A 56,410-nucleotide genomic window follows, 5' to 3' on the forward strand; every position below is an offset into this window, starting at 1 on the left:
CCGGCTTTAGCCGGGAAGAGGCCAGTACATCCACCCGATCTTTATCGTCTGAAATGCCGCCTTCCCGGCTAAAGCCGGTCCCACGTCGTCGCAGCCACTTGCGGGCAAACATAGAATCTCCCACAAAGGATTGCGCCGACCCGGGCCTAGCGACCAAATTGCCTGTCCCGCGATCGTCTACGCTGGCTTATCATTAGCCACCTAACGACGGGGCAGGGTTTACCGCATGCTGGAAATTTTCTACCAAACCCTGGCCATCACCGCGCCGGTCTTTGCCATGTTGTTCCTGGGCGTGCTGCTCAAGCGGATCAACTGGATTGATGACGGCTTCATCATGACCGCGTCGAGTCTGGTGTTTAACGTGACCATGCCCGCGCTGCTGTTTCTGGGCATCATCCACGCTGATCTGCGGGCCGCATTGCAGCCATCGCTGCTGATCTTCTTCTCCGTGATCACCCTGGCAGGTTTCGCATTTGCCTGGCTCTGGGCGATCTGGCGGGTGCCGCTGGTAGACCGCGGGATTTTCGTTCAGGGGGCGTTTCGCGGTAACAATGGCGTGATCGGTCTGGCGCTGGCAGCCAGTATGTACGGTGACTACGGGATTTCCCTGGGGGCCATCCTCGCCGCGCTGGTGATCCTGTTCTATAACGCGCTGTCGACCATAGTGCTCGCGGTTTACAGCCCGGTAATCAAGTCGGACCCGTGGAGTCTGTTCAAAAGCGTGCTGGGCAATCCGCTGATCATCAGCATCATCCTCGCGACGCCCTTTGCCTACTTCAAGATTCCTTTGCCTCACTGGTTCGAGACTTCAGGCAGTTACCTGGCGCAAATGACTTTGCCCCTGGCTTTGATCTGCATCGGCGGAACGCTTTCTCTGAATTCGTTGCGCCAGAGCGGCCAGGTGGCGATCAGTGCCAGTGTGATGAAAATGGTCACCTTGCCGGTGCTCTGCACCTTGGCTGCCTGGTTGTGTGGGTTTCGTGGCGCCGAGTTGGGGATTCTGTTCCTGTACTTCGCCAGCCCGACGGCTGCCTCCAGCTATGTCATGGCCCGTGCGGCTAATGGCAATCACCAGCTTGCGGCGGCAATTATCGTCATCACGACATTGGCAGCGGCAGTCACCACCAATATCGGTATTTTCATCCTGCAGTGGGGCGGTTGGATTTAGGCGTCGACGATGGTCTTGCACGCTGGCTCGATTTCCGGTGGCCGCTGCGCCGGGTAGCGCTGCGGCAGGATGTGTACCGGTGTGGTGACCACCATGCCATCGCTGAACGTGGCTTCGACAAAGCTGGCCGTCCAGCCCTGAACGGGTTTTTTCAGGGTGATCACGAGTCTGTCTGTGCCGCTGTCCAGTTCTTGCGGCTGGTAACGAACGCCACAGGCATAGCGAAAGTCCCGGGCCAGAGGGTTGATGGCCGTCCATTGCACCACCTTGGTGGGCGCTTCTGAAAATGCCACTGCGTAACGTTGCTGGGCTCGGTCCGTATCGCTCTGCATGCTAATTGATGGCATTGGACGGCTTTGACGCAAGCGGTTGATGAACGGTACCAGCGCATTTTCCACGTATTGACGGATGCCGTAATGGCTGGAGTTGGGCGCGACCCGCAGGGCTTTGGCCCCCGGCAGTTGGTTGAAGAAGAACCGTGCGTTGTCCGGTACGAAGAAGTCATCGCCGCTGGCATTGACGATGTATTTGGGGATGGCAAGACGGTGAGCGTAGGCGCTGTCCAGATAGCGCAACGGGTCCTCGATCTGTATGAGTTTGCCGAAGTTGGCGGTCTTGATCTGCTGGGTGATGCCTTCCTGCTGATAGGCACCGAATGCCACGGGCCAGCTTTTCCCGTAAGTCTGCCAGGTGTGTTCCAGCACTTTGTCCATCCCGAGGATGTCGATCACAAAAGGTACGATGGCCGTTATTCGCTCATCAGTCAGCGCTGCCAGCCAACTGGCCCAACCGCGTTTGGATGCTCCGGTGGCGATGAAGCTGTCGACCTTCCACAGCTTCAGCTCGCGCTGAGCGAGGTCCATGGTGCGGATCATTGATTGCATCATGGGGATGTGCAGAGACATCGTTGGGCGCTGCTCGGGATTTTTCAGGAACAGCTTCCAGCTATGCGCGACGCTGTCATCTTCGCGACGCGCAAATCCGTCATCGTTGTAGCCCAGGTATTGATTCGGCACGTTGCTGGTTGTGATGACGATGGTGCGAGTTCGCTTCGCAATCGACAGAGCCATGGTTTCAGTGAAGTCAGTGGCGGGTTCTGCTTCTTTGCGAGGTCTTGGGTAGTTGGTGCCATTGTTGGCCACCAGCAATGCCTGACCGGGCAGCGCACCCTGTGGAATATAGATGGCCACTTCGTGAACCCATTCGCCCGGTTCCACCAAGGCCAGAGGTGACCAGTGTTGCGAGCGCAGTTCGAAGGTGCGTTTTTCGACATCAGGCAGTGACTCGACACCGGTTGCCCGGTAATTGAGATGCTCGGAGGCCTGAGCGTTTTTATAGGCTGTCAGGACCTCGCTGAAATCCGTGATGCCCTTATCCGGGGTCGGTACAGCCACCGAGGCTTGAGCGAGCATGCTGCCGACCGTCAGAAAGGTGAGCACGAGGGTTTTCGAAGACGTCGCCAGATATCGGATGAGGGGCACGGTTTACCTTCCTGAAAGTGTGGTCGGGCAGCGCTGAGGCTGTGTTGCGCTGAAGCCGATCAGTCTTGTTCAGGAAGCAGGTTTCTGCAGTAGGTCTGTTCTGATGGTTCTGTAGGGCAAATCAGATAGTGAAGTGTGAGGTGGCTTCTCTAGCGTCAATGCTGACGCCGCCACGCTCTGATCGTATTGAACGCCACCACGGCTGCCAGGACAGGCAGTACGTAATGCACCATCAAACGTTCGAGTTTGTCTGCCAGAGGCATGCCGGTGGTAAATGACACGATGTGCAGGCCGTAAGCCAGATACAACGCCAGCAGCATCAAGCCTTCCAGGCGAGTGAGCCGGTAGCCGGAATAGAATACAGGCAGGCAAAGCGCCGCAACGCCGAGCATCACCGGCAGGTCGAATTCCAGGGCGTTGGGCGAAACGGAGAGTGGTTCGGGCGCAATCAACGCGGTGAGGCCCAGTACGCCGAGCAGATTGAACAGGTTGCTGCCAATCACGTTGCCAACGGCAATGTCCCGCTCGCCACGCAGCGCGGCCACCAGCGACGTGGTGAGGCCTGGCAGGGACGTGCTGACCGCGATCACCGTCAAGCCGATAACCCGCTCGGACAAGCCCAAGTCCACGGCAATTACCACCGATGCAGCCACCAGCAGGTGACTGCCCATCACCACGAACGCGATACCAGCGACCAAGGCGCACAGACGCAACAGCAATGGCCCGGTGTTATTTGAGCCCTCGCGGCGTCTGGATGGACGGTAGGCAAAGCCCTGCCCGGACTGACGCAGCAGAAGCACCAGGTAGATCAGCAAACCGGTCAGCAGGATGGCCCCATCAAGAGCGGTCAGAACCCCATTGGCTGAAAGCACGAACACCAGCGCGCTGGCGGCGATCATTAGCGGGATTTCCAGGCGCACGAGCTGGCGGGTGACGCGCAGGGGAATAATCAGCGCACACAGGCCCAGCGTCACGAGCACATTGAAGATATTGCCGCCTACGACGCTGCCCACGGTGATGTCGGCGCTGGAGGTGAATGCCGCTTGCAGGCCCACGGCCATTTGAGGCGCGCTGCTGCCCAGTGCGACGAAAGTCAGACCGATGAACAGCGGGCGGATACCCAGCGTGGTCGCCAGGCTCACGGCCGCACGAACCGACAGTTGCGCGCCGATCAGCAGCAACACCAGGCCAGCGGCCCACTGCAGCAGGTTGGGTAGAGGCAGGGAGGAGAGTTCGAGAATTCGGGGCGTCCTTAGTCGACCAGACTTTGTACACGCACGGGCGCAGTGCCGCTGCGCAGCATGCCTAATTGCTCGGCCGCTTCACGGGAGACGTCTATCAGTCGTCCGCGAGTGTGGGGGCCGCGGTCATTGATGCGCACGATAACGGTTTTGTCGTTGTTCAGGTTGGTCACCCGCACCTGGGTGCCAAAAGGCAGCCGCCGGTGAGCGGCGGTAAGTCCGTGCTGATCAAAGCGCTCGCCGCTGGCCGTGCGGTTGCCATGGTGTTGAGAGCCGTAATACGAAGCAGTGCCGGTTTCATCGTAACCACGAGGATCAATGACCCCTGTGGCGCAGCCGGCGAGCAGGGAGAGCAGGGCAGAGGCAGCGAGAAAGCGCAGCATGGAGTGCGATCCTTGGGTGTAGTTGCAAGTATGTAGGAGCGAGCTTGCTCGCGATCGGGTATATCAGCCGATAAATTTACCGACTGGCCCGACCCTATCGCGAGCAAGCTCGCTCCTACAGGTGGTTGTCGCCTGACGAAATCAACCCTCCAGCTTCTTCTTCAACAGCTCATTCACCTGCTGCGGATTAGCCTTGCCTTTGGAAGCTTTCATCGCCTGGCCGACGAAGAAACCGAACATCTTGCCGCGCTTGGCTTCGTCAGCCGCGCGATATTGTTCGACCTGTTCGGCGTTGCCCGCGAGCATTTCGTCGAGCATCGACTCGATAGCGCCGCTGTCGGTGACTTGCTTCAGGCCGCGCTTGTCGATGACTTCGTCAGCGCTGCCTTCACCATTGGCCATGGCTTCGAACACCATCTTGGCGATCTTGCCGGAAATAGTGTTGTCGGTGATGCGTTGCAGCATGCCGCCCAGTTGCTCGGCGCTGACTGGCGATTGTTCGATTTCCAGGCCTTGCTTGTTCAGCAGGCTGCCCAGTTCGACCATGACCCAGTTCGCGGCCAGCTTGGCGTCACCGCTGATGCTCACGACCTTCTCGAAGTAGTCAGCCTGCTCGCGGCTGGAAGCCAGCACGCTGGCGTCATAGGCCGAGAGACCGAACTGGCTCTGGAAACGCTCACGTTTCTGCGGCGGCAATTCCGGCAGAGTGGCGCGGGTTTCTTCGATGAACGAGTCTTCGATGACCACCGGCAGCAAGTCTGGATCGGGGAAGTAACGGTAGTCGTTGGCTTCCTCTTTGCTGCGCATGGCGCGGGTTTCGTCTTTGTTCGGATCGTAAAGACGCGTTTGCTGGATGACCTTGCCGCCGTCTTCTATCAGGTCGATCTGACGCTGGATCTCGCTGTTGATCGCCTTCTCGATGAAGCGGAACGAGTTGACGTTCTTGATCTCGCAGCGGGTACCGAACTCGACCTGGCCTTTCGGGCGGATCGAAACGTTACAGTCGCAACGCAGGGAACCCTCGGCCATGTTGCCGTCACAGATGCCCAGGTAACGAACCAGTGCATGCATGGCTTTGACATAAGCCACTGCTTCCTTGGCCGAACGCATGTCCGGCTCGGAAACGATTTCCAGCAGCGGTGTGCCAGCGCGGTTCAGGTCTATGCCGGTCATGCCGCTGAAGTCTTCGTGCAGGCTTTTGCCAGCGTCTTCTTCAAGGTGCGCTCGGGTGATGCCGACGCGCTTGACCGTGCCGTCTTCAAGGGTGATATCCAGGTGGCCCTTGCCGACAATCGGCAATTCCATCTGACTGATCTGATAACCCTTGGGCAGATCCGGGTAGAAGTAGTTCTTGCGGGCGAACACGTTGTGTTGACCGATCTCGGCGTCTACCGCCAGACCGAACTTCACGGCCATGCGCACGGCTTCTTTATTGAGCACCGGCAGAACACCCGGCATGCCCAGGTCAACCAGGCTGGCCTGGGTGTTGGGTTCGGCGCCGAAAGCGATGGAGCTACCGGAGAAAATCTTCGATTGGGTCGAAAGCTGGGTGTGAATCTCCAGCCCGATGACAACTTCCCATTGCATGTGTTTTCTCCTTAGAAGCCGCTAGGCGCGCGCAGATGCCAATCGGTGACTTGCTGATACTGGTGAGCAACGTTCAGCAAGCGGCCTTCCTGGAAATACGGGGCGAGCAATTGCACGCCCACCGGCAGCCCTTCGACGAAACCGGCTGGCATGGACAAGCCCGGCAAGCCCGCGAGGTTGGCGGTGATGGTGTAGAAGTCTTCCAGGTATTCGGCAATCGGGTCGTTGGTCTTGGTGCCGATTTTCCAGGCCGGGTTAGGCGTGGTCGGGCCGAGGATTACGTCCACTTCGGCGAAGGCAGTCATGAAGTCGTTCTTGATCAGGCGCCGGATTTTCTGCGCCTGCAGGTAGTAAGCGTCGTAATAGCCAGCGGACAGCGCGTAGGCACCGACCATGATCCGGCGCTGAACTTCCGGCCCGAAACCTTCGGCACGAGAGCGTTTGTACAGATCGGTCAGGTCTTTCGGGTCTTCGCAGCGGTAGCCGAAACGCACGCCGTCAAAGCGCGACAGGTTCGACGAGGCTTCAGCCGGGGCGATCACGTAATAAGCCGGGATGCCGTGTTGCAGGTTCGGCAGGCTGATTTCCTTGACCACGGCGCCGAGCTTTTCCAGCTCCTTGACGCTTTGCTGCACCAGATCAGCAATACGCGGATCCAGACCGGCGCTGAAGTATTCTTTCGGAATACCGATGCGCAGGCCCTGCAGTGATGCGTTCAGGCTGGCGCTGTAATCAGGCACCGGTTCGTCGATGCTGGTGGAATCCTGCGGGTCGAAACCGGCCATGCCTTGCAGCAGCAGGGCGCAGTCTTCAGCTGTGCGGGCTAGCGGGCCTGCCTGATCGAGGCTCGACGCATAGGCGATCATGCCCCAGCGCGAAACACGACCGTAGGTCGGCTTCAGGCCGGTGAGGTTGGTCAGTGCGGCTGGCTGGCGAATCGAGCCGCCGGTATCGGTGCCGGTCGCGGCAGGCAGCAGGCGCGCCGCGACAGCAGCGGCCGAACCACCGGAGGAGCCGCCTGGCACGTGCTCAACATTCCACGGGTTTTTCACCGCGCCGTAATGGCTGGATTCGTTGGCCGAGCCCATGGCGAATTCGTCCATGTTGGTCTTGCCCAGCGTGACGGTGCCAGCAGCGGCGAGTTTGGCGACCACGGTGGCGTCATAGGGCGCCTTGAAGTTGTCGAGCATCTTCGAAGCACAGCTGGTGCGGATACCCTGGGTGCAGAACAGATCCTTGTGGGCCAGTGGAGCGCCCAGCAGGGGATTGTTCTCACCGGCAGCGCGACGGGCGTCAGCAGCTTGCGCCTGGGTGATCGCCAGGTCCTCGGTCACGGTGATGAAGCTGTTGAGCTGCGGGTCGAGCTGCGCGATGCGCGTAAGCAGGACACGGGTCAATTCTTCGGAAGAAAACTTTTTATCGGCGAGCCCGCGAGCGATCTCGGCCAGAGTCATTTGATGCATTGAAGGCACATTCCCTTAGTCGATGACTTTTGGAACCAGATAAAGGCCGTCTTGGACCGCTGGTGCGATGGCTTGATAAGTTTCCCGGCGATTACGCTCGGTTACCACGTCTTCGCGCAGCCGTTGGGACGCTTCAAGGGGGTGAGCGAGGGGTTCAATACCGGTGGTATCGACCGCTTGCATCTGGTCAACCAGCCCGAGAATGCTATTAAGTGCTTCGGTAGTACGCGGGATATCGGCGTCATTCAGGCCAAGTCGGGCCAGATGAGCGATCTTTTCCACGTCGGAGCGATCAAGCGCCATGGGGTTCTCCAGTGGAATGCATACGGAGGGTATCCGTGTGTTAGATTGAGGAACACTATCGCATTTCTACGGTCATAAGGCCGCGAACGTCTAGGGTCATGCTCGGAAAAACCGCTAATTTAACATATTGGCTCCTTGCCCAAAATCCCTGTCGTTGTTAGAGTTTGCCGCACTTTTTTACCCACGCGTTCCCTAGGGTCCCTTTCCCATGTTCAAGAAACTGCGTGGCATGTTTTCCAGCGATCTGTCTATCGACCTGGGCACTGCCAACACCCTTATCTACGTGCGTGAGCGCGGTATCGTTCTGAATGAACCATCAGTTGTGGCCATTCGGACCCACGGAAACCAGAAGAGCGTCGTCGCTGTCGGGATGGAAGCCAAGCGCATGCTCGGCCGTACTCCGGGCAACATCGCTGCGATTCGCCCGATGAAAGACGGCGTTATTGCCGATTTCAGCGTGTGCGAAAAGATGCTGCAGTACTTCATCAACAAGGTTCACGAAAACAGCTTCCTGCAGCCTAGCCCTCGCGTGCTGATCTGCGTGCCTTGCAAATCCACTCAGGTAGAGCGTCGCGCCATTCGCGAATCGGCCCTCGGTGCCGGTGCCCGTGAAGTGTTCCTGATCGAAGAGCCAATGGCTGCGGCCATCGGCGCTGGCCTGCCGGTTGAAGAGGCACGCGGCTCGATGGTTGTGGACATCGGTGGTGGTACTACTGAAATCGCCCTGATCTCGCTTAACGGCGTGGTTTACGCTGAATCCGTACGTGTAGGCGGCGACCGCTTCGACGAAGCCATCATCACTTACGTACGTCGCAACTACGGCAGCCTGATCGGCGAGTCCACTGCCGAGCGCATCAAGCAGGAAATCGGTACTGCCTACCCGGGTGGTGAAGTGCGTGAAGTTGACGTGCGTGGCCGGAATCTGGCTGAAGGTGTTCCACGTGCTTTCACACTGAACTCCAACGAAGTGCTTGAAGCGCTGCAAGAGTCCCTGGCGACCATCGTTCAGGCGGTGAAAAGCGCCCTTGAGCAATCGCCGCCAGAGCTGGCTTCGGATATCGCCGAGCGTGGTCTGGTATTGACCGGTGGTGGCGCCTTGCTGCGCGACCTCGACAAATTGCTGGCTCAGGAAACAGGTTTGCCGGTGATCGTTGCCGAAGACCCGCTGACCTGTGTAGCGCGTGGCGGTGGCCGTGCGCTGGAAATGATGGATAAGCACACCATGGACCTGCTCTCCAGCGAGTAATTCGCTGCGAGCACTCTTCATGCAGTCGTTCGTCTACAGGTAGCGCTTTGGCTACCTGTATGCGTTAGGGGTTGTCGATGTTTCAGCGCCGCTGAACGCCGACAGGTCCTATGCTGACGCCAGAATCCGGCGTTACTTTCTCTATCTGTCCAGGCCGGTTTGATGTCGTATGAATAACAACAGCCGATTGAAATCTTGCCCCGGAGGAGCGGCCTATTAAACCGCTTTTCGCAAAAGGCCCATCGCTGGGCGTGCGCCTGTTGGTGCTGGTCGTGTTGTCGGTAGCGCTGATGGTGGTTGATGCGCGGTTTACCGTGCTCAAGCCGGTGCGTAGCCAGATGTCACTGGTCCTGATGCAGTCGTACTGGATCGTCGATCTGCCGCAGCGCTTGTATCAGGGTGTTGCCAGTCAGTTCGGCAGTCGTACCGAGCTGATCGCCGAAAACGAAAAACTCAAGACTGAAGCCTTGCTCCTGCAAGGGCGCCTGCAAAAGCTCGCCGCCCTGACCGAGCAGAACGTTCGGCTGCGCGAGTTGCTCAACTCTTCAGCGCTGGTCAATGAAAAGGTCGAAGTCGCCGAATTGATCGGCATGGACCCGAATCCGTTTACCCATCGGATCATTATCAATAAGGGCGAGCGCGATGGCGTTGTCCTGGGTCAACCGGTGCTCGATGCCCGTGGCCTGATGGGCCAGGTGGTCGAACTGATGCCTTACACCTCGCGGGTGTTGTTGCTCACTGATACGACCCACAGCATTCCAGTGCAGGTCAATCGTAACGGCCTGCGGGCGATTGCCAGCGGCACTGGCAACCCGGAGCGCCTTGAGCTGCGTCATGTAGCGGACACCGCCGACATCAAGGAAGGCGACCTGCTGGTCAGCTCCGGCCTGGGTCAGCGTTTCCCTGCCGGTTATCCGGTGGCGACGGTGAAGGAGGTTGTTCATGACTCCGGTCAGCCGTTCGCTATCGTGCGCGCGGTGCCCACGGCAGCATTGAACCGTAGCCGTTACCTGCTGCTGGTGTTCTCTGATGGCCGCTCACCTGAGGAGCGCGCAGCGGAAGCTGCTCAGGCTCAGGAGTCCGAGAGGGCGGCTAATCCTGCGGCCACTCCAGCCGCCAATGCAGCCACTCCGGCCGCCACGCATTCTGCTCCGGCCAGCCATGGTTCTGCTGCGGCTCCTGCCGTTACTGCTCCTGCCACTGCACCCGCTGCGCCAGCGAGTCGTACGCCAGCCACACCTGCGCCCAAACCGGTGGTGAAGCCAGCCAGCAAGCCGCCCGTCAAGCCAGCCGCAACCCAGCCACCGGCCACTGCGCCTGCCGCCCCTCGGGAGAGAATCGATGGTTAGTCACGCCCCGGGACGTAACGGGTGGGTCGTCTGGTTCACTTTTGCAATCGGCCTGTTGCTGAGCGTTTCGCCTTTGCCGCAATTCATGGAGATCTTCCGCCCGCTGTGGCTGGCGCTCCTGGTCACGTTCTGGGCGCTGTACCTGCCCCATAAGGTGGGCATGGTTACCGCGTGGTTGCTCGGCCTGATGGAAGACGTGCTGTACGGCACATTGCTTGGGCAGAACGCGTTGACCCTGTGCCTGATTACGTTCCTGGTGATGTCTCTACAACAACGCTTGCGCATGTTTCCCATGTGGCAGCAGTGTCTGATTCTGTTAGTGATTTTCGGCCTCGCCCAACTGGCGCAGCTGTGGCTCAGTGCCTTGACCGGCAATCGCCAGCCGACCCTTGCGCTGGTGTTGCCAGCGCTGGTCAGCGCGCTGTTGTGGCCATGGGTCAGCTATGGCATGCGAGGGTTGAGCAAGCGTTTGAAAATCAATTGACGCAGCGTGAATGTCGAGCGGTGTGAAACGCTTCGCGCCTCTCGACGTCACGATCATCGACACGGAGATGTCCCCATGCCCCAGCTCTTTCTGGCTTCAGGTTCGCCGCGCCGCCGGGAACTACTGACTCAGATCGGCGTGCCTTTCAAGGTGCTCAGCGCCGAGATCGACGAAACCCCCTTATCCAATGAATCTGCTTCGGCGTATGTTGAGCGGCTTGCCTGTGGCAAGGCCGAGGCTGGGCGGGCGACGTTGGGTGATGATCAAGGTTGCGTACTGGGGGCCGACACCGCCGTAGTGCTGGATGGACGAATCCTCGGCAAACCGGTCGATGAAGCCGACGCCTTGGCAATGCTCACGGCGTTGTCCGGACGGGAGCACGAGGTATTGACCGCTATTGCGCTGCTGGGGCCACAGGGTTGCGAAACCCGCGTGGTCAGCAGTCGCGTTCGCTTTCGCCGGATTTCCCCTGCCGAACTCAAAGCCTACTGGGCGAGTGGCGAGCCTCGGGACAAAGCAGGCAGTTATGCTGTGCAAGGCCTGGCGGCTATTTTTGTCGAGAGTCTGCAAGGCAGCTATTCAGCGGTGGTCGGCCTGCCGCTGTGCGAAACCGCAGAACTGCTCGGCCATTTCGGCATACCCTGTTGGCAATGCCTGGAAGGTGACAAGCCATGAGTGAAGAGATTCTGATCAACATCACACCGATGGAGTCGCGTGTGGCAGTGGTCGAAAACGGTGTTCTGCAAGAAGTGCATGTGGAGCGCACCCAGCGTCGGGGTATCGTCGGCAATATTTATAAAGGCAAGGTCGTTCGGGTTTTGCCTGGCATGCAGGCGGCGTTTATCGACATCGGGCTGGACCGTGCCGCATTCATTCATGCATCGGAAATCTCCATGCGTGAAGGCCCTGCGGTGGAAAGCATCGCTTCGCTGGTCCACGAAGGCCAGAGCCTGGTGGTGCAGGTCACCAAGGACCCTATCGGCAGCAAAGGCGCACGGCTGACCACGCAGTTGTCGATCCCTTCGCGGTATCTGGTGTACATGCCCAGGACTGCACACGTGGGGATCTCGCTGAAGATCGAAGATGAGGCCGAGCGCGAACGTCTGAAGAAAGTTGTCACCGATTGCGTCGCGCTGGAAGGCATCAAGGAAGCGGGCGGGTTCATCCTGCGCACCGCGGCCGAAGGTGCCGGTGCAGATGAAATACTCATGGACATCCGTTATCTGCGCCGCCTCTGGGATCAGATTGGTGAGCAGATCAAGACCGTCAGTCCGCCCAATGTGATTTATGAAGATCTCGGTCTGGCACTGCGCACTCTGCGTGATCTGGTCAGCCCGCGTATCGAAAAAATTCGCATCGATTCCCGGGAAACCTTCCAGAGAACCACGCAATTCGTCGCCGAGCTGATGCCGGAAATCGCTGATCGCCTTGAGCATTACCCAGGTGAGCGGCCGATTTTCGACCTGTACGGTGTTGAAGATGAAATCCAGAAGGCACTGGAGCGCAAGGTGCCGCTCAAGTCTGGTGGCTATCTGGTGATCGATCCGGCTGAAGCGATGAGCACCATCGACGTCAATACCGGGGCGTTCGTCGGCCATCGCAACCTTGAAGAAACCATCTTCAAGACCAACCTGGAAGCGGCAACGGCTATTGCCCGGCAACTGCGTCTGCGCAATCTGGGCGGCATCATCATTATCGACTTCATCGACATGGAAGACGGTGAGCATCAGCGCCAGGTCTTACGCACCCTGGAGAAGCAGCTGGAGCGCGACCACGCCAAGACCAACATCATCGGCATCACTGAGCTGGGTTTGGTGCAAATGACCCGCAAGCGGACCCGTGAGAGTCTTGAGCAGGTGCTTTGCGAGCCTTGTCACGCTTGCCAGGGTCGCGGCAAGTTGAAAACCCCGGAAACGGTCTGTTACGAGATTTTTCGCGAAATCCTGCGCGAAGCCCGTGCCTATCAGGCGGTGGGCTACCGTGTATTGGCTAACCAGAGAGTTGTGGACCGGCTGCTCGACGAGGAGTCCGGCAATGTGGCGGAGCTGGAAAGCTTTATTGGCCGCACGATCCGCTTTCAGGTAGAAACCATGTATTCCCAGGAACAATACGACGTGGTGCTGCTCTGAGGTGGTAGTGCTCTGACTTGCTCTGTCCTGAAGAGCCGCGTTTGCCAAATGAACTGATAACGGTGCCCCAGGGCCAGCGGCAAGGAAGCCGTTATAACGAGAAATATGCGTGAGCAATGAGCAAACCCCTGACAGCACCTGCACTATTGAGTCGGGCCATTTCACGCAAGTCGTCGGTAGCGTACTGCGGTTCGCGAGGGCTCTGACATGAGCCGCCTGACAGGTTTTTTTGGAACGTTGACGCGTTGGAGTCTGAGCCTCTGCGCGCTGGTTGTGGTCCTGGCTGCGTTGTACGTCAGCGTGGGTCGTGAGCTGACGCCGTTGATCGCCGGTTATCGCGTCGAGGTGCAGAGCAAGGCACAGGAAGCCTTGGCCATGCCTCTGGGTATTGGCAGTCTGCAAGGCAGCTGGCGCGGGTTTTCTCCGGTGTTCATTGCAAATGATGTGATGCTCGGCGAAGGGGCCCATTCCGTCCGTCTGGATGAGGTGCGCGCTGAACCAGATATCTGGGCCAGCCTGCTGGCCTGGGATCTGCGCCTTTCTCATGTGCAGGTCGAAGGTCTGCAGCTGAGCGTGAAGGAAGATCAGGCCGGCCATTGGGCATTGCAAGGCCTGCCGGTCAGCGATGACAAACCGCTTGATCCTGAGCAGTTGCTCAATCAGATGCAGATGGTTTCCCGACTATCCCTGTCCAACAGCCAGGTTACCCTGCAGCCGTTCGGGCAGACTCCGCTGACTCTCACCTACGTCAATCTCAGCCTGGCCACTGGCTCCAGCCGTCAGCGTCTGGATGCGCGCTTGACCCTGCCGGATGGGCAACCGCTGGCCCTGAATGTGCGCTCGCGAGTTGAAGCTAAAGCCTGGAAAGAGGGCGAGGCCGAAGTGTACCTCAGCCTGCCGCAAAGTGACTGGGCCCACTGGTTACCGAAAACCCTCACCCGTCAGGTGAGCGTTTCTACCCTCAAGGCCGGTGGTGAATTCTGGCTGACCTGGGGTAAGGGCACGCTGCAAACCGCGGTCGCCCGACTTAATGCACCACAGATCAAAGCCGGTTATGCCGCCCGTAAAGCGTCGAAAATCGACAATCTTGCGCTGAACGCCTGGTTTCGTCGCACGGATGAAGGCTTTGACGTCAACGTGAACTCGCTGGCCATGGACTTGGGCAGCAAACGTTGGGAAAGCCGCGTGCAGCTCAATCAGACAGCCGCGACGGCTGAGCGTGAAGAGTTATGGCATGTGCAGGCCGATCGACTGGACCTCACGCCCATTACGCCCTTGCTTGAATCCATGGCTCCGCTGCCGGATTTGCTGATGGAGGTGGTCCACAACCTGAAGGTTACCGGTGCACTGCGTAACGTATTGCTGGATCTTCGTCCTCAGGCTGAAGGCGACAAGCGTCTGAGTTTCGCTGCCAATCTTGAAAACGTCGGCTTCAACGCATACCACGGCGCGCCGGCTGCCGGAAATGTCAGCGGCGCGATCAGTGGAGATCTGGGGCAGGGCGAACTGCGCCTGGCGTCTGACAACTTCATGCTGCACCTGTACCCGATTTTCAATAATCCCTGGACTTACCCCAAAGCCAACGCGCGCCTGACCTGGCGGCTGGACAGCGAAACCTTCACTCTGATCGCCCCGTATATCAAGGTGCTGGGGGACGAAGGCAAGATTGCCGCTGACTTCCTGATCCGCCTGCATCTGGATCATGAGCGCGCTCAGGAAGATTACATGGACCTGCGCGTCGGCATGGTCGACGGCGACGGTAGCTACACCAGCAAATACCTGCCAGCGGTACTCAGCCCGGCCCTGGATGAATGGCTGCGCACAGCTATCGTGGGCGGCAAGGTCGATCAAGGCTTCTTTCAGTACCAGGGCTCGCTGACCAAGAACGCTCCGCAGACCGCTCAGGTCATCAGTCTGTTCTTCAAGGTGCGTGATGCGACTCTGGCTTTCCAGCCGGGCTGGCCGCAGTTGACCGGCGTTGACGGCAAGGTCTATGTCGAAAACAGCGGTGTGCGGATCAAAGCCAGCAAAGGCAAGTTGCTCAACACCGATGTCAGCAACGTGCGGGTGAACATCCCGCACGCGGCCGCCGGGCAGCCCAGCCATTTGCTGGTGGACGGCGATTTCGTCGGCCAGTTGGCTGATGGCGTCAAGATTCTGCAAGAAGCGCCTATCGGCACCGCCAGTACCTTCGCCGGATGGCAAGGAGAGGGGCCGCTTAATGGCAAGCTGAAACTGGATATCCCGCTGGTCAAAGGCCAGGAGCCCAAGATCGCCGTGGACTTCAGTACCGAAAAGGCGCGCCTGAAGATCAGTGAGCCGGTACTGGAACTGACTCAGCTCAAGGGTGATTTCCGCTTCGACAATGCCAAAGGCTTGAGCGGCAAAGGGGTTCGCGCGCAAGCGTTCGACCGTCCGATCACGGCCGAAATTGCCGCCGAGGGCAAGCCGGGCGCCAACCTCACTCGTGTGGTTGCGAACGGCCAGATCGCGGTGCCGAAACTCAGCGAGTGGCTGGGTGTGACTCAGGCATTGCCGGTCTCTGGCGAATTGCCGTATCAACTGCAGCTGACGCTGGGTAACGACAGCCAATTGCGGATCAACTCCAGTCTCAAAGGCACCGTCATCGATCTGCCCGCGCCGTTTGGCAAATTGGCCGACGATACCCGTGACAGCGAGTTCCGCATGAGCTTGCAAGGCCCTGAGCGGCGTTACAACTTCAGCTACGGCAGTCTCGCCAACCTGGCTTTCGCCTCGCCACCCGGCAAGCTGGGTGATGGCCGTGGCGAGTTGTTCCTCGGTGATGGTGGGGCGATCGTGCCGGAGGCTAAGGGGTTGCGGGTTCGTGGATCGCTGAGCGAACTGGATATCACACCGTGGCAGGCCATGGTGACCAAGTATGCCGGAGACGATCCAGGCTCCAGCGCCAAGCAGGTAGTGAATAACGTCGACCTGCAAATTGGCAAGCTGACTGCCATGGGCACCACGCTGAATCAGGCCGATGTCCAGCTCAAACGCAGTGCCACGGCCTGGACGCTGGCGCTGGACAGCCAGTTGATCAAAGGCAGTGCGACCCTGCCGGACGCGAAAACCGCCCCCATTGGCATCGATCTGCTTTACGTACGGCTTCCGGCTTCTGATCCGAACGCAGCAGTCGTCGAGAACGCCCCTGACCCACTGGCCGATGTTGACCCCAGCAAAGTGCCTGCGATGAACATCAAGATCACCCAGGTTTTCCAGGGTGATCAATTGGTAGGAGCCTGGTCTCTGAAAACCCGGCCGACGGCAACCGGCATCCGTTTTTCCGACGTCAGCATGGGCCTCAAAGGGCTGTTGTTGCAGGGCGAAGGGGTGTGGGAAGGCACGCCCGGCGCGACCAGCAGTTGGTACAAAGGTCGCCTGGATGGCAGGAATCTGGCGGATGTCCTCAAAGGCTGGGGCTTTGCGCCTACTGTAACCAGCGAAGATTTTGAACTGAACGCTGACGGGCGTTGGCCGGGTTCGCCCGCCTGGGTGGCGCTCAAGCGTTTCTCAGGCAGCCTCGATGCGACCTTGCGTCAGGGTCAGTTCGTTGAAGTCGAGGGCGGTGCGCAGGCGTTGCGAGTTTTTGGTCTGCTGAATTTCAACTCTATCGGTCGACGCCTGCGTCTGGACTTCTCTGATCTGCTGGGCAAAGGGTTGAGCTACGATCGCGTCAAGGGCCTGCTGGTCGCCAGCGATGGTGTCTACGTGACCCGAAAGCCCATCACCCTGACCGGGCCGTCGAGCAATCTTGAGCTCAATGGCACGCTGGACATGGTGAAGGATCGCGTCGATGCCAAGTTGCTGGTGACCTTGCCGGTAACCAATAACCTGCCAATCGCTGCGTTGATCGTCGGTGCGCCGGCCATCGGCGGTGCGTTGTTCCTGGTCGACAAGCTGCTGGGCGACAGGGTCGCGCGTTTCGCCAGCGTCCAGTACAAGGTCGAAGGTCCGTGGAAAGAGCCCAAGATTACTTTCGACAAGCCGTTCGAGAAGCCCCAGTAGGTTGCGGTGGAGTAGAGTAAGACCCATCGCCGGGCTGTCACGGAACAAACATGAGAAGCTGTAGGAGCGCGCTTGCCCGCCATAGCGTCCGGCCAAGCAATAATTTTTTCACTGGACCAACGCTATCGCGGGCAAGCGCGCTCCTACTGAAAGCGCATTCCTTTCAGAACGTTGCGATTTGTTGAATAAGAGGGCGCCATGTCTTTTGCCGTGATCCAAATGGTCAGCCAGAGCGACGTACTAGGCAATCTGGCTCAGGCTCGGCAGTTGCTGGAGCAGGCTGCGGCCTCCGGTGCGCGGCTTGCCGTGCTGCCGGAAAACTTCGCTGCCATGGGTCGACGCGATGTGGCTGATATCGGTCGGGCAGAAGCCCACGGGCACGGCCCGATCCTGCCATGGTTGAAACTGGCCGCCCGCGACCTCAAGTTATGGATAGTCGCCGGGACTTTGCCGCTGCCGCCGAGTGATCGGCCTGATGAAAAAGTTACCGCCTGTTCGCTACTGATTGATGAACACGGCGAGCGCGTCGCACGTTACGACAAGTTGCATCTGTTCGATGTCGATGTGGCTGATGCCCGGGGCCGCTATCGCGAATCCGATGACTATGCTCATGGCAGTAACGTCGTGGTTGCCGACACGCCGGTGGGTCGTCTGGGTTTGAGCGTGTGCTACGACCTGCGCTTCCCTGAGTTGTATAGCGCGCTGCGTGAAGCGGGCGCCGAATTGATTACTGCGCCGTCGGCCTTCACGGCTGTTACCGGCGCGGCGCACTGGGACATTCTGATCCGGGCGCGGGCCATCGAAACCCAATGCTACCTGCTGGCGGCCGCGCAGGGCGGAACTCATCCGGGGCCACGGGACACATACGGGCATGCCGCGATCATCGATCCTTGGGGTCGAGTCCTGGCCGAGCAGCCACAGGGTGAGGCGGTGCTGTTGGCCGAACGCGACATTGAAGAACAGGCGTCCATACGGGCGCGGATGCCGGTGTCCAGTCACCGGCGATTTTTTTCGCAGGACGCATTGCTGCGGCCTGCGCAGACCTCGGAGTGAATATGAGCGACTTGTCCTCTGTCAGCGAACACCTTCTGGCACCCGGCGGCTTGAATCTCGACAGCTTGCAATCAGTGCTGGGCGAGCTGGCGGGTCCAGGCATCGATGCCGCCGACCTGTATTTCCAGGGGCAGATTTCCGAATCCTGGTCGCTGGAAGACGGCATCGTCAAAGAAGGCAGCTTCAACCTTGATCAGGGTGTCGGCGTGCGGGCGCAGTCCGGTGAGAAAACCGGCTTTGCCTACAGCAACGCGATCACCCACGAAGCGCTGACCACCGCTGCTCGCGCCGCTCGTTCGATTTCTCGGGCCGGCCAGAATGGTACGGTGCAGGCCTTCACGACTCAGGACGTGGCCCAGCTTTACGCCCCGGATAACCCGCTGGAAGTCATGACCCGCGCCGAGAAGGTCGAACTGCTCAAGCGTGTCGACGTTGCCACGCGGGCGCTGGATTCGCGTATTCAACAAGTCACCGTAAGCATGGCCGGGGTTTGGGAGCGGATTCTGGTCGCTTCCACGGATGGCAGCCTGGCGGCGGATGTACGGCCGCTGGTGCGCTTCAACGTCAGCGTCATCGTCGAACAGAATGGCCGTCGCGAGCGTGGCGGGCATGGCGGCGGTGCACGTACCGATTACCGCTATTTTCTGAGCGACGATCGCGCCATGGGCTATGCCCGTGAAGCGTTGCGTCAGGCATTGGTCAACCTCGAAGCGATTCCTGCGCCAGCTGGCACCTTGCCGGTGGTGCTGGGTTCCGGCTGGTCGGGCGTGCTGTTGCACGAAGCCGTCGGCCATGGTCTGGAAGGGGATTTCAATCGCAAGGGCAGTTCGGCCTACAGCGGTCGCATGGGTGAAATGGTCGCGTCCAAACTGTGCACCATCGTCGATGACGGCACCCTCGCTGGCCGTCGTGGCTCGTTGAGCGTCGATGACGAAGGCACGCCGACCGAGTGCACTACGCTGATCGAGAACGGCGTCCTCAAGGGCTATATGCAGGACAAGCTCAACGCACGCCTGATGGGCGTTGCCCGTACCGGCAATGGTCGTCGTGAATCCTATGCTCACTTGCCGATGCCGCGCATGACCAACACCTACATGCTGGCTGGCCAGAGCGATCCAGAGGAAATCATCGCTTCGGTTAAACGCGGTATTTACTGCGCCAATCTCGGCGGTGGACAGGTAGACATCACCAGCGGCAAATTCGTGTTCTCCACGAGCGAAGCCTATCTGATCGAAGACGGCAAAATCACTGCGCCGGTCAAGGGTGCGACGCTGATCGGTAATGGGCCGGAAGCCATGAGCAAGGTGTCGATGGTCGGTAACGACCTGTCGCTGGACAGCGGCGTAGGCACTTGCGGCAAGGATGGTCAGTCAGTTCCGGTAGGCGTAGGCCAGCCGACCCTGAAGATCGATGCGATCACGGTGGGCGGCACGGGAGGTTGAGGGTGAGAGGGGGAGCGGGCTGGTTTGCAGCCCGGTCCCCATCGAGATTTAACGCAAGCCGCGTTGCTTCTCGTCCAGCTCACGAATGTATTTGAAGATTTTTCGGCTCGAAGCGGGCGCTTTGTTCTGCGCAAGCTCGTGTTGAGCCTGACGGATCAATGAGCGCAGTTGCTGACGATCCGCTTCCGGATAGTCGTTAACAAACGACTCGAGAACCGCGTCATCACCCGCGATCAGGCGATCACGCCAGCGCTCCAGACCGTGGAAACGTTCGTTGTATTGGCGAGTGGAGGCATCGAGTTGATCCAGAAGCACCAGAATGGCGTCCAGATCCTGATCGCGCATCAGCTTGCCAATGAACATGATGTGCCGTTTGCGTGCGATGTTCGCAGTGTGCTTGGGCGCATCGGCCAGTGCTTTACGCAAGGCGTCGGTCAAGGGCAACTTGGCCAGCAAGTCGGGCTTGAGAGTCGTCAGGCGCTCGCCAAGGTCAACCAGAGCATGCAGCTCGCGTTTGACTTGGGTTTTGCTTTTCTCCCCGTCGAGGGAGTCGTCGTAAGAATCAACCATGGGGGCAGTCCGCAAATAAACGCCGCCATGATAACCAGTCGGGGGCCTCTTGTCCGGCCCGCTCGGTATTCGGCCAGTGCCGAAAGCAGAATTTGATGGAGAAAGTCATGAGTGCATCACAAAGCGTCGGCCCACAAGCCTTGCCCGCACTGCAGGATCAGGTCGAGCAAATCATCGCCGAAGCCAAGCGTCAGGGTGCAAGTGCCTGTGAAGTGGCAGTGTCCCTGGAACAGGGCCTGTCGACTTCGGTTCGCCAGCGAGAAGTGGAAACCGTCGAATTCAATCGCGACCAGGGTTTTGGTATCACCTTGTATGTCGGTCAGCGCAAAGGCTCTGCCAGCACCTCGGCCAGTGGCGCCGATGCCATCCGCGAAACCGTTGCTGCGGCCTTGGCCATTGCCAAGCACACCTCCGAAGACGAAAGTTCCGGTCTGGCTGATGCGGCGTTGATGGCCAAGGAGCAGCAGGACTTCGACCTGTTTCACGCCTGGGATATCACCCCCGAGCAAGCCATCGAAAAAGCCCTGATCTGTGAAGCTGCGGCTTTCGATGCCGATGCACGGATCAAGAACGCCGATGGCACCACTCTCAATACTCACCAAGGCTGCCGGGTTTACGGCAATAGCCATGGTTTCATCGGCGGCTATGCCTCGACTCGCCACAGCCTCAGCTGCGTAATGATTGCTGAGGGCGAAGGCCAGATGCAGCGTGACTACTGGTATGACGTGAGTCGCCAGGGCGAGCTGTTGGCTGATCCGCTGAGCATTGGGCGCAAGGCCGCCGAGCGCGCTGCGAGCCGCCTGGGTGCGCGTCCGGTGCCGACCTGTGAAGTGCCGGTGTTGTTTTCCGCTGAGTTGGCCGGTGGTCTGTTCGGCAGCTTTCTCGGGGCGATTTCCGGCGGCAACCTGTATCGCAAATCATCGTTTCTGGAAGGCTGCATCGGCCAGCGTCTGTTCCCCGAGTGGCTGACGCTTGATGAACGTCCACACTTGATGCGCGCCATGGGCAGTTCGGCGTTCGATGGTGATGGTCTGGCGACCTACGCCAAGCCGTTTGTCGAGAATGGCGAATTGGTTTCCTACATCCTCAGCACGTATTCGGGTCGCAAACTCGGCCTGCCGAGCACGGCCAACGCAGGTGGTGTTCATAATCTGTTCGTCACCCACGGCACGGAAGATCAAGCAGCGTTGATCCGCCGTATGGGCCGCGGGTTGCTGGTGACGGAGTTGATGGGCAGCGGCCTGAACATGGTGACTGGCGACTATTCCCGTGGCGCAGCTGGCTTCTGGGTTGAGAACGGCGAGATTCAGTTCCCGGTTCAGGAGGTGACTATTGCCGGCAACATGCGCGACATGTTCAAGCAGATCGTCGCCGTTGGCAGCGATCTTGAACTACGCAGCAACATCCGAACGGGTTCCGTGCTGATCGAACGCATGACCGTGGCCGGTAGCTGATTTTCACACGAATGGCTCGGCCCGTTGGAGCGAGGCTTGCCCGCGAATCAGTCGATGCGTTGTATCAGGCAGACCGCGTCACCGCTCTTCGCGGGCAAGCCCGGCTCCAACAGATGAGCGAGATTTTTCTGTGGGAGCGGTGCTTGCCCGCGATAAGGATCACTCGGTGGATCAGGCAGACCGCGTCACCGCTCTTCGCGGGCAAGCCCGGCTCCAACAGATGAGCGAGATTTTTCTGTGGGAGCGGTGCTTGCCCGCGATAAGGATCACTCGGTGGATCAGGCAGACCGCGTCACCGTGCTTCGCGGGCAAGCCCGGCTCCAACAGATGAGCGAGATTTTTCTGTGGGAGCGGTGCTTGCCCGCGATAAGGATCACTCGGTGGATCAGGCAGACCGCGTCACCGTGCTTCGCGGGCAAGCCCGGCTCCAACAGATGAGCGAGATTTTTCTGTGGGAGCGGTGCTTGCCCGCGATAAGGATCACTCGGTGGATCAGGCAGACCGCGTCATCGTTCTTCGCGAGCAAGCTCGACTCCCACGGGTCATCACATGCTCCAACATATTTCTCCTTCCATTCCTAAACCATTCACCCTCTACGGTTGTTTTGATTCTCAATATCATTTAATAATGAATATCATTATCCAAAATGAGCCGTGGTCATGGGTCCTGTTCTGCATCCGCTTCCTGCGCATCTGGAAAACTGGCGAACGCTGAGTTTCAGAATTCGCTGCGCCCTTGAGCCTGACGAGCCTCGGCTGATTGATCACTACCTGGCTGAAGGCCGTTATTTGGCGCGGTTTACTGCAACGCCCCAGCGCATGATCGCTGAAACCTCCTTTCGACTGCTCATGAATACCGCCCGCGACACCCTGCTGCCCTGGCACTGGCGCTCCCTGTGCGTTGATCAGGCGTGGCGGCCGCTGCGTGAATTGCAGGCGTTGATCAACTCCCCGGCTGACCAGCAACGTTGGCAGGCCTGCACTTGGCAACTCGCGACCTGTTTGCTGCAACCCTCGATCTCTCTCACTGAACTGGTGCAAGGAAACTCCGATGAGTAATACCCGTATCGAACGCGACAGCATGGGCGAGCTACAGGTGCCGGCCGAGGCTCTGTATGGCGCGCAGACTCAGCGTGCGGTGAATAACTTCCCCATCAGCAATCTGCGCATGCCCGCACAGTTCGTCCGTGCGTTGCTGCTCGCCAAGGCTGCTGCCGCCCACGCCAACCTTGAGCTGGGGCAGATTTCCGCGGGGCAGAGCGAGGCCATCGTCAGTGCCTGCCAGGAATTGTTGAGCGGCGACTACATGGCGCATTTTCCCGTGGATGTGTTCCAGACCGGTTCTGGCACCAGCACCAATATGAATGCCAACGAAGTGATAGCAACCCTGGCCAGCCGTGTGCTGGGCGATAAGGTCAACGCCAACGATCACGTCAACTGCGGGCAGAGCAGCAACGACATCATCCCGACCACGATTCACGTCAGCGCTGCGCTGGCATTGCACGAGCAACTGCTGCCGGCACTGACCCATCTGGTGGAAGTTATAGAGCGCAAAGCGGATGAAGTGCACCCGTTCATCAAAACCGGACGCACGCACCTGATGGACGCCATGCCTGTGCGCATGAGCCAGGTGCTCAACGGCTGGGCCCAGCAGATTCGCGCCAACATCGAACATCTGCAAGGGTTGCTACCAAGCCTGCAGGCCTTGGCTCAGGGTGGTACGGCGGTTGGGACCGGGATTAACGCGCATCCAGAGTTTGCCCAGCGGTTCAGTAGTCATTTGAGCCGCTTGAGCAATGTGGCGTTTGTGCCGGGCAAGGATCTGTTTGCATTGATCGGATCTCAGGACACCGCGGTCGCCGTCTCCGGGCAACTCAAGGGCACGGCAGTATCGCTGATGAAAATCGCCAATGACCTGCGCTGGATGAACTCAGGCCCGTTGGCGGGTCTGGGCGAAATCGAACTGGAGGCATTACAGCCGGGTTCGTCAATCATGCCGGGCAAGGTCAATCCGGTTATTCCGGAAGCCACCGCCATGGTGGCAGCACAGGTCATTGGCAATGATGCGGCAATTACCGTTGCCGGTCAGTCAGGCAACTTCGAACTGAACGTGATGCTGCCGATCATCGCCCAGAACCTTCTGAGCAGTATTGAGCTGCTGGCGAACTCCAGCCGCTTGCTGGCCGACAAGGCCATCGCCAGCTTCAAGGTCAACGAGGCCAAGCTCAAGGAAGCGCTGTCGCGCAACCCGATTCTGGTGACGGCGCTGAACCCGATCATTGGTTATCAGAAGGCCGCCGAAATCGCCAAGACCGCTTACAAACAGGGCCGGCCGATCATTGATGTCGCCCTTGAACACACCGACCTGCAACGCAGCCAGCTGGAAGCGTTGCTGGATCCGGAAAAACTCACCGCTGGCGGGATCTGACCTGCCACCCATCCCTTGAGGAGTCCCGCCATGGAGCATTGGAAACGCACCATCGAAAAGGCCAATCACTGTTTCATTGCTGGTGAGCTGGTCGACGCTCGTGAGTTGTATTTGCAGGCCCTGGCGCTGGCTCAAGTGCTGTTCGAGCGCTGGCCCAATCCGGATGAAGCGGTGGCGGCCTGTGTCATTTCCCATCACAACCTGGCCGACCTGCACCTGAGCCTCGGCCAGCCTGAGGAGAGCGCCGAGTACCTGTGCGCGATCCACCAACGCTTACTGCACGTCGTGCAGGATCAGCGCCTGCCGCCGTCATTGCGTCAGGCCGCGCTGCGCCATAGCAGCAAAACCTATGCCGAGCTGCTGAGTTTTATCAGCGAGCACGGTGAATACCCGCGAACCCATCGGCTGTTGAACAGCGGCGGCGAACACTCGCGTTCGTCCTTGCAGCGCAATGCCGCCGCGACGTCCGGCTTTTACTACGGAGTACATTGATATGCCGTTTACTTTGCCTGCCCTGCCTTACGCCTATGACGCTCTGGAACCGCACATCGATGCGCAGACCATGGAGATCCACTACAGCAAACACCACCAGACCTACATCAACAACCTCAACGCCGCCGTCGAGGGGACCGAGTGGGCTGAATGGCCAATCGAGAAGTTGGTCGCCGCTGTTGGCCAACTGCCTGAGAAGCTGCGTCCGGCAGTGATCAATCAGGGCGGCGGACATGCCAACCACTCGTTGTTCTGGGCTGTCATGTCGCCAACCGGTGGTGGTTTACCTGAAGGTCTTGTCGCCAAGGCTATTGAGGAGCAACTGGGGGGCTTCGATGCATTCAAGGATGCCTTTACCAAAGCGGCATTGACCCGCTTCGGCAGCGGTTGGGCGTGGCTGAGCGTTAGCCCCGAAAAGAAACTGGTGGTGGAAAGCAGCGGTAACCAGGACAGCCCGTTGATGAATGGCAATACCCCAATCCTCGGCCTGGACGTTTGGGAGCACGCTTATTACTTGCTCTACCAAAACCGTCGCCCGGAATACATCAACGCGTTCTACAACGTTATCAACTGGGCGGAAGTCGCTCGTCGCTATCAGGCTGCTCTGACCTGAATCTCCAATAATCAGATCCAGGGCAGTTTATGCGCACAGAAATACTGAACATCAGCAGTAGGCGGCTGTTTCGCCTGGTATGGGGTTCGATTCTGCTGGTTGCAGGTATGGCTCTTCTGGTCGCCCACGGTCTTGAATGGTTGAGCCTGGTGCGCTTCTGATGTCCGGTGTGCGCGCTTTTTGGCGCATTGGGTGCCGTTCCAGCGCGCCGGATAAGCGCTGAGAAGTATGAGGGGTTATATTCGCTCCCTCGTTAAAGGTAAAACCACTTATAATCCATGGTTTTTACCCTTTGACGCGAGAATGCCGTGAGCTTACCTGCCTGCCCAAAATGCAATTCCGAATACACCTACGAAGATGGCGCACAGCTGATCTGCCCGGAATGCGCTTACGAATGGTCTGCCGACGGCTCAAGTGAAGCCGCCGAAGACGTGAAGGTCATCAAGGACTCCGTGGGCAACACCTTGCAGGATGGCGATACCGTGACCGTCATCAAGGACCTTAAAGTCAAAGGCTCCTCTCTGGTGGTCAAGGTCGGCACCAAAGTGAAGAACATTCGTCTGGTGGATGGCGATCATGACATCGACTGCAAGATCGATGGCATTGGCGCGATGAAGTTGAAGTCGGAGTTTGTTAAGAAGGGGTGAACACTTGCAGCTGAAATTTAGTTACTTCCAGTTTTGAATCACCCGAATCCGAAGTTCGAAAGGACTTCGGATTTCTCGTCTCTGGCGGACCCAAGGTATCGGAACGTTATCTGCCGAAAGCCGTACGGTTCGGTTTGAAATACATTTCCGTAGGAGCGCGCTTGCCCGCGATGACATCCGCACAAGCGATAAACATGTCAGCCCTGAAATCGTATCGCGGGCAAGCGCGCTCCTACAGGATCATGGGCGAGGGCGTCAGCGAGTTCTACTCACTCACCCTCATCAAACTTGTTCTCGATCAATTCAATCAACCCTTCCAGTGCGGCCTGCGCATCGTCGCCTTCGGTCAGCAAGTGGATATCCGTACCTTTGCCGGCGGCGAGCATCATGACAGCCATGATGCTTTTGCCATCGACCATGCTTTCCGGGTTGCGACCAACGCGGATCTGACATGGGAACTTCCCCGCAACGCCAACGAATTTGGCTGCGGCACGGGCGTGAAGGCCGAGCTTGTTGATGATGGTGATTTGACGAGCGGGCATCGCAGGGAAAGTCCTTTCAGCTTAGGTCGCGGTGGCGGACCTGGACATTTTTGAGGGATTGTTGCAGGACCTGACCCAGACGCTCGGTCAGGTAAACCGAACGGTGGTGCCCACCAGTGCAGCCAATGGCAATCGTGACGTATGAGCGGTTACTGGCCGCAAAGCGCGGTAGCCATTTATTGAGGTAGGTGAAAATGTCCTGAAACATCTCTTCGACATCAGGCTGTGCCGCCAGGTAATCCACAACCGGCTGATCAAGGCCCGACTGCTCGCGCAGTTCCGGCTTCCAGTACGGGTTCGGCAGGCAGCGCACGTCGAACACCAAGTCAGCGTCGATGGGCATCCCCCGTTTGAAACCAAAGGACTCGATCAAGAACGCGGTACCGGGTTCAGGCTTGTTCAGCAATCGGAGTTTGAGGGTGTCGCGCAACTGATACAGGTTCAGATGCGTGGTATTGATCTTGAGATCGGCCAGATCAATGATCGGCCCCAGCAAGGTGGTTTCATCCCGGATGGCCTCGGCCAGCGAGCGATCGGCATTGCTCAGCGGGTGGCGACGGCGTGTTTCCGAGAAGCGCTTGAACAGTGTTGATTCGTCGGCATCCAGGTACAGCACATCACACTGGATATTGCGTGAGCGGACTTCCTCAAGCATCTGGGGGAAGCGCGTCAGATGGCTTGGCAGGTTGCGAGCATCAATGGACACGGCCAGTAACGGCTCGGCCAGTTCGGTGTTGATCAGCGCGCGTTCCGCGAGTTCCGGAAGCAGTCCGGCTGGAAGGTTATCAACGCAGTAGAAACCGTTGTCTTCCAATACATCCAGCGCGGTACTTTTGCCCGAGCCCGAGCGACCGCTAACGATGATCATCCGCATGATTAATGCCCGTTCTGCTCGTCCAGCACGACCTGATAAAGCGCCTGGTTAGTTGCAGCGCTGCGTAGACGGTCACGTACTTCCTTGCGATCAAGCATGCTGGCTATCTGGCGCAGCAACTCAAGGTGCGCATCGGTGGCAGCTTCCGGGACCAGCAACACAAACAGCAGGTCCACAGGTGCGCCATCAATAGCGTCGAAATCAACAGGGGCGTCCAGATGCAGCAAAGCGCTGATCGGGGAGACGCAGCCTTTCATGCGGCAATGTGGAATGGCAATGCCATTACCGAAACCGGTAGATCCGAGTTTCTCACGGGCGACAAGACTCTCGAACACCGTTTGCGCATCCAGATCAGGCACTTCTTTGCCGATCAGGTTGGCGATTTGTTCGAGGACGCGTTTCTTACTGCCTCCCGGCACGTTCACGAGGGAACGGCCGGGGGTCAGGATACTTTCAATTCGGATCATTTTTGGGGGTATCAGCGAGCCGTCGCACCTTGGAGGTGGCCGATCTGCTTTTCCTTATGCTTGAGCAGTTGTCTATCCAGCTTGTCGGTCAGAAGATCGATTGCGGCGTACATATCATCATGCTCCGCATTGGCGACGATCTTTGAACCAGGGATGTGCAGGGTGGCTTCGATTTTCTGTTTCAATTTCTCGACCTCCATGATGACCTGCACATTGGTTATTTTGTCGAAGTGGCGCTCTAATCGTCCGAGTTTCTCGTTGATGTAGTCGCGTAGCGCGTCGGTCACATCCAGCTGATGTCCACTGATGTTGACTTGCATACCGCTTTCTCCTTATTGCCAGTGCATAAAGAGGCAGGCTTTTGCCTGCCACTGGAACGCTGTGGCTAGCAACCTGGGCTGCATACGACCTCATCAGCAAGGTCGTTACAGGGCCTCTCGTCACATCAGTCGCTTGCGTTCGCTGGAAGGTGCGATGCCAAGAGATTCGCGGTACTTGGCGACTGTGCGACGGGCTACTTGAATGCCTTGTGCCTCCAGTAAACCAGCGATCTTGCTGTCACTCAACGGCTTTTTCTGATTTTCAGCCGCAACCAGTTTTTTGATGATCGCGCGAATGGCTGTGGACGAACACTCACCGCCCTCGGACGTGCTTACGTGGCTGGAAAAGAAATATTTAAGTTCGTAAATGCCGCGAGGGGTGTGCATGAATTTTTGCGTGGTGACGCGAGAAATCGTCGATTCGTGCATGCCGACTGCCTCAGCAATGTCATGCAGGACAAGCGGCTTCATCGCCTCGTCGCCATATTCGAGAAAGCCGCGCTGATGCTCGACAATTTGCGTAGCGACTTTCATCAGGGTTTCATTGCGGCTCTGCAGGCTTTTGATGAACCAGCGAGCTTCCTGCAGCTGATTGCGCATGAAAGTGTTGTCGGCGCTGGTGTCAGCCCTGCGCACAAAACCTGCGTACTGTGGGTTGACCCGCAGGCGAGGGACAGATTCCTGATTGAGCTCCACAAGCCAGCGCTCGTTGTCCTTGCGCACGATCACATCGGGAACGACATACTCGGCTTCGCTAGACTCGATTTGCGAGCCCGGGCGCGGATTGAGGCTTTGGACCAGTTCGATGACCTGGCGCAGCTCGTCTTCCTTGAGCTTCATGCGCCGCATCAGCTGTGCATAGTCACGGCTGCCGAGCAGGTCGATAAAGTCGCTGACCAGTCGTTGCGCTTCAGCCAGCCAGCGAGTCTTGGCAGGCAGCTGACGCAGTTGCAGCATCAGGCATTCGCTCAGATTGCGAGCGCCAATGCCAGCGGGTTCAAATTGCTGAATACGGTGGAGGACGGCTTCGATCTCATCGAGTTCGATATCCAGCTCGGGATCAAAGGCGTCGAGAATCTCTTCGAGGGTTTCGTCGAGGTAACCCTGATTGTTGATGCAGTCGATAAGGGTCACGGCGATCAGGCGATCGGTGTCCGACATCGGCGCCAGATTCAACTGCCAGAGCAGATGGCTTTGCAGGCTTTCACCGGCGGAGGTGCGGGTGGTGAAATCCCACTCGTCATCATCATTGCTTGGCAAACTGCTGGCGCTGGTCTGATAGACGTCTTCCCAGGCAGTATCGACTGGCAATTCGTTGGGAATGCGCTCGTTCCAGTCGCCTTCCTCAAGGTTATCCACGGTAGGCGCGGATTCTTGATAAGTCGGTTCCTGAACATCAGGGTTGGGCTTTTGCTCGATATTGTCAGCCAGTGGATCGGCGTTGTCGAAGTCGTCGCCTTCTTCCTGGCGTTCCAGCATAGGATTGGACTCCAGTGCCTCCTGAATCTCCTGTTGGAGATCCAGCGTAGACAATTGGAGCAAGCGGATGGCCTGTTGCAGCTGCGGCGTCATCGTCAGCTGCTGGCCCATTCTCAAGACTAGCGATGGTTTCATGGCTGGGGCTTAACACCTTATTCGCCGGCGCACATGCGCCATCCACTACAGAGCGCCGGGGCGCCAACATAAGCAAATTATATGCCTGAAACCCAAGTGTTTGCCTAGGGTGTGATGGCATTTAATGCTGCATCACCCTAAATACCCCCAGGCATAGCCACCGGGCGGGCAGGCACTCCGGCATTTACAGGCGGAATTCGTGTCCGAGGTAAACCTCTTTCACCAACTGGTTTGCCAGGATGGTTTCCGAATCGCCTTCTGCGATCAGTTGCCCGTCATTGACGATGTAGGCAGTTTCGCAGATGTCCAGCGTTTCACGGACGTTGTGGTCGGTGATCAGAACGCCAATGCCCTTGGCCTTCAGGTGATGAATGATCTGCTTGATGTCCCCTACCGAGATAGGGTCAACGCCAGCGAAAGGTTCATCCAGCAGGATGAATTTCGGCGATGTTGCGAGGGCTCGGGCGATTTCAACGCGGCGGCGTTCACCACCGGACAGGCTCATCCCGAGATTGTCGCGGATGTGCGTGATGTGAAATTCCTGGAGCAGGCTTTCGAGCTCTTTGTTGCGCGCAGCGCGGTCCAGCTCAGGGCGTGTTTCGAGGATCGCCATGATGTTGTCCGAGACCGACAGCTTGCGAAAGATCGAAGCTTCCTGAGGGAGGTAACCGATGCCGGCACGAGCACGACCGTGCATCGGCTGGTGGCTGACGTCCAGATCGTCGATCAAGACGCGACCCTGATCGGCCTGAACCAATCCGACGATCATGTAGAAACACGTAGTCTTGCCGGCACCGTTGGGGCCCAGTAGTCCGACGATCTGACCACTTTCGATTGAAAGGCTCACATCGCGAACCACCTGGCGGCTCTTGTAGCTCTTAGCCAAATGCTGGGCTTTCAGCGTCGCCATTACTGGGCCTTCTGCTGGTCGGTTTTCTTTTTCGGCTGGATCACCATGTCGATACGTGGGCGCGGTGTGGTGACTTTGCTGCCGCCGTTGGCGCGCCCGGCGCTGACAATCTGCTTGACGGTGTCGTAGACGATCTTCTCGCCCTCGGACGTGTTGCCGTCATTGATGACCTTGGCTTTGTCGATCAGCACGATACGGTCTTGAGCCGCGTAGTACTGGATAGTGATCGCGTAGGCTTGGACGATGGGCTTGTCCACGGCTGGCTTCTGCTCGTAATAAGCCAGGTTACCCACCGAAGTGAATACATCGACTTCACCCTGAGCGTTACGCGTGATGGTCACCGTGTTGCCGGTGATCTTCATCGAGCCCTGGGTGATGATTACGTTGCCTTTATAGGTGGCAACGCCTTTCTTGTCGTCGAGTTGTGCATCGTCGGACTGAATGTGGATCGGCTGATCACGATCAGTCGGCAGGGACCAGGCGCTCGCGCTTCCCAGTGCTGCGCCCAGGCCAAGCAAAAAAGGAAGGGTTTTAACGAGCCTCATACTGTCCTCTTACGTTTGAAAGCAGGTCCATCCTGCCTTCGTTCAAATACGCTTTCATTCCCTTGGCCGTGGTCACACCGCCTGCGCCGTCGATTCTAACGGCTTGCTCGGTCTGCGCATATTGCTTCTGTGGGAATACAGTCATTCGACTGCTGGTAATAATGGTTGTACGGTTTTTTTCATCGGTTCGCGCTACGCGTACCGAGTCGATCAACTCAACTTGCTCGCCGCCTGGCGACACCTCACCCGTCTTGCTCTGGATATGCCAAGGAAAGAGGGTGCCGCGATACATCTGCAGGTCCGGCGTGGTCAGCATCGTCACGTCGGTGGCTTTGATGTGTTCAACCTTGTCGGCGGTCATTTCGTACTGCAGTTTGCCATCGGGCAGGTACTGAACGCTGTGAGCATTGATCGCATAAAAGTCGATCGCGCTCTCATCTACCGCTGCGCTGGGTTGATCCATGAAGCTTTCAGGGCTGATGTTCCAGTAGCCCACGCCGCCCAGCAACAATGCCAGCACGCCAAGGACAACAAAGGTTCGAATTTTTTTGCTGAACATAAATGGCTTCTATAGGTAGGCGGCGTGGGCTGCTTCAAGGCTGCCCTGAGCGCTCATGATCAGTTCGCAGAATTCGCGCGCGGCGCCTTCTCCGCCGCGAGCCTGTGTAATGCCGTGAGCGTGCTGTCGGACGAAACCGGCGGCATTCGCAACCGCCATGCCCAAGCCTACACGTCGTATGACCGGCAAGTCTGGCAGATCATCACCCAAATAGGCGACTTGTTCGTAAGCAAGCCCCAACTGGGCGAGCAGTTCGTCTAGCACCACCAGCTTGTCTTCACGGCCCTGATACAGGTGTGCGATGCCCAGGTTCTTTGCCCGACGCTCTACTACGGGCGTCTTGCGTCCGCTGATGATAGCTGTCGCCACGCCAGATGCGATCAGCATCTTGATGCCTTGGCCATCCAGCGTATTGAATGTCTTGAATTCGCTGCCATCTTCCAGAAAGAAAAGGCGGCCATCGGTGAGCACGCCGTCCACGTCGAAAATTGCCAGCTTGATGTTCTTGCCGCGTTGCAGCAGGTCCGTGGTCATTTTGAGGTTCCTTTACATGACGCCTGCGCGCAGCAGGTCCTGTAAGTTGAATGCGCCGACAGGATGATCGTTTTCGTCGACGACGATCAACGCACCGATCTTGTGATCTTCCATTATTTTCAGTGCTTCGGCTGCGAGCATTTCCGGGCGCGCCGTTTTGCCATGCACAGTCATCACTTCATCGATGGTGGTCAGGCGGATATCGATGGGGCGATCCAGCGTGCGACGCAGGTCGCCGTCAGTGAAGATGCCGGCCAGTCGGCCGTCGGCTTCGAGAATGGCGGTCATGCCCAGACCCTTGCGGGTCATTTCCATCAGCGAATCGCGCAGCAGTGTACCGCGCTGTACCTTGGGCAACTGATCGCCGGTGTGCATTACATGTTCGACCTTGAGCAGCAAGCGTCTGCCCAGTGCGCCGCCGGGGTGGGAGAACGCGAAGTCTTCGGCCGTAAAGCCACGCGCTTCCAGCAGCGCGACCGCCAATGCGTCACCCATTACCAATGCCGCAGTGGTCGATGAGGTTGGTGCCAGATTCAGCGGACAGGCTTCGTGCTCCACCCGGGCGTTGAGGTTGACATCTGCCGCCTTGGCAAGAGTCGACGCCGGATTGCCGGTCAGACTGATCATCTTGATGCCCAGGCGCTTGATCAGCGGCAACAGGGTGACGATTTCTGCCGTGGTGCCCGAGTTGGACAGCGCCAGGATGATGTCTTCGGACGTGATCATACCCATGTCACCGTGGCTGGCTTCGGCCGGGTGAACAAAAAACGAAGTGGTGCCGGTGCTCGCCAGAGTGGCGGCGATTTTCTTGCCGATATGACCGGACTTGCCCATCCCAACCACGACGACCCGGCCTTTACTGGACAGAATCATCTCGCAGGCACGAACGAAATCCGCGTCGATATGGCCGAGCAGGCCTTCAACGGCTTCGATCTCGAGGCGGATAGTGCGTTGTGCTGATTGGATCAGGTCGCTGGATTGGCTCATGTGGAAATTGGTCAGCCTGCTAAAAGGCGGCGATTATAGCGGTAATGTACGAATCCCTCACGTCTGATCGTCGTCCATCGCGGTAATCGTCTCTTTGCTATTACATCTGTGCCCGCGGATGTGCAGGGCATGTCTCAAAATATTACGCCGTTACTCTTTGGTCCGGGTTCGCTATTGGGCGCGCCATACGGCGGTGGTATAGTTCGCCGCTTGTTCGGTCTACCTAGACAGCATGTCGTCCGCAAGAGGCCCGGCAGCTGAGCGTAAGGCTGTATCGCAAGGAGTTTAGATGAGCGCCGATAACGCCTACGCGATCGATTTGAAGGGCGTTTCCTTCAAGCGCGGTACGCGCAGCATCTTCGAAAATATCGATATTCGCATTCCCCGTGGCAAAGTCACCGGCATCATGGGACCTTCGGGCAGCGGCAAGACTACTTTGTTGCGTCTGATGGGTGCCCAGTTGCGGCCCTCGGCAGGCCAGGTGTGGGTCAACGGGCAAAATTTGCCCGAGCTGTCACGCGGCGATCTGTTCGACGCACGCAAGCACATGGGGGTGCTGTTTCAAAGTGGCGCCCTGTTCACGGATCTCGATGTGTTCGAGAACGTGGCATTCCCGCTGCGTGTCCATACCCAGCTGCCGGAAGAAATGATCCGGGACATCGTGCTGCTCAAGTTGCAGGCGGTGGGGTTGCGTGGTGCCCTCGATTTGATGCCTGACGAGCTGTCTGGCGGCATGAAGCGCCGTGTGGCGCTCGCCCGGGCGATTGCGCTCGATCCGCAGATTCTGATGTATGACGAGCCGTTTGTTGGACAGGACCCGATCGCCATGGGGGTTCTGGTTCGGCTGATCAAGCTGCTTAACGACGCATTGGGGATCACCAGTGTCGTGGTTTCCCATGATCTGGACGAGACGGCAAGTATCGCCGATTACCTCTACGTGGTCGGTGACGGGCAGGTATTGGGGCAGGGCACGCCGGATGAATTGATGAACTCGGACAATCCGCGCATTCGCCAATTCATGACCGGCGACCCGGACGGGCCTGTACCGTTTCATTATCCTGCTGCGGATTATCGCGAAGATCTTTTGGGGAAGCGCTGATGCGCAAGAAGTCACTAATGGAGCGGGTTCGCCTGCTGGGGCGAGCTGCAATTGATATTGTCGCAGTGTTCGGTCGCTCAGGAATATTCCTGGTCCACGCCCTGTTCGGTCGCGGTGGCATCAGCGGTGGTTTTCAACTGCTGGTCAAGCAACTGTATTCAGTTGGCGTCATGTCCCTGGCGATTATTGTCGTGTCGGGGATGTTTATCGGCATGGTCTTGTCATTGCAGGGTTACAGCATCCTCGCCAACTACGGCTCCGAGCAGGCTGTCGGGCAAATGGTTGCATTGACGTTGTTGCGTGAACTTGGTCCCGTGGTAACTGCCTTATTGTTCGCCGGTCGTGCGGGTTCCGCATTGACCGCGGAAATCGGCAACATGAAGTCCACTGAGCAGTTGTCCAGTCTGGAGATGATTGGTGTCGATCCGCTCAAATACATCATTGCGCCGCGTCTGTGGGCCGGGTTCATCTCGTTGCCGCTGCTGGCGATGATCTTCAGCGTCGTGGGTATCTGGGGAGGGTCCTGGGTCGCCATCGACTGGCTGGGCGTGTACGAGGGCTCTTTCTGGGCAAACATGCAAAACAGCGTTTCTTTTAGCGGCGATGTGATCAATGGCGTTATCAAGAGCGTCGTATTTGCCTTTGTAGTGACCTGGATTGCCGTGTTCCAGGGTTACGATTGTGAGCCCACTTCAGAGGGGATCAGTCGCGCCACGACCAAAACAGTCGTATATGCCTCGTTGGCCGTACTGGGCCTGGATTTTATTCTGACCGCCTTGATGTTTGGAGATTTCTGATGCAAAACCGCACCATCGAAACCGGTGTCGGCCTTTTCCTGCTGGCCGGGATTTTGGCTCTGCTCCTGCTTGCCCTGCGTGTGAGCGGTCTGAGCGCCAGTGCCGCCACCGACAGCTATAAACTTTATGCGAATTTCGACAATATTGCCGGTTTGACTGTCAGAGCTAAGGTCAGCATGGCGGGCGTCACGATTGGCAAGGTCACGGCGATCGATCTGGATCGCGATACCTTCACAGGTCGCGTGACGATGGAAGTGCAGAAAAAGGTGGATAACCTGCCTATTGATTCCACTGCATCGATCCTGACGGCCGGTTTGCTGGGTGAGAAATATGTGGGTATCAGCGTAGGTGGCGATGAACAGTTGCTCAAGGATGGCAGTACCATCCATGACACCCAGTCGTCCCTGGTGCTGGAAGACCTGATTGGGAAATTCCTGCTCAATACCGTGAGTAAAGACGCTAAATGAGGAGCTTTTACATGATCTCTATCGTGCGCCGTGGTCTGCTGGTGTTGCTGGCATTGTTGCCGATGCTTGCCAATGCTGCCGCCACACCGTCCGCTCATGATCTGGTGGATCGCACCACCAAGGAGTTGTTGAGCGATCTGGCCGCCAACAAAGAGCAATACAAAAGCAATCCGAGCGCCTTCTACGACGCTCTGAACCGGATTGTCGGGCCTGTTGTGGATGCCGACGGCATTTCCAAAAGCATCATGACCGTCAAGTATTCACGTAACGCGTCGCCGGCCCAGATGCAGCGTTTTCAGGAAAACTTCAAGCGCAGCCTGATGCAGTTTTATGGCAACGCGCTGCTGGAATACAACAATCAGGGCATCACCGTTTCCCCTGAGAAGTCCGAAGGTGCTGACCGCACCAGCGTCGACATGCAGGTCAAGGGTAACAATGGCGCTGTATATCCAGTGTCCTACACCCTGGTCAAGCTGGGCGGTGAGTGGAAGGTCCGTAACGTGATCATCAATGGCATCAACATCGGCAAGCTGTTCCGTGACCAGTTCGCTGACTCCATGCAGCGTAATGGCAACAACCTGGACGAGACCATCAATAATTGGGCTGGCGAAGTGGCCAAGGCCAAGGAAGTGACCGCCGACGCTGCTGAAAAGGCTGCCCAATGAGTGAGGCTGCCGTTCGCCTTGGCGCGCCAGGTGAGTTGCAGCTGACGGGCGTGCTGGATTACAGCACTGGTCCTGCCCTGCGCAAACAGGGCGCAGCCCTCATCAGCTCAAGCGAGTTGTCGAGCGTGGTGCTAGATTGCTCCGGGGTCGAAAAATCCAGCAGTGTTGGTCTGGCCCTGTTGCTGGCTTTCATGCGTGACGCGCGTGATGCTGGTAAATCGGTCAGCGTTCGTGCCATGCCTGATGACATGCGCAAGATTGCCCAAGTGTCGGAATTGACAGAGCTGTTTAACCAACACTAATGATTCACAATGAAAGCCCCCCGTCCGGGTCCTGCTATGCGGGGTTCGCTTTGAGTGGGCTTTTTTGTATGATGGCCGACCCGCGCGCGTCGGGCGCCAATCGAGGTTTAGCATGCACGCCGTAGAAGTTAAGAGCTTCCTTGAAGGAAAGCTGCCCGAGATTCAGGTCGAAGTTGAAGGCGAAGGCTGCAACTTCCAACTGAACGTGATCAACGACGAGCTGGCCAGCCTTAGCCCGGTCAAGCGTCAGCAGCAGATCTATGCGCATTTGAACCCCTGGATCGCCGATGGCAGCATCCACGCGGTCACTATGAAATTTTTCAGCCGCGCTGCATGGGCCGAGCGCACCTGAGCCAATTGGCGTCGAGATTCTAATGGATAAACTGATTATTACTGGCGGCGTTCGTCTTGATGGCGAAATCCGCATTTCCGGGGCGAAAAACTCTGCCCTGCCGATTCTTGCCGCGACGTTGCTGGCCGATGGGCCGGTGACGGTGCAAAACCTGCCGCACCTGCACGACATCACCACCATGATCGAGCTGTTCGGTCGCATGGGCATCGAGCCTGTGATCGACGAAAAGCTCAGCGTTGAAATCGACGCCCGCACCATCAAGACTCTGGTCGCACCGTATGAACTGGTTAAAACCATGCGTGCGTCGATTCTGGTGCTCGGTCCAATGGTTGCCCGTTTCGGTGAAGCCGAAGTTGCATTGCCTGGCGGTTGCGCCATTGGTTCGCGTCCGGTCGATCTGCACATCCGTGGCCTTGAAGCCATGGGCGCAGTGATTGACGTGGAAGGCGGCTACATCAAAGCCAAGGCGCCGGAAGGCGGCTTGCGCGGTGCCAACTTCTTCTTCGACACCGTCAGCGTGACCGGTACCGAGAACATCATGATGGCGGCGAGCCTGGCCAATGGCCGCAGCGTTCTGCAGAACGCCGCTCGTGAACCTGAAGTGGTCGATCTCGCCAACTTCCTGATCGCCATGGGGGCCAAGATTCACGGTGCCGGTACTGACACCATCACCATTGATGGCGTTAAGCGTCTGGGTTCAGCGACTTATAAAGTCATGCCGGACCGTATCGAGACCGGTACCTACCTGGTTGCCGCTGCTGCCACTGGCGGCCGCGTCAAGGTCAAGGACACCGATCCAACCATCCTCGAAGCGGTATTGCTCAAGCTTCAGGAAGCCGGTGCTGAAGTCACCAGCGGCGTGGACTGGATCGAGCTGAACATGCACGGCAAGCGGCCCAAGGCCGTTAATGTGCGCACGGCTCCGTATCCGGCGTTCCCGACTGACATGCAGGCGCAGTTCATCTCCCTCAACGCTATTGCCGAAGGCACTGGCGCAGTCATCGAAACCATCTTCGAAAACCGCTTCATGCACGTTTACGAGATGCACCGCATGGGCGCGCAGATTCAGGTCGAAGGCAACACTGCAATCGTCACCGGTACCCAGGTCCTCAAAGGTGCGCCAGTCATGGCAACCGACCTGCGTGCATCAGCCAGCCTGGTTATTTCGGCGTTGGTTGCCCAAGGTGACACGCTGATCGATCGCATTTACCACATAGATCGTGGCTACGAGTGCATCGAAGAAAAACTGCAGATGCTGGGCGCCAAGATCCGTCGCGTTCCGGGCTAGTAAGTCTGTGATCTGCTGCCCGAGGCCGAACCCGGCTTCGGGCAGCACATGATTCGTTTCACCTTGTGCCGCCTTGATCGGGCATGAGGATTTGTTCGGCGCCGCTTGCGTGCGGACAAAAGCTTCCTGATAAGGACTGACGTTTCCCATGTTGACCATCGCATTGTCCAAGGGCCGCATCCTCGACGACACTCTGCCGCTTCTCGCTGAAGCCGGCATCGTGCCTACCGAGAATCCGGACAAGAGCCGCAAGCTGATTATCCCCACGACCCAGCCCGATGTGCGCCTGCTGATCGTGCGTGCCACCGACGTTCCGACCTATGTCGAGCATGGCGCCGCTGACCTGGGTGTTGCTGGTAAAGATGTGCTGATGGAATACACCGGCCAAGGCCTGTACGAGCCACTGGACCTGCAGATCGCCAAGTGCCGGCTGATGACCGCCGGTGCAATCGGCGCTGTCGAGCCGAAAGGCCGCCTGCGGGTGGCGACCAAGTTCGTCAATGTCGCCAAGCGCTACTATGCCGAGCAAGGCCGCCAGGTCGATATCATCAAGCTGTACGGCTCCATGGAGCTGGCACCGCTGATTGGCCTGGCCGACAAGATCATCGACGTGGTGGATACCGGCAACACGCTGCGCGCCAACGGCCTTGAGCCTCAGGAGCTGATCGCGACCATCAGCTCGCGTCTGGTGGTCAACAAAGCTTCCATGAAAATGCAGCACGCTCGTATCCAGTCGCTCATCGACACCCTGCGCAATGCAGTGGAGTCTCGACACCGCGGCTGACTTACCCGCGCGGCCTTGAGTCGCGCCCGTCTATCCGCCTCATAGCCAGAATTCTCAGGTGCCCAAGCGGATCGACTGCTAGTTTAGGGCGCCTGAGTTTTTGCCATTCCTATGAGGCTCTCGCTATGACCGCACCGACTGCAATTCGCCGACTCAACGCTGCTGACCCGGATTTCGCACATCATCTGGATCATCTGCTGAGCTGGGAAAGTGTGTCTGACGATTCGGTCAACGAGCGTGTGCTCGACATCATCAAGGCCGTACGCGAGCGTGGCGACGCAGCACTGGTGGAGTTCACTCAGCGCTTCGATGGTTTGCAGGTCGACTCCATGGCTGATCTGATTCTGCCTCGTGCCCGCCTCGAACTGGCCCTGACACGTATTACGCCGGAGCAGCGCGAAGCACTGGAAAAGGCCGCGGATCGTGTGCGTATGTATCACGAGCGCCAGAAGCAGGACTCCTGGACCTACACCGAAGCGGATGGCACCGTGCTGGGCCAGAAGGTCACGCCGCTGGATCGCGCTGGCCTGTACGTGCCGGGCGGCAAGGCTTCGTATCCGTCTTCCGTCTTGATGAACGCCATTCCGGCGAAAGTCGCCGGAGTCACCGAAGTGGTGATGGTGGTGCCGACTCCCCGTGGTGAGTTGAACGAGCTGGTACTGGCTGCAGCCTGTATTGCCGGGGTTGACCGAGTGTTCACCATCGGCGGCGCACAGGCGGTTGCCGCGTTAGCTTACGGCACCGAAAGCGTGCCGCGTGTCGATAAGGTCGTGGGCCCGGGCAACATCTATGTCGCGACAGCCAAGCGCCACGTGTTTGGCCAAGTGGGCATCGACATGATCGCCGGCCCATCGGAGATTCTGGTGGTGTGCGATGGCCAGACTGATCCGGACTGGATTGCCATGGACCTGTTTTCCCAGGCCGAGCATGACGAAGACGCCCAGGCAATTCTGGTCAGCCCGGATGCCGAGTTCCTCGACAAAGTAGCCGCCAGCATCGCCAAGCTGATGCCGACCCTGGAGCGTGCGGAAATTATCGACAAGTCGATCAATGGCCGTGGCGCGCTGATCAAGGTTGCTGACATGCAGCAGGCCATCGAGGTCGCCAACCGCATTGCTCCGGAGCACCTGGAGCTGTCGGTCGCCGACCCCGAGACCTGGCTGCCGCAGATCCGCCACGCCGGTGCGATCTTTATGGGGCGCCACACCAGCGAAGCGCTGGGCGACTATTGCGCCGGTCCCAACCACGTCCTGCCGACCTCCGGCACAGCGCGCTTTTCCTCGCCGCTGGGCGTTTACGATTTCCAGAAGCGTTCGTCGATCATCTACTGTTCGCAGCAGGGTGCATCGGAGCTGGGCAAAACTGCATCGGTACTGGCTCGCGGTGAATCACTGACTGCGCACGCGCGCAGCGCCGAGTACCGCATCATTGATAGCAAAGGGCAGGGGAAATAAGCATGAGTAAGTTCTGGAGTCCTTTCGTCAACGGTCTGGTGCCCTACGTGCCGGGCGAACAGCCCAAGCTGACCAGACTGACCAAGCTCAACACCAACGAAAATCCCTACGGTCCATCGCCCAAAGCTCTGGCTGCGATGCGCGCCGAGCTGACCGACGATCTGCGGCTGTATCCGGATCCGAACGGCGATCTGCTCAAGCAGGCGGTGGCTGATTATTACGACGTGAAGCCCAATCAGGTCTTCCTCGGCAACGGTTCTGATGAAGTCCTGGCCCACGCTTTCAATGCGTTCTTCCAGCACGGCAAACCGCTGCTGTTCCCGGATATCAGCTACAGCTTCTATCCGGTGTATTGCGGGCTATATGGCATCGACTATGAGGCTATCGCGCTGGACGAGCAGTTCCAGATCCGCGTAGAAGACTACGCCAAACCTAACGGCGGGATCATTTTCCCCAACCCGAATGCACCGACCGGTTGCGTTGTGGGCCTGGAGGCTGTTGAGGCGATGCTCAAGGCCAGCCCTGACTCCGTGGTGATTGTCGACGAAGCCTATATCGACTTCGGTGGCGAGACTGCGATCAGCCTGGTGGGTCGTTATCCCAACCTGCTGGTAACCCAGACGCTTTCCAAGTCCCGCTCGTTGGCGGGTCTGCGGGTCGGTTTGGCAGTGGGCCATCCTGATCTGATCGAGGCCCTGGAGCGAGTGAAGAACAGCTTCAACTCCTATCCTCTGGATCGTCTGGCGATTGTCGGCGCGGCGGCGGCGTTTGAGGATCGCGAGCACTTTGACGTCACGCGCAAGGCCGTCATCGCCAGTCGTGAAGCCTTGACGCTTGAGTTACAGGCCAAAGGTTTTGAAGTGCTGCCATCAGCAGCCAACTTCATCTTCGCCCGTCACCCGCAACACGATGCAGCAGGCATTGCCGCGAAGCTGCGTGAGCAGGGCGTGATCGTTCGTCACTTCAAGCAAGAGCGAATCGCTCAGTTCCTGCGCATCAGCATTGGTACGCCGGAGCAGAATCAGGCGTTGCTGGATGGGTTGGTGGGGTTGTAACACCCCGAATATGACGTGGGACCGGCTTTAGCCGGGAAGAGGCCAGTGCAGTTGACATATTCGTACCGTCAGAAATGCCCCCTTCCCGGCTAAAGCCGGTCCCACGACATCAAGTCTTAGCTGTATGCAGCTTTAATCACTGCTCCTCAACCGGCACCGCCGCAGGCGCCGGCGGCGGGCGCAGGCCGACTTCTGCACTGAGCTTCATTTCCTTGCCGTTGCGCATGACCTGAATGTCGATCTTGTCAGTCGGTCGGGCGCGGGCCACCTGGTTCATCGAGCGGCGGCCATCACCGGCCGGTTCGCCATTGATGCTCAGGATCACATCACCTAGCTGCAATCCGGCTTTCTGCGCCGGACCATCGCGGAAAATCCCTGCTACGACGATGCCCGGGCGATCCTTCAGACCGAAGGACTCAGCCAGCTCCTGGGTCAGAGGTTGAACTTCGATACCCAGCCAGCCACGAATGACCTGGCCATGCTCGATGATCGACTTCATGACGTCCATGGCCAGCTTGGTCGGAATCGCAAAGCCGATGCCTTGTGAGCCGCCGGACTTGGAGAAAATCGCCGTGTTGATCCCGGTCAGGTTGCCATTGGCGTCGACCAGTGCACCACCGGAGTTGCCTGGATTGATCGCCGCGTCGGTCTGGATGAAGTCCTCATAAGTGTTCAGGCCCAGCTGGTTACGGCCGGTGGCGCTGATAATGCCCATGGTCACGGTCTGGCCGACCCCGAACGGGTTGCCGATTGCCAGCGCAACGTCACCGATGCGGATGGCGTCGGATCGGCCAATCGTAATGGCGGGAATATTTTTAAGATCGATCTTCAATACCGCCAGGTCAGTCTCCGGGTCGCTGCCGATCACCCGGGCGATGGTCTCCCGGCCGTCCTTGAGGGCGACAACTATCTGGTCAGCGCCAGTAGTCACATGGTTATTGGTGAGAATGTAGCCCTCGGGGCTCATGAGAACGCCTGAGCCGAGGCTGGATTCCATGCGTTTCTGTTTCGGCAGGTTGTCGCCAAAGAAACGCCGAAATTGTGGATCTTCAAACAGCGGGCGGGCGGTCTTGTTCACCATCTTGGTGGTGTACAGGTTAACCACCGCCGGGGCCGCCATGCTGACGGCATCCGCATAGGACACCGGGCCCTGCTGGACACTGGTGGTCTGCGGTGCCTGTTGCAGGTTGACGTCCAGACTTGGCAGGCCGACCAGCTCCGGAAAGCGCTGGATAACCAGTAGAGCGATGAGCACGCCGGCCAGCAATGGCCAACCGAAAAACCGCAGTGCCTTGAGCATTTAGCGAATCCTGAAAGTAAATCCGGCGCTGCGGCCGGTTGCCCATCTGCGCCATAATGGGCGGCATTATACGAGCACTTTGGGTCGTGTCTCGTAAATTAAGAACTTGTGAAGCGAACGTCTATCCAAGACAGTCCCCGTCAGCTCTAAACCAATCATCAGGAGTCTTTTATGGCTGTTGCGCTCAGCACTCTGGTAGAAGAAGCCGATCGTTATCTGGGCAGTTCGCGCATCCAGGATTATTGCCCCAACGGCCTGCAGGTCGAAGGCCGGCCGCAGGTCATGCGCATCGTCAGCGGCGTAACCGCCAGCCAGGCGTTGCTGGATGCTGCGGTCGAAGCGCAGGCGGACCTGATCCTGGTGCACCACGGTTATTTCTGGAAAGGCGAAAACCCTTGCGTCACCGGGATGAAGCAGCGACGCCTGAAAACTCTGCTCAAACATGACATCAGCCTGCTGGCTTATCACTTGCCCCTGGATGTGCATCCGGATGTCGGCAACAACGTGCAGTTGGCTCGTCAGTTGGATATCACGGTCGAAGGTCCGCTTGATCCTGATAACGCTCGCATCGTTGGGTTGGTGGGCTCGTTGAGTGAGCCGCTGATGCCCCGTGATTTTGCTCGTCGTGTGCAAGAGGTATTGGGTCGCGAGCCGCTGTTGATCGAAGGCACCGAGATGATTCGTCGTGTGGGCTGGTGCACCGGCGGCGGCCAGGGCTACATCGATCAGGCGGTTCTGGCCGGAGTCGATCTGTTTCTCAGTGGCGAAGCGTCGGAACAGACCGTTCACAGCGCACGGGAGAACGGCATCAGCTTTATCGCCGCCGGTCACCACGCAACGGAGCGTTATGGCGTGCAAGCACTGGGCGACTATCTGGCCCGGCGGTTTGCTCTCGAACACTTGTTCATCGATTGCCCCAATCCGGTCTGAGTACCCAAACGAGGGGGTATATCCATAGAGCGTTTCGATCTAACCAGCCTCCTGAATAGAAGCAGTTGCTGTGCTAGAGTGCCGCCTCGAACACGGCCCGCTGGCCGTCCCGGGCGTTGTCCGGTCTAAAACGAATGTAATCCGTGAGTAACCATGGTCGATAAACTGACGCATCTGAAACAGCTGGAGGCGGAAAGCATCCACATCATCCGCGAGGTCGCCGCCGAGTTTGATAACCCGGTGATGCTGTACTCCGTCGGTAAAGACTCCGCCGTCATGCTCCACCTGGCGCGCAAGGCGTTCTTCCCGGGCAAACTGCCGTTCCCGGTGATGCACGTCGACACTCGCTGGAAATTCCAGGAAATGTACCGTTTTCGTGACCAGATGGTTAAGGAAATGGGCTTGGACCTGATCGTCCACGTTAACCCGGACGGCGTGGCCCAAGGCATCAATCCGCTGACCCACGGTAGCTCCAAGCACACTGACATCATGAAGACCGAAGGTCTCAAGCAGGCCCTGGACAAGTACGGCTTCGATGCCGCGTTCGGTGGCGCGCGTCGTGATGAAGAAAAATCCCGCGCCAAAGAGCGTGTGTACTCCTTCCGCGACAGCAAGCACCGCTGGGACCCGAAGAACCAGCGTCCCGAGCTTTGGAACGTCTACAACGGCAACGTCAACAAAGGCGAGTCGATTCGGGTGTTCCCGCTGTCCAACTGGACTGAGCTGGACATCTGGCAGTACATCTACCTGGAAGGCATCCCGATTGTCCCGCTGTACTTCGCCGCCGAGCGCGATGTCATCGAGATGAACGGCACCTGGATCATGATCGACGACGATCGCCTGCTTAACCACCTTAGCGATGAGGACAAGGCGCGCATCGTCAAGAAGAAAGTCCGCTTCCGTACGCTTGGCGACTACCCGTTGACGGGTGCAGTCGAGTCCGAAGCCATCAGCCTCACTGACATCATTCAGGAAATGCTGCTGACGCGAACTTCTGAACGCCAGGGCCGGGTCATCGATCACGATGGCGCAGGGTCGATGGAAGAAAAGAAACGTCAGGGTTATTTCTAAAGAGCAGCTGCAAGCGGCAAGCTGCAAGTGAATCAAAAGCAGACGATCGAAATGGATTTCGAGAAACTCTTGGATTGGCAAAGAGCCAAGGCGTTGGCGGTCAACCTTCACAAGGAGATGGCTTCCTGTCCCGATTTGGCTTTCAGGAGTCAGATTTCGCGCTCTGGGCTGTCGGTACCGAGCAATATCGCGGAAGGTATGGAGCGTTTTACTGCGAAGGGAAAGTGCCTTTTTTTGGATTGCGAAGGCGTCCTGCGGCGAACTGAGAACTCAGCTCATTATTGGTTGTGAAATTGGTTACATCGCTGAGCCACTTGCAGCAGCCTGGATTATCGAAACCCGTGAGCTTTCAAAAATGCTTTGCGGGCTGATCAACAAAATTTCTGACTAGCTGTACGCCGACAAGCTTACCGCTTGAAGCTTACAGCTTGGAGCTCGAATGAAATGAGTCACGCATCTGATTTGATCAGCGAGGACATCCTCGCCTATCTGGGCCAGCACGAACGCAAGGAAATGCTGCGCTTTCTTACCTGTGGCAACGTCGATGACGGCAAGAGCACGCTGATCGGGCGTCTGCTGCACGACTCCAAGATGATCTACGAAGATCACCTGGAAGCCATCACCCGCGATTCGAAGAAATCCGGCACTACCGGCGATGATGTCGACCTGGCTCTGCTGGTCGACGGTTTGCAGGCCGAGCGTGAGCAGGGCATCACCATCGATGTTGCCTACCGTTATTTCTCTACCGCCAAGCGCAAGTTCATCATTGCCGATACCCCGGGCCATGAGCAGTACACCCGCAACATGGCCACCGGCGCGTCGACCTGTGACCTGGCGATCATCCTGGTGGATGCCCGTTACGGCGTGCAAACCCAGACCCGCCGCCACAGCTACATTGCGTCGCTGCTGGGCATCAAGCACATCGTGGTCGCTATCAACAAGATGGACCTCAATGGCTTCGATGAAAGCGTCTTCGAGTCGATCAAGTCCGATTACCTGAAATTCGCCGACGGCATCGCCTTTAAACCGACCACCATGGCGTTTGTGCCAATGTCGGCACTCAAAGGCGACAACGTCGTGAACAAGAGCGAACGTTCGCCTTGGTACACCGGGCAGTCGCTGATGGAAATCCTCGAAACTGTCGAGATCGCCAACGACCGCAACTACACCGACATGCGTTTCCCGGTGCAGTACGTGAACCGTCCAAACCTGAATTTCCGCGGCTTCGCCGGCACCCTGGCCAGCGGCATCGTGCACAAGGGCGATGAAATCGTCGTGTTGCCTTCGGGCAAGAGCAGCCGCGTGAAATCCATCGTCACCTTTGAAGGTGAGCTGGAAAACGCCGGGCCAGGTCAGGCCGTAACCCTGACCATGGAAGACGAAATCGATATCTCCCGTGGCGATTTGCTGGTTCATGCCGACAACGTTCCACAGGTGACTGACGCTTTCGACGCCATGCTGGTCTGGATGGCTGAAGAACCGATGCTGCCGGGCAAGAAATACGACATCAAGCGCGCCACCAGCTATGTGCCGGGCTCGATTGCCAGCATCACTCATCGGGTTGATGTGAATACTCTGGCTGAAGGGCCTGCCAGCTCTCTTGGCCTCAACGAGATTGGTCGCGTCAAGATCAGCCTCGATTCGGCCATCGCCCTGGACGGTTACGACAGCAATCGCACCACGGGTTCTTTCATCGTTATTGATCGCTTGACCAACGGCACTGTGGCGGCGGGCATGATCATCGCCAAACCGGTCGGTGGCGCAAGTGCCAGTCACCATGGTGAGCTGGCGCACGTCGCGACTGAAGAGCGCGCACAGCGTTTCGGTCAGCAACCGGCCACTGTGCTGTTCAGCGGTCTATCTGGCGCTGGCAAGAGCACCCTGGCCTATGCGGTCGAGCGCAAGCTGTTCGACATGGGGCGCGCTGTTTATGTGCTTGATGGTCAGAATCTGCGTCACGACCTGAACAAAGGTCTGCCTCAGGATCGCGCCGGTCGTACTGAAAACTGGCGTCGTGCCGCTCACGTTGCGCGTCAGTTCAACCAGGCTGGCCTGATTACCCTGGCAGCGTTCGTTGCGCCAGATGCTGAAGGCCGCGAGCAAGCCAAGTCGCTGATTGGTGCTGATCGTCTGCTGACGGTCTACGTTCAGGCGTCCCCAGCTGCCTGCCGCGCTCGTGATCCACAAGGCCTCTACGCTGCTGACGGCGACAACATCCCGGGCGAGTCCTTCCCGTACGATGTTCCGCTTAATGCCGACCTGGTCGTCGACACCCAGTCGCTAAACCTGGAAGACAGCGTCAAGCAAGTGCTGGAACTGCTGCGCAGCCACGGCGCGATCTAAGCCTCATCTGCTGCAAATAAAAACCCGCCAGAGCTGGCGGGTTTTTTTATTGTCGACATGGCAAGCCCGTAGGAGCGCGCTTGCCCGCGATAATGTCGCCTTGGTTCTGCAGGCATACAACGTCATCGTTCATCGCGAGCAGGCTCAGCTCCTGCAACAGATCACCAATCCCGTGGGAGCGAATTCATTCGCGAAGAGGCCGGTACATCCGACGCATTTTTATGGGGCTTGATATTGCTTTCGCGAATAAATTCGCACACAGATCCGAGGTCTGACAGGGCTAATGTCTTTCTAGAGGCCTTGCAGGCAAACATTGAATTCCCCGCAGGGATCTGATCTGTTATAGCAGTGGGGATTGCACTAGACCGTGCCCGCGAATGAAGCGCAGCGGTGTGTCAGATGTACCGAGTCATCGTTCTTCGCGAGCAAACTCGGCTCCCACAGAATCCGGCAAACACAAAAAAGCCCGCCATTCTCAAGGAGTGGCGGGCTTTTTCACTACCAGTCGCTTACGGCTTTTTCAGGCCGTAATGCTCGTCGAGCATGCCTGGAGCGTTGGGGGTCTTGGGCGCGTAGTCTTTCGGCGCTTCGGTGCTGCGCGGTGGCGTCAGGCGATCACGCTGGATCTGGTTGGCTTCCGGGTGCAGAGCCGCCAGCAGGCGTTGGCGGGTCTGTTCGTCAGTCGCCAGACGGTTGGCGCCTTCGGCAAGGTGTTCCTGTACGTCCTGGTAGCTCTGAGAGAGCTTCTGGACCAGATTGGCCGTGCTGTTGAAGTGAGTGACCACCTCGTTCTGATAGTTATCAAAACGCTCCTGAACGTCATCCAGCTGGCGCTGTGTTCCGTTGGGGGCAGCGTTGGGCAGCAAACGCGCCACCGCAAATCCGATGACGACACCGACAACCAGTGCAATGGTCGGCAACAACCAAACTAAGAGCGAGAGTTCCACGAGTCCTTCCTCTATAAACGGCTTTGCTTTACGTTAACGGCTCGAACCTGCTCTGTATACCGTGACACGCTCACGGATACGCTATTGGCAGACAATCAGCTAGACGAGTCGACCCATTGCGAGGTCACGGAGTTCATTCTTGCTCATGCGCGAAACACCTGTATTGATCGATGGCCCGGTGGGTCAACTTGAAGCGCTTTATCTGGATCTGCCCCATGCGACGGGCCTGGCCTTGATTTGCCATCCTAATCCGATCCAGGGCGGCACCATGCTCAACAAGGTCGTTTCGACCCTACAGCGTACTGCTCGCGACGCAGGTCTGATCACATTGCGTTTCAATTATCGTGGTGTGGGTGCCAGTGCCGGTACTTCCGAAGCCGGTGCCGGGGAAGTCGAAGACGCCCAGGCTGTGGCGCGCTGGTTTCTGGAAAAACATCCCGACCTGCCGTTGACCCTGTTTGGCTTTTCCTTCGGTGGTTTCGTCGCCGCAAGCCTCGGCGGACGTCTGGAAGCAGCAGGTCAGAAGCTTGGCCACCTGTTCATGGTCGCGCCTGCGGTCATGCGACTGAATGCGCAAAACCCGCTGCCGCAGAGCTGCCCGCTGACCGTGATCCAGCCGGAAACCGATGAAGTGGTCGATCCGCAACTGGTTTACGACTGGTCCGCCGCGTTGCCACGCCCACATGAGCTGCTGAAAGTGGCAGAATGCGGACACTTTTTTCACGGCAAGCTGACCGATCTGAAGGATCTGGTCATGCCGCGCCTTTCGAATTGATCACAGCACCATAAGCGACCCGCCATGACCACTCGTATCCTGACCGGTATCACCACCACCGGCACGCCACACCTTGGCAACTACGCGGGCGCGATTCGCCCGGCCATCGTTGCCAGCCGCCAGAGCGATGCTGATTCGTTCTACTTTCTGGCTGACTATCACGCCTTGATCAAATGCGATGACCCGCTGCGCATTCAGCGTTCGCGTCTGGAAATCGCTGCGACCTGGCTGGCTGCTGGCCTGGATGTGGAGCGCGTGACTTTCTATCGCCAGTCCGACATCCCGGAAATCACCGAGCTGACCTGGCTGCTGACTTGCGTGGCGGCCAAGGGCTTGCTCAATCGTGCCCACGCTTACAAAGCGTCGGTGGACAAGAATGTCGAGACCGGCGAAGACCCGGACGCGGGCGTTACCATGGGCTTGTACAGCTATCCGGTGCTGATGGCTGCGGACATCCTGATGTTCAACGCGCACAAAGTCCCGGTCGGTCGCGATCAGATCCAGCACGTGGAAATGGCTCGGGACATCGGCCAGCGCTTTAACCACCTGTTCGGCAAAGGCAAAGAGTTTTTCGTGATGCCGGAAGCCCTGATCGAGGAAAGCGTTGCGACGCTGCCAGGTCTGGATGGGCGCAAGATGTCGAAAAGCTACGACAACACCATCCCGTTGTTCAGCAGCAGCAAAGACATGAAAGACGCCATCTCGCGGATCGTCACCGACTCCAAAGCGCCGGGCGAAGCCAAGGATCCTGATAACTCGCACTTGTTCACCCTTTATTCGGCCTTTGCCACACCGGAACAGAACGCTGAGTTCCGTTCCGAGCTGTTGCAGGGTCTCGGCTGGGGCGAGGCGAAGAATCGTCTGTTCACCCTGCTGGACAGTGAACTGGGCGAGGCTCGGGAAAGCTATCACCGCTTCATTGAGCGTCCGGCCGATCTGGAAGACATCCTGCTGGCAGGCGCCGAAAAAGCCCGCAAAGTCGCCACTCCGTTTCTGGGCGAGCTACGCGAAGCTGTTGGCCTGCGCTCGTTCCGCAGCAGCGTGCAAGTCGCCGACACCGGCAAGAAAAAAGCCGCCAAGGGCGCACGCTTTGTCAGCTTCCGCGAAGAGGACGGTAGTTTCCGCTTTCGATTGCTGGCGGCCGACGGCGAGCAACTGTTGCTGTCCCGTAATTTTGCCGACGGCAAGGCCGCAGGCGCTGTCAGCAAACAGCTGCAGCAGGGCGGCGAGTTGGACATTCGCAGCGAGGCAGACAGCTTCACTGTCTGGCTTGATGGCCAATGCGTGGCAGACAGTCCGCCATTCGCCGATGCATCTACCCGTGATGCAGCCATCGAAAGCCTCAAGTCGGCCCTTGCGCCACTGCAGGATTGATTGCCAATCCGTCGGGCCGTCGCTACAGTGACGGCCCGTTTTTGTTGCCTTGCTAGCGAATATGACCCCTCTAGAACGATACCAAGCTGATCTGAAACGCCCTGACTTCTTTCATGATGCGGCGCAGGAAACTGCTGTGCGTCATTTGCAGCGTCTCTATGACGATCTGGTAGCTGCCAGCCAGAGCAAGCCGGGCATGTTCGGCAAGCTGTTCGGCAAGAAAGAACAGGCCCCGGTCAAGGGTTTGTACTTCTGGGGGGGCGTGGGCCGGGGTAAGACTTACCTGGTTGATACGTTCTTCGAAGCCCTGCCATTCCAGGACAAAGTCCGTACTCACTTCCACCGCTTCATGAAGCGCGTGCACGAAGAGATGAAGACCCTCAAGGGCGAGCGCAACCCGCTCACGATCATCGCCAAGCGGTTTTCCGATGAGGCGCGGGTGATTTGTTTTGATGAGTTTTTCGTTTCGGACATCACCGATGCAATGATCCTTGGCACCCTGATGGAAGAACTGTTCAAGAACGGCGTGACCCTGGTCGCGACCTCGAACATCGTTCCTGATGGATTGTACAAAGATGGTTTGCAGCGTGCGCGCTTCCTGCCTGCCATTGCCCTGATCAAGCAGAATACTGAAATCGTCAACGTCGACAGTGGCGTGGATTATCGTCTGCGTCACCTTGAACAGGCCGAGTTGTTCCACTTCCCGCTGGACGAAGCCGCTCAGGAAAGCCTGCGCAAAAGCTTCAAGGCACTAACGCCGGACTGCGCTCAGACCATCGAAAATGACGTGCTGATGGTCGAGAACCGTGAGATTCGTGCGTTGCGCACCTGTGATGACGTGGCCTGGTTCGACTTCCGCGAACTGTGCGACGGCCCGCGTAGCCAGAACGACTACATCGAACTCGGCAAGATCTACCACGCCGTGCTGCTCAGTGGCGTCGAACAGATGAGCGTCACCACCGACGACATCGCCCGACGCTTCATCAACATGGTCGACGAATTCTACGACCGCAACGTCAAGCTGATCATCTCTGCTGAAGTCGAACTGAAGGATCTGTACACCGGCGGACGTCTGAACTTCGAATTCCAGCGGACCTTGAGCCGGTTGCTGGAGATGCAGTCCCACGAGTTCTTGTCTCGCGCGCACAAACCTTAGCAGCTGCGATCCCTGTAGGAGCGCGCTTGCCCGCGATAGCGATCTGTCAGATGTCCATTTATTGACTGACCTGACGCTATCGCGGGCAAGCGCGCTCCTACGACTGTTTCGCAGCTAGGCCGCCTGCTGAAACTGCTGCCGATACTGGTTCGGCGACAGCTCCGTATGCTGACGAAACAGCCTGGCGAAGAAGCTGGCGTCGTCATAGCCCACTTCGTAGCTGATGGTCTTGATGCTCTTGCGAGTGCCGGATAACAAGCCCTTGGCCGTCTCGATGCGTAGCCGTTGCAGGTAGTGCAGTGGCTTGTCGCCGGTGGCGGACTGGAAGCGACGCATGAAATTACGGATGCTCATGCCGTGCTCCCGCGCAACATCCTCGAAGCGGAACTTGTCGGCAAAGTGCTCCTCCAGCCAGTGCTGAATCTGCAAGATAACCACATCCTGATGCAGTTTCTGACCGCCAAACCCCATGCGGCCGGGCGAATAGTTGCGCTGCACTTCGTAGAGAATGTCCCGGGCTACCGTTTGTGCAACGTTGGCGCCGCAGAAGCGTTCAATCAGATAAATGTAAAGATCACAGGCTGAAGTAGTCCCGCCCGCACAGTAAAGATTGTCAGCGTCTGTCAGGTGTTTCTCCTGATTGAGCAGAATCTTTGGAAAGCGCTCGCTGAATTCGCTGAAATATCGCCAGTAAGTTGTGGCTTCCTTACCGTCCAGCAATCCGGCCTCGGCCAACCAGAAAACCCCGCTGGCTTCGCCGCAGAGCACGGCACCGTTGGCGTGCTGCTGACGCAGCCAGGGGATCACTTGCGGATAACGTTCGCGCACATTGTCAAAGTCATCCCAGAATGCCGGGATCACGATCACATCGCTCTGGCCGAGGGTACCGTCTACCGGCAGGACCACTTCACTGAAACTGGTCACGGGCTTGCCGTCCGGGCTGACCAGCCGGGTTTCGAATGCGGGCTTGCGGCCCTGGCCCAGCTGTTTGCTGTAGCGCAGGCTGGCGATATGGAAAAAATCCTTGGCTTGCATGAGCGTGGATGCGAACACCCCGTCGATGGCCAGGATACTGACGCGCCGCAAAGGCACGGAGACTTGGGTCGGCATATTCTTTTGTTCTTTTATTGTTATGCGGAAAAGGGGAAAGCGGTCAGATAGCGGCTGGATCGTCTTATTTTTTGTCGGATGTGTCCAGTGTCCTCGCACGCTTGAGGGGCATAGGCTTGGACCAGTCCCGACCTTTCCCCATCCAGAGGTGGCAGATGATTCCCAGAACCCTATTCAGCCTGGAGCATGAGCTGTTCCGCGAGAGTGTGCGCAAGTTCCTTGAGCGCGAGGCCGCGCCATTTCATGGGCAGTGGGAAAAACAGGGTTATATCGATCGTCAGCTCTGGAGCAAAGCGGGGGAGCAGGGGTTGCTGTGCTCACATCTGCCTGAAGAGTACGGCGGTATGGCGGTGGACTTTCTCTATAGCGCAATTGTGATCGAAGAGATCAGTCGCCTTGGTCTGACCGGAATCGGCTTCTCACTGCACTCGGACATCGTCGCGCCCTACATTCTGCATTACGGCAGTGAAGCGCTGAAGCAAAAATACCTGCCAAAACTGATAGCCGGCGAGTGCGTCACGGCAATCGCCATGACCGAGCCAGGTGCAGGCTCGGACTTGCAAGGCGTGAAGACCACCGCAGTGCTGGATGGCGATGAGTATGTGATCAACGGCTCCAAGACCTTCATCACCAACGGTTATCTGGCTGATCTGGTGATTGTTGTCGCCAAGACCGACCCAAAGGCTGGCGCTAAAGGCACCAGCCTGTTTCTGATCGAAGCCGGCACGCCAGGCTTTGCCAAGGGGAAACGGCTGGAAAAAGTGGGGATGAAGGCCCAGGACACCTCGGAGCTGTTCTTTCAGGACGTGCGCGTTCCCAAGGACAACTTGCTGGGGCAGGCGGGGATGGGCTTTGCCTATCTGATGCAGGAATTGCCTCAGGAGCGGTTGACGGTGGCTATCGGCGCGATCTCTGCTGCTGAAGCCGCATTGCAATGGACCCTGGATTACACCCGCGAGCGCAAAGCCTTCGGTCAAGCGATTGCGGATTTTCAGAACACCCGTTTCAAACTGGCCGAAATTGCCACTGAAGTGCAGATTGGCCGGGTCTTTCTCGATCGCTGCCTGGAGCTGCACCTGCAGGGTAAGCTGGATGTCCCGACCGCCGCCATGGCCAAGTACTGGGCCACAGATCTGCAATGCAAAGTGCTCGACGAATGCGTGCAACTGCACGGCGGCTACGGCTTCATGTGGGAATACCCGATTGCCCGCGCCTGGGCGGATGCGCGAGTGCAGCGTATTTACGCGGGGACCAACGAAATCATGAAAGAGATTATTGCCCGGAGTTTGTGAGGGGGGCTTGTTGGAGCGAGGCTTGCCCCCGATGAGGCTGGACGCGGTTCACTTTAGAACTGCGTTGCTCTTATCGCGGGCAAGCCTCGTTCCAACAAATTACCGCTTACGGCGCAGGATTCGGATGATCCTTATGGATCGCCTCAATCCCGGCCAGTACCTCCTCCGACAATTTCAGCTCGAAACTGGCGATGTTGCTGTCCAGTTGCTCCAGCGTGGTGGCACCAATAATGTTGCTGGTGACGAATGGCTGGCGAGTGACAAAGGCCAGTGCCATTTGCGCCGGGTCCAGGCCATGTTCGCGGGCCAGGGCAACGTAGCGCGCACACGCGGCTTCCGATTGCGGGTTGAAGTAGCGGGTGAAGCGGCTGTATAGACTCAGGCGACCCTTGGGTGGACGGGCTCCGCCTTCGTACTTGCCGGACAGCATGCCGAACGCCAATGGCGAATAGGCCAGCAGCCCGCATTGCTCACGTATGGCCACTTCAGCCAGGCCCACTTCAAAGCTGCGGTTGAGCAGGTTGTAAGGGTTCTGGATTGACACCGCACGCGGCCAGCCACGGCTCTCGGCCAATTGCAGGAACTTCATGGTGCCCCACGGCGTTTCGTTGGACAGGCCAATGTGGCGAATCTTGCCCGCTTTGACTTGTTCGTCCAGCGCTTCGAGGGTTTCTTCCAGCGGGGTGAATTCTTCTTCGGTGTGGGTATAGCCAAGTTTGCCGAAGAAATTGGTGCTGCGTTCCGGCCAGTGCAACTGGTAGAGGTCGAGGTAGTCGGTTTGCAGGCGCGCCAGGCTGGCGTCCAGTGCGGCAACGATGTGCTCGCGGTTGTGTTTCAGGCTGCCGCCACGAATGTGCTCAATGGCGTTGCCTGGGCCGGCGATCTTGCTGGCGAGGATCCAGTCGGCGCGATCACCCTGCTTCTTGAACCAGTTGCCGATGACTTTTTCAGTGCTGGCGTAAGTTTCTGGTTTCGGCGGGACTGGATACATCTCGGCGGTGTCGAGGAAATTGATCCCCGCGGATTTGGCGCGTTCGATCTGGGCAAAGCCTTCAGACTCGCTGTTTTGCTCGCCCCAGGTCATGGTGCCGAGGCAGATGGCACTGACTTTCAGGTCTGTTCTGCCGAGTTGGCGGTAATCCATTTGCGTCTCCTTTATTGGGAGATCCATAAAAGCAGGTTGAAATTTATTTCGCAATCCGCATAATCCGCCGGCTCTTTGCGGTGGAAGTGATGCTCCATCCGCCGAGAAACATCTTGCCGTATGACAGATGCGCCGACCCGAGCCCTCGGCAGCGTCTTTATGCCGGCTGCCTTTGACATGCTGCTTGTCAAAGTACGATCTATTCAGTAAGATCCGCCGTCTCAATTTATCAGGGCGGCCCCTGAGGCTAAATAATGAAAACTTATACTGCTAAACCGGAAACAGTTCAGCGCGAGTGGTTCGTAGTCGATGCTGCTGGTCAGACCCTCGGTCGTCTGGCTACAGAAATCGCTAGCCGTCTGCGTGGCAAACACAAGCCGGAATACACTCCGCACGTTGACACCGGTGACTACATCGTTGTTATCAACGCTGAGCAAATCCGCGTTACCGGTGCTAAAACCACCGACAAAATCTACTACTCTCACTCCGGTTTTCCGGGCGGGATCAAGTCGATCAACTTTGAAAAGCTGATCGCCAAAGCTCCTGAGCGCGTGCTCGAGACCGCGGTTAAAGGCATGCTGCCTAAGAACCCGCTGGGTCGCGACATGTATCGTAAGCTGAAAGTCTATGCGGGCACTGCACACCCTCATACTGCTCAGCAGCCCCAAGAACTGAAGTTTTAACGGAATAGTTCATTATGTCGGCTACTCAAAATTACGGCACCGGCCGTCGCAAAACCGCAACCGCTCGCGTTTTCCTGCGTCCAGGTACCGGTAACATCTCCATCAACAACCGTTCGCTGGACAATTTCTTCGGTCGCGAAACTGCCCGCATGGTAGTTCGTCAGCCGCTGGAACTGACTGAGACTGTCGAGAAGTTCGACATCTACGTCACCGTCATCGGCGGTGGTGTAAGTGGTCAAGCTGGCGCAATCCGCCACGGTATCACTCGCGCTCTGATGCAGTACGACGAAACCCTGCGTGGCGCTCTGCGCAAAGCTGGCTTCGTTACTCGCGACGCCCGTGAAGTTGAACGTAAGAAAGTCGGTCTGCGTAAAGCGCGTAAGCGTCCGCAGTACTCGAAGCGTTAATTCGCACTTCGTTCAAAAAGAACGCCCAGCCTCCTCACGGAGCTGGGCGTTTTTTTGTGGGCGTCTATTATACATGTGACAACGTGACTCATTCCGCGAAAGCCCTGATTTACAGGGGTTGTGGCTTTTCGGCAAAAGTAATTCCCTTGTACTTTGAAGGGTTTCTATTTACCATTCGGCAAAATTTAGACATATAAATTTTTATTTAACTAGACGCCTGATTAAACAGGCCACATAGCTGATGGGAGAGGACGGAATGAGCAATGACGGCGTGAATGCAGGCCGGCGTCGCTTCCTCGTGGCGGCCACATCTGTGGTTGGCGCAGCAGGAGCGGTGGGGGCTGCGGTCCCGTTCGTGGGGTCATGGTTTCCCAGTGCCAAGGCGAAAGCCGCAGGCGCACCGGTCAAGGTGAATATCAGCAAGATCGAGGCTGGGCAGCAGATGATCGCTGAGTGGCGCGGTCAGCCGGTCTTCATCGTTCGTCGCACGGAAGAAATCCTGAGCAACCTTGGAAAGATTACGGGCCAGTTGTCCGACCCCGAATCCAAAAGCTCGGTCCAACCCACTTATGTTGACCCTGTTGTACGCTCGATCAAGCCGGAAATCCTGCTGTTGATTGGCATCTGCACCCACTTGGGGTGTTCCCCGACTTTCCGTCCTGAAGTAGCTCCCGCTGACCTGGGGAAAGACTGGGTGGGCGGTTA

At 58.0% G+C, this 56,410-nt stretch carries 56 protein-coding genes and 2 pseudogenes (1 of these 58 cut by a window edge); 37 read left to right on the plus strand and 21 right to left on the minus strand.

Translation table 11 applies throughout. The features are described 5' to 3' along the window. Positions 1–226 precede the first annotated feature (226 nt). Positions 227–1,168: an AEC family transporter gene (locus tag IV01_RS09705; protein WP_032629573.1), complete on the plus strand. Its 942-nt coding sequence runs from the start codon at positions 227–229 to the stop codon at positions 1,166–1,168. On the opposite strand, the gene IV01_RS09700 is transcribed toward IV01_RS09705, so the two are convergent. The 6 genes from IV01_RS09700 to gatC form a co-directional block, all read right to left on the minus strand. After that, entirely contained in the window at positions 1,165–2,649 is a 1,485-nt protein-coding gene (locus IV01_RS09700) for a PhoPQ-activated pathogenicity-related family protein (protein WP_229636133.1), read from the minus strand. The two genes, IV01_RS09705 and IV01_RS09700, sit on opposite strands and share 4 nt — an antisense overlap. Before the next feature lie 155 nt (positions 2,650–2,804). After that, the gene (locus tag IV01_RS09695; RefSeq protein ID WP_032629575.1) at positions 2,805–3,857 is read right to left on the minus strand and encodes a calcium/sodium antiporter; all 1,053 of its coding nucleotides are present in this window, start codon (positions 3,855–3,857) and stop codon (positions 2,805–2,807) included. 44 nt (positions 3,858–3,901) lie between these two features. Then, positions 3,902–4,273: a septal ring lytic transglycosylase RlpA family protein gene (locus IV01_RS09690; protein ID WP_032629576.1), complete on the minus strand. Its 372-nt coding sequence runs from the start codon at positions 4,271–4,273 to the stop codon at positions 3,902–3,904. Positions 4,274–4,414: 141 nt separating this feature from the next. Next, positions 4,415–5,860, minus strand: a complete 1,446-nt coding sequence (gene gatB, locus IV01_RS09685; RefSeq protein ID WP_032629578.1) for an Asp-tRNA(Asn)/Glu-tRNA(Gln) amidotransferase subunit GatB — start codon at positions 5,858–5,860, stop codon at positions 4,415–4,417. 11 nt (positions 5,861–5,871) lie between these two features. Then, complete coding sequence (gene gatA, locus IV01_RS09680; RefSeq protein ID WP_032629579.1) at positions 5,872–7,323, minus strand: Asp-tRNA(Asn)/Glu-tRNA(Gln) amidotransferase subunit GatA; 1,452 nt, start codon at positions 7,321–7,323, stop codon at positions 5,872–5,874. Between the two features lie 15 nt (positions 7,324–7,338). Then, positions 7,339–7,626, minus strand: a complete 288-nt coding sequence (gatC, locus tag IV01_RS09675; protein WP_032629580.1) for an Asp-tRNA(Asn)/Glu-tRNA(Gln) amidotransferase subunit GatC — start codon at positions 7,624–7,626, stop codon at positions 7,339–7,341. 208 nt (positions 7,627–7,834) lie between these two features. On the opposite strand from gatC, the gene mreB reads away from it, so the two are divergent. The 8 genes from mreB to tldD all read left to right on the plus strand — a co-directional run bounded on the left by mreB (position 7,835) and on the right by tldD (position 19,355). Then, entirely contained in the window at positions 7,835–8,872 is a 1,038-nt protein-coding gene (gene mreB, locus IV01_RS09670) for a rod shape-determining protein MreB (protein ID WP_020292894.1), read from the plus strand. A gap of 245 nt (positions 8,873–9,117) precedes the next feature. Further along, on the plus strand, positions 9,118–10,221 hold the full coding sequence (gene mreC, locus IV01_RS09665) for a rod shape-determining protein MreC (RefSeq protein WP_229636136.1): 1,104 nt from the start codon (positions 9,118–9,120) through the stop codon (positions 10,219–10,221). Then, the gene (gene mreD / locus IV01_RS09660; RefSeq protein WP_032629582.1) at positions 10,214–10,705 is read left to right on the plus strand and encodes a rod shape-determining protein MreD; all 492 of its coding nucleotides are present in this window, start codon (positions 10,214–10,216) and stop codon (positions 10,703–10,705) included. Before mreC ends, mreD begins: the two co-directional genes overlap by 8 nt. 75 nt (positions 10,706–10,780) lie before the next feature. Beyond that, positions 10,781–11,380, plus strand: a complete 600-nt coding sequence (locus IV01_RS09655) for a Maf family protein (RefSeq protein WP_032629583.1) — start codon at positions 10,781–10,783, stop codon at positions 11,378–11,380. Next, the gene (gene rng / locus IV01_RS09650) at positions 11,377–12,834 is read left to right on the plus strand and encodes a ribonuclease G (RefSeq protein WP_032629586.1); all 1,458 of its coding nucleotides are present in this window, start codon (positions 11,377–11,379) and stop codon (positions 12,832–12,834) included. The genes IV01_RS09655 and rng overlap by 4 nt, the downstream gene beginning before the upstream one ends. A gap of 207 nt (positions 12,835–13,041) precedes the next feature. Further along, on the plus strand, positions 13,042–16,860 hold the full coding sequence (locus tag IV01_RS09645; protein ID WP_032629588.1) for a YhdP family protein: 3,819 nt from the start codon (positions 13,042–13,044) through the stop codon (positions 16,858–16,860). 198 nt (positions 16,861–17,058) lie between these two features. Beyond that, positions 17,059–17,913: a carbon-nitrogen hydrolase family protein gene (locus IV01_RS09640; protein WP_032629590.1), complete on the plus strand. Its 855-nt coding sequence runs from the start codon at positions 17,059–17,061 to the stop codon at positions 17,911–17,913. Positions 17,914–17,915: 2 nt separating this feature from the next. Beyond that, the gene (gene tldD / locus IV01_RS09635) at positions 17,916–19,355 is read left to right on the plus strand and encodes a metalloprotease TldD (RefSeq protein ID WP_032629591.1); all 1,440 of its coding nucleotides are present in this window, start codon (positions 17,916–17,918) and stop codon (positions 19,353–19,355) included. Between the two features lie 48 nt (positions 19,356–19,403). Here the strand turns inward: tldD and yjgA are convergent, their stop codons facing one another. Further along, the gene (yjgA, locus tag IV01_RS09630; protein ID WP_032629592.1) at positions 19,404–19,925 is read right to left on the minus strand and encodes a ribosome biogenesis factor YjgA; all 522 of its coding nucleotides are present in this window, start codon (positions 19,923–19,925) and stop codon (positions 19,404–19,406) included. Positions 19,926–20,032: 107 nt separating this feature from the next. Here yjgA and pmbA point away from each other — a divergent pair, with 107 nt between their 5' ends. From pmbA to IV01_RS09595, 7 genes and pseudogenes are all read left to right on the plus strand, one after another. Continuing rightward, entirely contained in the window at positions 20,033–21,379 is a 1,347-nt protein-coding gene (gene pmbA, locus IV01_RS09625) for a metalloprotease PmbA (protein WP_032629595.1), read from the plus strand. Positions 21,380–22,038: 659 nt separating this feature from the next. Next, on the plus strand, positions 22,039–22,437 hold the full coding sequence (locus tag IV01_RS09615) for a hypothetical protein (RefSeq protein WP_032629598.1): 399 nt from the start codon (positions 22,039–22,041) through the stop codon (positions 22,435–22,437). Continuing rightward, the gene (locus IV01_RS09610) at positions 22,430–23,806 is read left to right on the plus strand and encodes a class II fumarate hydratase (protein ID WP_032629601.1); all 1,377 of its coding nucleotides are present in this window, start codon (positions 22,430–22,432) and stop codon (positions 23,804–23,806) included. Before IV01_RS09615 ends, IV01_RS09610 begins: the two co-directional genes overlap by 8 nt. A gap of 30 nt (positions 23,807–23,836) precedes the next feature. Beyond that, the gene (locus IV01_RS09605; protein WP_032629603.1) at positions 23,837–24,298 is read left to right on the plus strand and encodes a hypothetical protein; all 462 of its coding nucleotides are present in this window, start codon (positions 23,837–23,839) and stop codon (positions 24,296–24,298) included. A 1-nt stretch (position 24,299) separates the two neighbouring features. Further along, positions 24,300–24,911 carry a superoxide dismutase gene (locus tag IV01_RS09600; RefSeq protein WP_032629604.1) on the plus strand — a complete coding sequence of 204 codons (612 nt, stop codon included), beginning with the start codon at positions 24,300–24,302 and terminating at the stop codon, positions 24,909–24,911. A 29-nt stretch (positions 24,912–24,940) separates the two neighbouring features. Beyond that, positions 24,941–25,069 (plus strand): annotated as a pseudogene (locus IV01_RS26865) (ZIP family metal transporter); the annotation flags it as partial. Positions 25,070–25,219: 150 nt separating this feature from the next. Further along, entirely contained in the window at positions 25,220–25,558 is a 339-nt protein-coding gene (locus IV01_RS09595) for a zinc ribbon domain-containing protein YjdM (RefSeq protein ID WP_032629606.1), read from the plus strand. A 269-nt stretch (positions 25,559–25,827) separates the two neighbouring features. Here IV01_RS09595 and IV01_RS09590 read toward each other — a convergent pair whose 3' ends face one another. The 10 genes from IV01_RS09590 to IV01_RS09545 form a co-directional block, all read right to left on the minus strand. Then, the gene (locus IV01_RS09590; protein WP_032629609.1) at positions 25,828–26,100 is read right to left on the minus strand and encodes an HPr family phosphocarrier protein; all 273 of its coding nucleotides are present in this window, start codon (positions 26,098–26,100) and stop codon (positions 25,828–25,830) included. A 16-nt stretch (positions 26,101–26,116) separates the two neighbouring features. Beyond that, positions 26,117–26,974: an RNase adapter RapZ gene (gene rapZ, locus IV01_RS09585; RefSeq protein WP_032629611.1), complete on the minus strand. Its 858-nt coding sequence runs from the start codon at positions 26,972–26,974 to the stop codon at positions 26,117–26,119. A gap of 2 nt (positions 26,975–26,976) precedes the next feature. After that, positions 26,977–27,441 carry a PTS IIA-like nitrogen regulatory protein PtsN gene (ptsN, locus tag IV01_RS09580; RefSeq protein ID WP_032629613.1) on the minus strand — a complete coding sequence of 155 codons (465 nt, stop codon included), beginning with the start codon at positions 27,439–27,441 and terminating at the stop codon, positions 26,977–26,979. An 11-nt stretch (positions 27,442–27,452) separates the two neighbouring features. Beyond that, entirely contained in the window at positions 27,453–27,761 is a 309-nt protein-coding gene (hpf, locus tag IV01_RS09575; RefSeq protein ID WP_032629614.1) for a ribosome hibernation-promoting factor, HPF/YfiA family, read from the minus strand. A 120-nt stretch (positions 27,762–27,881) separates the two neighbouring features. Beyond that, on the minus strand, positions 27,882–29,375 hold the full coding sequence (locus IV01_RS09570; protein ID WP_032629616.1) for an RNA polymerase factor sigma-54: 1,494 nt from the start codon (positions 29,373–29,375) through the stop codon (positions 27,882–27,884). 184 nt (positions 29,376–29,559) lie between these two features. Beyond that, positions 29,560–30,285 (minus strand): LPS export ABC transporter ATP-binding protein, encoded by a 726-nt coding sequence (gene lptB / locus IV01_RS09565; protein WP_032629617.1) that lies wholly within the window; start codon positions 30,283–30,285, stop codon positions 29,560–29,562. After that, complete coding sequence (gene lptA, locus IV01_RS09560; protein ID WP_032629619.1) at positions 30,285–30,830, minus strand: lipopolysaccharide transport periplasmic protein LptA; 546 nt, start codon at positions 30,828–30,830, stop codon at positions 30,285–30,287. The genes lptB and lptA overlap by 1 nt, the downstream gene beginning before the upstream one ends. Then, positions 30,817–31,389 carry an LPS export ABC transporter periplasmic protein LptC gene (gene lptC, locus IV01_RS09555; protein WP_032629620.1) on the minus strand — a complete coding sequence of 191 codons (573 nt, stop codon included), beginning with the start codon at positions 31,387–31,389 and terminating at the stop codon, positions 30,817–30,819. Before lptC ends, lptA begins: the two co-directional genes overlap by 14 nt. A gap of 9 nt (positions 31,390–31,398) precedes the next feature. Further along, complete coding sequence (locus IV01_RS09550) at positions 31,399–31,923, minus strand: KdsC family phosphatase (protein ID WP_032629621.1); 525 nt, start codon at positions 31,921–31,923, stop codon at positions 31,399–31,401. A 12-nt stretch (positions 31,924–31,935) separates the two neighbouring features. Next, the gene (locus IV01_RS09545) at positions 31,936–32,910 is read right to left on the minus strand and encodes a KpsF/GutQ family sugar-phosphate isomerase (protein WP_032629622.1); all 975 of its coding nucleotides are present in this window, start codon (positions 32,908–32,910) and stop codon (positions 31,936–31,938) included. A 289-nt stretch (positions 32,911–33,199) separates the two neighbouring features. Between IV01_RS09545 and IV01_RS09540 the strand changes: the two genes are divergently transcribed. The 10 genes from IV01_RS09540 to hisC all read left to right on the plus strand — a co-directional run bounded on the left by IV01_RS09540 (position 33,200) and on the right by hisC (position 41,173). Further along, on the plus strand, positions 33,200–34,009 hold the full coding sequence (locus IV01_RS09540; protein WP_032629624.1) for an ATP-binding cassette domain-containing protein: 810 nt from the start codon (positions 33,200–33,202) through the stop codon (positions 34,007–34,009). After that, entirely contained in the window at positions 34,009–34,806 is a 798-nt protein-coding gene (mlaE, locus tag IV01_RS09535) for a lipid asymmetry maintenance ABC transporter permease subunit MlaE (protein WP_032629625.1), read from the plus strand. The genes IV01_RS09540 and mlaE overlap by 1 nt, the downstream gene beginning before the upstream one ends. Continuing rightward, positions 34,806–35,273 carry an outer membrane lipid asymmetry maintenance protein MlaD gene (gene mlaD, locus IV01_RS09530; RefSeq protein WP_032629626.1) on the plus strand — a complete coding sequence of 156 codons (468 nt, stop codon included), beginning with the start codon at positions 34,806–34,808 and terminating at the stop codon, positions 35,271–35,273. Before mlaE ends, mlaD begins: the two co-directional genes overlap by 1 nt. 11 nt (positions 35,274–35,284) lie before the next feature. Beyond that, on the plus strand, positions 35,285–35,938 hold the full coding sequence (locus IV01_RS09525; RefSeq protein ID WP_032629628.1) for an MlaC/ttg2D family ABC transporter substrate-binding protein: 654 nt from the start codon (positions 35,285–35,287) through the stop codon (positions 35,936–35,938). After that, entirely contained in the window at positions 35,935–36,240 is a 306-nt protein-coding gene (locus IV01_RS09520; protein ID WP_032629629.1) for an STAS domain-containing protein, read from the plus strand. Before IV01_RS09525 ends, IV01_RS09520 begins: the two co-directional genes overlap by 4 nt. Positions 36,241–36,352: 112 nt before the next feature. Next, positions 36,353–36,592: a BolA family protein gene (locus tag IV01_RS09515; protein WP_032629631.1), complete on the plus strand. Its 240-nt coding sequence runs from the start codon at positions 36,353–36,355 to the stop codon at positions 36,590–36,592. Positions 36,593–36,614: 22 nt separating this feature from the next. Continuing rightward, on the plus strand, positions 36,615–37,880 hold the full coding sequence (gene murA, locus IV01_RS09510; protein ID WP_032629632.1) for a UDP-N-acetylglucosamine 1-carboxyvinyltransferase: 1,266 nt from the start codon (positions 36,615–36,617) through the stop codon (positions 37,878–37,880). Between the two features lie 148 nt (positions 37,881–38,028). Then, positions 38,029–38,664, plus strand: coding sequence for an ATP phosphoribosyltransferase (gene hisG, locus IV01_RS09505; RefSeq protein ID WP_032629633.1), 636 nt, complete (start codon positions 38,029–38,031; stop codon positions 38,662–38,664). A gap of 125 nt (positions 38,665–38,789) precedes the next feature. Beyond that, positions 38,790–40,118 (plus strand): histidinol dehydrogenase, encoded by a 1,329-nt coding sequence (gene hisD / locus IV01_RS09500; RefSeq protein ID WP_032629634.1) that lies wholly within the window; start codon positions 38,790–38,792, stop codon positions 40,116–40,118. A 2-nt stretch (positions 40,119–40,120) separates the two neighbouring features. Then, entirely contained in the window at positions 40,121–41,173 is a 1,053-nt protein-coding gene (gene hisC, locus IV01_RS09495; protein WP_032629637.1) for a histidinol-phosphate transaminase, read from the plus strand. Between the two features lie 136 nt (positions 41,174–41,309). Here hisC and algW read toward each other — a convergent pair whose 3' ends face one another. Beyond that, on the minus strand, positions 41,310–42,473 hold the full coding sequence (gene algW, locus IV01_RS09490; RefSeq protein WP_032629638.1) for a Do family serine endopeptidase AlgW: 1,164 nt from the start codon (positions 42,471–42,473) through the stop codon (positions 41,310–41,312). Positions 42,474–42,644: 171 nt separating this feature from the next. Between algW and IV01_RS09485 the strand changes: the two genes are divergently transcribed. From IV01_RS09485 to cysN, 4 genes and pseudogenes are all read left to right on the plus strand, one after another. After that, positions 42,645–43,403 (plus strand): Nif3-like dinuclear metal center hexameric protein, encoded by a 759-nt coding sequence (locus tag IV01_RS09485; RefSeq protein WP_032629640.1) that lies wholly within the window; start codon positions 42,645–42,647, stop codon positions 43,401–43,403. 153 nt (positions 43,404–43,556) lie between these two features. Next, a complete protein-coding gene (cysD, locus tag IV01_RS09480; protein ID WP_032629641.1) occupies positions 43,557–44,474 on the plus strand; it encodes a sulfate adenylyltransferase subunit CysD in 918 nt (305 codons plus the stop codon). 51 nt (positions 44,475–44,525) lie between these two features. Continuing rightward, positions 44,526–44,865, plus strand: a pseudogene (locus IV01_RS0125245) (four helix bundle protein). 53 nt (positions 44,866–44,918) lie between these two features. Then, positions 44,919–46,817 carry a sulfate adenylyltransferase subunit CysN gene (gene cysN / locus IV01_RS09475; protein WP_032629643.1) on the plus strand — a complete coding sequence of 633 codons (1,899 nt, stop codon included), beginning with the start codon at positions 44,919–44,921 and terminating at the stop codon, positions 46,815–46,817. Between the two features lie 509 nt (positions 46,818–47,326). On the opposite strand, the gene IV01_RS09470 is transcribed toward cysN, so the two are convergent. Beyond that, positions 47,327–47,764, minus strand: coding sequence for a YhcB family protein (locus IV01_RS09470; protein ID WP_032629644.1), 438 nt, complete (start codon positions 47,762–47,764; stop codon positions 47,327–47,329). 145 nt (positions 47,765–47,909) lie between these two features. On the opposite strand from IV01_RS09470, the gene IV01_RS09465 reads away from it, so the two are divergent. The 3 genes from IV01_RS09465 (at position 47,910) to zapE (ending at position 51,069) form a co-directional block, all read left to right on the plus strand. Then, complete coding sequence (locus IV01_RS09465) at positions 47,910–48,539, plus strand: alpha/beta hydrolase (protein WP_032629645.1); 630 nt, start codon at positions 47,910–47,912, stop codon at positions 48,537–48,539. A gap of 24 nt (positions 48,540–48,563) precedes the next feature. After that, positions 48,564–49,913, plus strand: coding sequence for a tryptophan--tRNA ligase (locus tag IV01_RS09460; RefSeq protein WP_032629646.1), 1,350 nt, complete (start codon positions 48,564–48,566; stop codon positions 49,911–49,913). Between the two features lie 61 nt (positions 49,914–49,974). After that, positions 49,975–51,069 carry a cell division protein ZapE gene (gene zapE, locus IV01_RS09455; protein WP_032629648.1) on the plus strand — a complete coding sequence of 365 codons (1,095 nt, stop codon included), beginning with the start codon at positions 49,975–49,977 and terminating at the stop codon, positions 51,067–51,069. Between the two features lie 114 nt (positions 51,070–51,183). On the opposite strand, the gene IV01_RS09450 is transcribed toward zapE, so the two are convergent. Then, positions 51,184–52,080, minus strand: coding sequence for a GlxA family transcriptional regulator (locus IV01_RS09450; protein ID WP_195758795.1), 897 nt, complete (start codon positions 52,078–52,080; stop codon positions 51,184–51,186). A gap of 254 nt (positions 52,081–52,334) precedes the next feature. Between IV01_RS09450 and IV01_RS09445 the strand changes: the two genes are divergently transcribed. Continuing rightward, positions 52,335–53,471, plus strand: coding sequence for an acyl-CoA dehydrogenase family protein (locus IV01_RS09445; protein WP_032629650.1), 1,137 nt, complete (start codon positions 52,335–52,337; stop codon positions 53,469–53,471). Between the two features lie 106 nt (positions 53,472–53,577). On the opposite strand, the gene IV01_RS09440 is transcribed toward IV01_RS09445, so the two are convergent. Beyond that, positions 53,578–54,615: an NADP(H)-dependent aldo-keto reductase gene (locus IV01_RS09440; protein ID WP_032629651.1), complete on the minus strand. Its 1,038-nt coding sequence runs from the start codon at positions 54,613–54,615 to the stop codon at positions 53,578–53,580. 254 nt (positions 54,616–54,869) lie between these two features. On the opposite strand from IV01_RS09440, the gene rplM reads away from it, so the two are divergent. From rplM to petA, 3 genes are all read left to right on the plus strand, one after another. Further along, on the plus strand, positions 54,870–55,298 hold the full coding sequence (gene rplM / locus IV01_RS09435) for a 50S ribosomal protein L13 (RefSeq protein WP_032629652.1): 429 nt from the start codon (positions 54,870–54,872) through the stop codon (positions 55,296–55,298). A 14-nt stretch (positions 55,299–55,312) separates the two neighbouring features. Continuing rightward, complete coding sequence (gene rpsI / locus IV01_RS09430; protein WP_002555064.1) at positions 55,313–55,705, plus strand: 30S ribosomal protein S9; 393 nt, start codon at positions 55,313–55,315, stop codon at positions 55,703–55,705. A 256-nt stretch (positions 55,706–55,961) separates the two neighbouring features. After that, positions 55,962–56,410, plus strand: partial view of a ubiquinol-cytochrome c reductase iron-sulfur subunit gene (gene petA, locus IV01_RS09425; protein WP_032629654.1) — the 5' portion only. 145 nt of this gene lie beyond the right edge of the window; 449 of the gene's 594 nt are visible here — the first part of the coding sequence; its start codon is at positions 55,962–55,964; the stop codon falls past the right edge of the window.

The organism is Pseudomonas syringae (genome assembly GCF_000737245.1).
Classification (GTDB): domain Bacteria; phylum Pseudomonadota; class Gammaproteobacteria; order Pseudomonadales; family Pseudomonadaceae; genus Aquipseudomonas; species Aquipseudomonas syringae_J.

Bases quoted from the DNA above. Each gene is read 5' to 3' on its own strand.
- lptB (WP_032629617.1), bottom strand. From the start codon at position 30,285: ATGGCGACGCTGAAAGCCCAGCATTTGGCTAAGAGCTACAAGAGCCGC.
- IV01_RS09520 (WP_032629629.1), top strand. From the start codon at position 35,935: ATGAGTGAGGCTGCCGTTCGCCTTGGCGCGCCAGGTGAGTTGCAGCTG.
- IV01_RS09515 (WP_032629631.1), top strand. From the start codon at position 36,353: ATGCACGCCGTAGAAGTTAAGAGCTTCCTTGAAGGAAAGCTGCCCGAG.
- IV01_RS09705 (WP_032629573.1), top strand. From the start codon at position 227: ATGCTGGAAATTTTCTACCAAACCCTGGCCATCACCGCGCCGGTCTTT.
- mreB (WP_020292894.1), top strand. From the start codon at position 7,835: ATGTTCAAGAAACTGCGTGGCATGTTTTCCAGCGATCTGTCTATCGAC.
- hpf (WP_032629614.1), bottom strand. From the start codon at position 27,761: ATGCAAGTCAACATCAGTGGACATCAGCTGGATGTGACCGACGCGCTA.
- IV01_RS09640 (WP_032629590.1), top strand. From the start codon at position 17,059: ATGTCTTTTGCCGTGATCCAAATGGTCAGCCAGAGCGACGTACTAGGC.
- IV01_RS09605 (WP_032629603.1), top strand. From the start codon at position 23,837: ATGGAGCATTGGAAACGCACCATCGAAAAGGCCAATCACTGTTTCATT.
- murA (WP_032629632.1), top strand. From the start codon at position 36,615: ATGGATAAACTGATTATTACTGGCGGCGTTCGTCTTGATGGCGAAATC.
- IV01_RS09655 (WP_032629583.1), top strand. From the start codon at position 10,781: ATGCCCCAGCTCTTTCTGGCTTCAGGTTCGCCGCGCCGCCGGGAACTA.
- IV01_RS09600 (WP_032629604.1), top strand. From the start codon at position 24,300: ATGCCGTTTACTTTGCCTGCCCTGCCTTACGCCTATGACGCTCTGGAA.
- gatB (WP_032629578.1), bottom strand. From the start codon at position 5,860: ATGCAATGGGAAGTTGTCATCGGGCTGGAGATTCACACCCAGCTTTCG.
- yjgA (WP_032629592.1), bottom strand. From the start codon at position 19,925: ATGGTTGATTCTTACGACGACTCCCTCGACGGGGAGAAAAGCAAAACC.
- lptA (WP_032629619.1), bottom strand. From the start codon at position 30,830: ATGAGGCTCGTTAAAACCCTTCCTTTTTTGCTTGGCCTGGGCGCAGCA.
- IV01_RS09445 (WP_032629650.1), top strand. From the start codon at position 52,335: ATGATTCCCAGAACCCTATTCAGCCTGGAGCATGAGCTGTTCCGCGAG.
- IV01_RS09570 (WP_032629616.1), bottom strand. From the start codon at position 29,375: ATGAAACCATCGCTAGTCTTGAGAATGGGCCAGCAGCTGACGATGACG.
- cysN (WP_032629643.1), top strand. From the start codon at position 44,919: ATGAGTCACGCATCTGATTTGATCAGCGAGGACATCCTCGCCTATCTG.
- gatC (WP_032629580.1), bottom strand. From the start codon at position 7,626: ATGGCGCTTGATCGCTCCGACGTGGAAAAGATCGCTCATCTGGCCCGA.
- IV01_RS09545 (WP_032629622.1), bottom strand. From the start codon at position 32,910: ATGAGCCAATCCAGCGACCTGATCCAATCAGCACAACGCACTATCCGC.
- IV01_RS09610 (WP_032629601.1), top strand. From the start codon at position 22,430: ATGAGTAATACCCGTATCGAACGCGACAGCATGGGCGAGCTACAGGTG.
- ptsN (WP_032629613.1), bottom strand. From the start codon at position 27,441: ATGATCCGAATTGAAAGTATCCTGACCCCCGGCCGTTCCCTCGTGAAC.
- rng (WP_032629586.1), top strand. From the start codon at position 11,377: ATGAGTGAAGAGATTCTGATCAACATCACACCGATGGAGTCGCGTGTG.
- hisC (WP_032629637.1), top strand. From the start codon at position 40,121: ATGAGTAAGTTCTGGAGTCCTTTCGTCAACGGTCTGGTGCCCTACGTG.
- hisG (WP_032629633.1), top strand. From the start codon at position 38,029: ATGTTGACCATCGCATTGTCCAAGGGCCGCATCCTCGACGACACTCTG.
- gatA (WP_032629579.1), bottom strand. From the start codon at position 7,323: ATGCATCAAATGACTCTGGCCGAGATCGCTCGCGGGCTCGCCGATAAA.
- hisD (WP_032629634.1), top strand. From the start codon at position 38,790: ATGACCGCACCGACTGCAATTCGCCGACTCAACGCTGCTGACCCGGAT.
- IV01_RS09590 (WP_032629609.1), bottom strand. From the start codon at position 26,100: ATGCCCGCTCGTCAAATCACCATCATCAACAAGCTCGGCCTTCACGCC.
- IV01_RS09540 (WP_032629624.1), top strand. From the start codon at position 33,200: ATGAGCGCCGATAACGCCTACGCGATCGATTTGAAGGGCGTTTCCTTC.
- IV01_RS09550 (WP_032629621.1), bottom strand. From the start codon at position 31,923: ATGACCACGGACCTGCTGCAACGCGGCAAGAACATCAAGCTGGCAATT.
- rapZ (WP_032629611.1), bottom strand. From the start codon at position 26,974: ATGCGGATGATCATCGTTAGCGGTCGCTCGGGCTCGGGCAAAAGTACC.
- IV01_RS09690 (WP_032629576.1), bottom strand. From the start codon at position 4,273: ATGCTGCGCTTTCTCGCTGCCTCTGCCCTGCTCTCCCTGCTCGCCGGC.
- IV01_RS09645 (WP_032629588.1), top strand. From the start codon at position 13,042: ATGAGCCGCCTGACAGGTTTTTTTGGAACGTTGACGCGTTGGAGTCTG.
- IV01_RS09460 (WP_032629646.1), top strand. From the start codon at position 48,564: ATGACCACTCGTATCCTGACCGGTATCACCACCACCGGCACGCCACAC.
- mlaD (WP_032629626.1), top strand. From the start codon at position 34,806: ATGCAAAACCGCACCATCGAAACCGGTGTCGGCCTTTTCCTGCTGGCC.
- cysD (WP_032629641.1), top strand. From the start codon at position 43,557: ATGGTCGATAAACTGACGCATCTGAAACAGCTGGAGGCGGAAAGCATC.
- IV01_RS09465 (WP_032629645.1), top strand. From the start codon at position 47,910: ATGCGCGAAACACCTGTATTGATCGATGGCCCGGTGGGTCAACTTGAA.
- tldD (WP_032629591.1), top strand. From the start codon at position 17,916: ATGAGCGACTTGTCCTCTGTCAGCGAACACCTTCTGGCACCCGGCGGC.
- rplM (WP_032629652.1), top strand. From the start codon at position 54,870: ATGAAAACTTATACTGCTAAACCGGAAACAGTTCAGCGCGAGTGGTTC.
- zapE (WP_032629648.1), top strand. From the start codon at position 49,975: ATGACCCCTCTAGAACGATACCAAGCTGATCTGAAACGCCCTGACTTC.
- mlaE (WP_032629625.1), top strand. From the start codon at position 34,009: ATGCGCAAGAAGTCACTAATGGAGCGGGTTCGCCTGCTGGGGCGAGCT.
- IV01_RS09485 (WP_032629640.1), top strand. From the start codon at position 42,645: ATGGCTGTTGCGCTCAGCACTCTGGTAGAAGAAGCCGATCGTTATCTG.
- lptC (WP_032629620.1), bottom strand. From the start codon at position 31,389: ATGTTCAGCAAAAAAATTCGAACCTTTGTTGTCCTTGGCGTGCTGGCA.
- algW (WP_032629638.1), bottom strand. From the start codon at position 42,473: ATGCTCAAGGCACTGCGGTTTTTCGGTTGGCCATTGCTGGCCGGCGTG.
- pmbA (WP_032629595.1), top strand. From the start codon at position 20,033: ATGAGTGCATCACAAAGCGTCGGCCCACAAGCCTTGCCCGCACTGCAG.
- IV01_RS09615 (WP_032629598.1), top strand. From the start codon at position 22,039: ATGGGTCCTGTTCTGCATCCGCTTCCTGCGCATCTGGAAAACTGGCGA.
- IV01_RS09440 (WP_032629651.1), bottom strand. From the start codon at position 54,615: ATGGATTACCGCCAACTCGGCAGAACAGACCTGAAAGTCAGTGCCATC.
- IV01_RS09525 (WP_032629628.1), top strand. From the start codon at position 35,285: ATGATCTCTATCGTGCGCCGTGGTCTGCTGGTGTTGCTGGCATTGTTG.
- rpsI (WP_002555064.1), top strand. From the start codon at position 55,313: ATGTCGGCTACTCAAAATTACGGCACCGGCCGTCGCAAAACCGCAACC.
- mreD (WP_032629582.1), top strand. From the start codon at position 10,214: ATGGTTAGTCACGCCCCGGGACGTAACGGGTGGGTCGTCTGGTTCACT.